We start from the raw sequence: 57,671 nt of genomic DNA, 5'->3' as shown, positions 1-57,671 counted from the left end.
CCGCCCATGCCGCGCTGTACCCGGGTCTTTGCGAGGTGTGTGGTGCAGTTCGGGTCATCGCGCTCGTCCGTGCCCTGGGTGTTACCCGTTCCGCCAGATGGCGATGGAGCCCGAGATTGCGCGGATTGCGGCATGTACTGGTCGTTGCTGTTCAAGTCCAGCATCTGGAGCGCGGTGACGACCATGTTGACGACGTCGTCGGGGGTCCAGCCGCCACTGCCCTTGGGGTCCCAGTCGGGCTTGGGGGCGGGACGCTCAGGAGCGGGTTTGGGGTTCTTCCCGTTGTTCGGGTTCTGATCGATGACCGGGCGTGGTGGGGTAACCCGGTGGGATCGTGCCCTTGACACGACACTGCTCGAGCAGGAATAGGTGCAGCCCTGTGTGCGGAAGTAGCGGTCAGTGCCGGTGTCCACGAGTGCTGAGCTGCCTCTCCAGGCATTCGCGGCGAGGGCATCGGCCTGTGCTGCGACGGAGGAGGCGGCTGAGCCAGCCCAGGAGTTGGACCAGACGTTGGAGTGACTGTACGTGCCGGTTGTCGTTCTCCAATCGGCGTGCGTCCATTCCCAGATGCCCCATCCGAGGCCCACGCCGCCTATGCCAGCCACGGTGCCCCATCCAAGGGCTTCGGCTCCCGCTCCCGCGCAGATGACGAGGACCGGACCGAAGCAATGACCACTGGGGTCGGTTCCTGAGAGCGGCCCACCGAAGCCGTAGCTGTACCGGTTGGCATGGCCCGAAGGGCGAGGATCGAGTTGCCAGGTGTCGCGGGAGGCGAAGGAGCCGGTGCCGGGCTGGTACCAGCGGGCTGCCATGTTGACGTTGCCGTTGGCGGGGTCGGTCCAGCCGGATTGGTAGCCGAGGTCGGGCATGTTGCCGTCGGTGGCGGTGGTGGTGCCGAAGGGGCCGTAGGCGGTGGAGCCGGTGACCTGGAGGCCGTCGGTGGACAGGCCGGCGACGAGGTCGGTGTGCTGGTCGGTGAGCGACCACTGCGTGGTGGTGTCGTTGCTGCTGGCCAGCAGGGCACCGGCGGGGGTGCGGGTGTAGTTGGTGGTGCCGTCGTCGAGGAGGTTGTTGGAGCCGCCGTCGTAGCGGAAGGTGGTGGTTCCGTGCTGGGCGACGCGGTCGAGGGAGTCGTAGGTGTAGGTCGATGTGCCGTCGGTGATTTTGCGTTCGAAGGCGTCGAAGGTGAGTGACCGTGCGGTGGTTCCCGTGGTGACTGTGCTGAGGGTGCCGCGTGGTGTGTAGGCGTAGGCGGTGGAGCCGTCGGTCAGCAGGCGGTTGCGTGCGTCGTAGGTGGCCGTGGCGGTGCCGGCTTTGGTGCGGTTTCCGGCGGCGTCCCACGTGTAGTGGGTAGTGGTGTCGCCGTGGGTCCAGTAGGACATGCGTCCGGCCTGGTCGTAGCCGTAGACGTGTTCTCCCGCTCCCGCGGTGCCGCTGGTGTTCTTCCAGGTGAGCTGGTCGTCTAGGTCGTAGGCGTAGGTGGTGGCCGTGATCTGGGTCTGCTCGTCGGGGGAGGTGACGATGTCGTCGGTGAGTCGTCCGAGGCTGTCGTAGCCGTAGCTGCGCCGGGCTGACTCGGTCCACTCGGTGGAGCCTTCGGGCTGGATGGCGTACTGCTCCATGAGGGGGCGGCCTGCGGCGTCCCAGGAGTACCAGATGTCGGCGCCGGTCATTTCGTTCCACAGCCACTCGAGCCGGCCGGCGGGGCCGTAGCCGTAGCTGGTGGTGTTCTTGGCGTCCGTGCGTTCGGTCATGTTGCCGTCGGCGTCGTAGGTGTAGCTGACCGTTCCGGAGGGGCCGTCCGCGGTGAGGAGCTGTCCGCGGTCGTTGTAGGTGTAGGTGTTGTGGCTGAGGGGGCCGGCGACGCCGACGGAGGTCAGCCGGCCGGCGAGGTCGTAGCCCAGGGTGCGGTCCGCGGTGGTCGCCTCGGCTCCGGTGCCGGTCTCGTGGATGAGGCGGCCGAGGCCGTCGTAGGTGCTCTGTCGTTTGACGCCGCCCGGAAGGTGTTCGGTGACAGCCTGGCCGGCCTTGTCGTAGACGGTGGTCCAGGTTCGGTCTGCGGCGTCAGGGTGTGCGGTGGTCGGTGGTTCGATGGTGGACTCGGGCAGGCCCCAGCTGTTGAACGTGTAGACGGTTTTGTTGCCGCGTCCGTCGGTCAGCCGGGTGCGTTTGCCTGCGGCGTCGTAGCCGAATGTGGTGGTGATGGATGCGGTGTCGGAGACGGGTTCGACCTGCTGGATCATACGGCCGAGGGCGTCGTAGGTGTAGGTGCTGCGTGCCTTGGTCTGCGGCGAGACGGCCGTCGTGAGGTTGCCGTCGGCGTCGAACTCGGCGGTCCGGGTGCGCAGGGCCGTGGTGCCGGTGCCGTAGTCGGTTACGGCGATGGGGTTGCCGAGGGTGTCGTAGGTGGTGGCGGTACGGCGGTTGGTGGCGTCGGTGGTTTCGGTCTGACGGCCGAGGCCGTCGTAGCCGAACCGGGTGGTGCCGGCCGGGTCGGTGACGGAGAGGACTTCGCCGGCGGGGTTGTAGGTGCTGGTGGTGGTGACACCGGCTGGGGTGGTCGACGCGGTCTGGTTGCCGGCGTCGTCCCAGGTGTAGCGAGTGGTCAGGTTCTGCGGTGCGGGGTAGCGCTCGACGGTGGTGGCGGTCAGCTGACGGCCCAGCTCGTCGTAGGTGGCCTCGGTGCGGGCGCCGGTCGGGTCGGTGGTGGAGAGCTGGAGACCGGTCGGGGTCCAGGTGTGGCGGGTGACGCCGCCGCCTTCGGCGCTCGTGGACGGGCCCAGGAGCAGGCCCGGCTCCGTCTCGGCTGCGGCGAGGGCGTCGGCGGCGTTGGCCACCGGGTCCGTGGTGGTGGTGAGCTGGCCGAGCTGGTCGTAGCCGTAGCGGGTGACGCGGCCCAGCGGGTCGGTGACCGTCTGCGGCTGTCCGAGCGGGGTGTATGTGGTGCGGGTGGTGGCCGTCAGGGCGGTGGCCGTGCCTGGTGGGGTGTAGTCAGGCAGGGTTATGGCGGTGGCGCGGCCGAGAAGGTCGACCTGGATGCGGGTGACGTTGCCGCGTGCGTCCTTGGTTTCGGTGGCCTCGCCGAAGGTGTTGTAGCCGGTGAACGTGGTTGGCCGGACGGTCGTTGCCGCTGTGCCGTCCTCCTCGACCTGTACTTGCGGCGCGCTTTCCTGCACCAGGCGGCCCAGTGCGTCGTAGCGGTAGCTGGTGGTGAAGAGGCTGGGGTCGGCGCCGGGGGCGTTGCCGCGCGGGCTGACCGTGGTCAGCGGCAGGCCGCGGTCGTCGTAGGTGCTGGTCGTGGTGTGGGTGGTGGTGCCGTCGGTGACGGTCTGCTGGGTCAGGTTGCCTGCGGTGTCGTATTCCGAGGTCGTGGTGACCTTCTTGTCCCCGATGACGGACTGTGTGGCCTGCTTGACGCGGTCGTCACCGTCGTAGGTGAAGGTGCTGGTGCGGTTGAGGCCGCCGGGATCCAGGACGCTGGTCGTGGTGCGGCCCAGGGCATCGACGGTGTAGGTCTGTGTGGTCATGCCGCCCCCGGTGACCTGCTTGGTCAGGTTCCCGGCAGGGTCGTAGGTGTTGGACTCCAACAGGATGTCGTGTCTGCTGCCATCGCCCTGGGTGACCTGTCGGGCCGTGGTTGTGGCCGGCAGTCCGTCGTCGAAGTACGTGTACGCCGTCGTCGCGCCCATCGCGTCCGTCGTGGACGCCAGGCGTCCGGCCGGGTCGTAGGCGTTGGACACCACGGTCAGGTCCCTGACGATGCCGGACGGATCGCCGGCCCAGTCGTCCAGGACGGTGGTGGCGTGCTGGCCGCGTGGTGTGTAGCTGTAGGTGAAGTGGGTGCCGGACGCGTCGGTCATGCCGACGGCCTGGCCGAGCTCGTCGTACTCGTAGCGGGTGGTGCTCTGTTCGGCGTCGGTGACCGTGTCGTTGAGGCCGTGCGCGTCGTAGTGGTAGGTCGTGGTGCGGGCAGGGTCGGAGCCGGTGGTGTCCGTCGTTGTCTCGGCCAGCAGGTTGCCGTCCTCGTCGTAGCTTCGGGTGATCTTCGCGGTGTGGGTGGTGCCGGTGATCTCGTTCTTCACGCCGACGCCGCTCTCGGCGACCACGTTCGAGGCCGCGTCGTAGCCGTAGGTCGTGCTCACGCCGTTCGGGAAGGGGTCGGACACCTGCGTCTCGGACGTCTTGCGGCCGAGGCCGTCGTAGGTGTAGGTCGTGACCAGCCCCGAGGGGGCGGTGGCCTCCGCGAGATCGCCGCTTGCGAAGTAGCGGTAGGACGTCTTCGCCCCACCCGCTGTCGTCTGGGTCAGTACCAGTCCGGCGGGAGCTGTACCGCCGCCGACCGCGGCTTCCGTACCGGTGGTGTAGGTGGTCGAGGCGGTGCTGCTGTCCGGCCTGACCACTGTGGTCGGCAGGCCCAGGCTGTTGTACGTGTACTGGGTGCGGTAACGGCTGTCCCTCGCGTCACTGGAGCGCTGGTCCCGGTAGACCAGCGGCTTGTCGTTGCGCGGGTCGAGCGGGTCGTCTGCGTTGAGGTAGTAAGAGGTGAAACTCGTCCAGCACGAGTCGGCGTCGCGGCAGCTGGTGGCCGACACGGCGTTACCGCGTGCATCGTGGCCGGTGACAGTGGTGTGGCCGTTGGGGTCAGTGACCGTGTGCAGGTTCCCGGCCGTGTCGTACGCGTACGACACGGCCGCGCCCGTCTCGTCCCTGTGGGCGACCATGCGCTGGCCGCGTAGGGCGTCGTAGCTGGTGCTGCTGGTCTTCCCCTTCGGGTCGGTCACTGAGACCGTGGCCGTCAAGCCCGACGAGGCTGTCTCGGCCTGTGTCCGGTAGTGGGCCGAGACCTGGTCAGCGGACAGGGAGCTGCGGTAGAAGGCGACCTCGTCGATCGCACCGTCGAAGTAGTAGGTGCCCCGGGGCTGGCCCATCCAGCCAGGGCTGCTGTAACCCGCGCCGATGTAGGCATACGGGGCGGACTGGTCTACCAAAGTACCGTTGGCAGAGCCGACCTTGACACCGTCCAGGTAGAGGTGCTGGGTGGTGCCGGCAGCCGTGAGTACGGCGTGGTGCCACTTCCCGTCCGTGACAGGCTGCGCTGAAGTAATCGGTGTTGCTCCGCCGGCGACGAAGAACTCTCCGCGGAGCTTGCCGTCCCCGTCGATGTTCAATACCGGATGCCAGGAGGTGGGCGTCTGGCCGATCGGAGCGTTCTGGAAACTCATCAGCACAGCCGACGGGTTGGATGTCCTGAACCACAGCTCGGCCGACAGCTCGGTGCTGCTGGCGGGGAGTGAGCCGGATATCTCGATGTGGCCAGTACTGCTGAGGTGCACAGCGCGGTTATCTCCGGCCCCGAACGCACCAGTCTCGTCCAGTTGTGAGGAGTTGCTGGTGTCCGGTTGGTAGGTGGCGCCCATGTCGGGTCCGCCGACCTCGCTGCGCAAAGTGGTTCCTTCGATTTCGCCCAGCCGCCAGTAGGCGGCAGGTGCGTCCGCGACGGCAACGCCCCGGTACTGATTTCCTGTCCCCTCGACCAGAGCCCTGCGCGCCTGGATGTGTTGATTTGCTGTGTCCGTGGAGCCAGCCATCTGGGCGTACGGGATGTACTGCCACATTTCGACGCCCTTGGGGCTCAGGTACTTTCGGAAGGTGGCCAGCGGCTTGTCGTAGAAGGCGACCTCATCGATCTGACCGGTGAAGTTGCGGTATCCGGCTTCCTGCCCGTCCCAGCCGGGCGACGAGTAACCACCGCCGACGAAGGCATGAGCGAAGCGTGTCGTATCGACGCCTGTGGTCGTGCTGCTCTGATACGCACCGTCCAGGAAGAGAGCCTGTATGCCTTCGTTGCCGGTCAACAGTACGTGGTGCCACTCATTGTCGGTGACAGTTTCCCTCGACAACAGGGGGTTGGCGTCGAAGGAGAACCGTCCCCGCAACTTGCCGTCGGGATCGATGAGCAGCATCGGCGTCCAGCCTGAGGCCGGTGCCTCGCCGAATTCAGCGTTCTGATTGGAGACGAGCACACCACCGGGCTCACTGGTCTTGAACCACAGCTCTAGCGACATCGACGTCTTGGTGCCCAAAGACTCGACGGGTACCTCGACAGCCCCGTCGCCGGTGAACGCTGCGGCAGTGTCGTCACCGTCGGAGAAGATGCCTGCACTGCCCAGCCGCACGTTCTCGAGGTAGCTACCGGGCAGGCCGTCACCCAGCGGACTTAGGGCCTGAGCGCCGCTGCGTTCGCCCAGACGCCAGTACCCGGTCGGGCCGCTGCGCTGGATCACATCCGCGTAGGAGGAGGAAGCGGTCGAGTAGGTGGGGGCAGCAACCTTCCATGTGCCGCCGTTGTCGTCAGTGTGCTCGGTCAGCCGGCCGGTGTCCCGGTCGTAGGCGGCCGTGGCGTGCACGCGGCCGGACGGGAGCGTGACCTTGTCCATCTGCCCGATGGCTGTGCGGGCCGCATAGTGGTCGCTGATCGTGGCAGGGTCCAGCGGGTGGTTGTAGAAAGCCACCTCGTCCATCTGGCCCTTGAAGAGGTAGGTACCTGCGGCCAGGCCGTTCCAGCCGACACTGGCGTAGCCGGCGCCGAGGTAGGCGTAGTCGCTGCCCTGCTCGATGAGGGGGCCGTTCAGTGAGCCGACCTGGACGCCGTCCAGGAAGAGGCTTTGTTTGGTTGCACCGCTGGTCAGCACGGCATGGTGCCACTGTCCGTCGGTCACGGGCTGCGTCGATACGATCGGTGTCGCGCCCGAGGCACCTGCCAGATAGAACTCGCCGCGGAGCTTTCCCGCTCCGTCGATGTTCAGCACCGGTCGCCAGGAGCGGGGTTGGTCTCCCAGTTGCTCGTCCTGGAAGCCCACCAGGACGCCTGAGGGTGTGCTGGTTTTGAACCACAGTTCGATGGCGGGGAAGGCGGCGCCCTTCAGGGTGTCGAAGGGCAGCTCGATCGCCGAGTCCGTGCCGTCGAACCCGACTGAGGTGTCGGTGGTGCCGGCGACGGCGGAGTCGGTGCCCAGCTGTACGTCCCGGTAGACGGCCTTGTCCTGACCGGTGCGCGAGACTGCTTCGCTCGTCGCGGCCGAGCCCTCGCGCTCGCCGAGTCGCCAGTACGAGGCGGGCCCCGCGTCCAGAACCCCACTGCGGTAGACCGAGCCGTCTTCGTACTCGTAAAGAGTGCATTTGGTGGTCGAGGCGGGCGGGCACACCTGGGTCAGCCGGTCACCCGCGTAGGTGTACTTCCACGTCAGGCCCGGGGTGTCAGCATCGACGGCGCTGGTCGTCACGGCACTGACGTGGTCGCCGGACCAGGCGAAGGACAAGGAGCGGCCGGACATCATGTCGGTGACTGTGCGCAGTTCGCCGCCGTCCGCAGGGAGGTGGGTCAGGCGCTGTACGCGGCCGGCGCTGTCGGTCACGGTTTCCAGTGCGCCGCTGGTATGGAAGTTGTAGGTGGCTCCGGAGCGTTCCCGCATCGTCCAGCCCTCAGGCTGCCGCGTCAGAGTGATTCCGCCGCCCGCAGGGCCGGCGTATGTTCCGTCGGGGTTCGTTCCGAAGCGGACCTGGGCGCCGTCCGCGAGGGTGATCAGCACCGTGGCTGTTTCCGGTTCTTGCCGTATGCGCATGTCCCAGCGCGTGGACCAGCCTTCGCCGAAGGCTCCGTCTCGCCGCGGATCCAGGGAGTTGTAGATGCGGGTGACGGCCAGCTCGGGGCCGACGGTGGTGATGGCCGCGTCGGTGGCTGCGGTGACGTAGTTGCCGGCGCGAGTGCCGATCTCCTTGCCGCTGTCCGAGCCTCCGAGGTGGCTGGTCACGGTAGGTTGCGGGACCTGGGTCGTCAGCAGCGCAGGGCCCGGGCGGGCAGAGGTCGCGGCGCCGTCGTATGCGTAGCCGTACCAGGCATATGACTTGCCCCACGACAGCCAGTCGGAAGGCACGGCCCACTGCTGCCCGTTCACGCGAGGGCCGGTCTTGCAGTTCTTGCGGAGGTTGCTGCCCTCGACCTCGCAGACCTCGAAGCTGTACTGGAGTGTCGACTTTGGATAGCGGTCTGCATCCGTGCCCTTGGCCCACAGCGTCGGCGTCAATGTGTCGACCGTGACGCCACTGCCGGGCGATTCCGCCGTCAGCTGAGGGGGAATGTTTACCGAAGCGATCTTCACGGCGGGCCCGGGTACACCGGCTCGGACGAATGTACCGACGCCGCCTACGTCCATGGTCCACTGCACGATGTACGTCGCCGGTGCCAGGGGCGCGATCTTCGCATCCAGGGTCACCGTCTCACCAGGAGAGATGTCCTGGGGCATAGGTGTCCAACGGATCTTCGAGAAGTCGGTGATCTCCTTGCCTGCCGCGTCGAACAGGTTGTAGCGCAGCTTGTAGTTGCTGCCCTTGGTCCAGGTCTCCTGTCCCTGGTTGGTGACAGTCACCTTCTGGACACCCTCGCTGGTAGCGGTGACCGGAGCGATGAAATCGCCGAGTCGGTAGGTGGCGCCGTACTTCGTCCACGTCACGTCCAGGCTCGGCTTGCCGTTCGGGTAGTCGTCCGAACCGAACTGCTTCCAACCGCGGGAGTCGGACGTGGACGCCTTCACGGCGAGGCCGTAGTTCTTCTTCCGACCGTGCGTCCAGTCGTCGACCAGCTTGCGGCCCGCCGAGCCGAGTCTGATGCTCTCCCAGGCAGGCCCGCACGACCAGGTCGTCGTACCCGAAGGACGCCAGCCGTGAGCGAAACTCTTCGAAGCCAGAGACGCGCCCGTCGACGGGCCCGGGTATTTCGCCGTCGTGGACTCCGACCAGTTCGAAGTGATCGGATGCACCGTCACCGGACGGGCCGAGCATGAAAGAGACCAGGTGTTGTACATGGCCAGGTTCGCGCCCAGCACCCACGCGTTCTTCAGCGTGCTCTCCAGTCCGCTGAACCTCAGGAAGGCGGCCGCCTTATGGCTCCCGCCGTCGTACGTGCCGACCTTCAGCACCGTGTCGGACGCGAAGTTCTGGTTGTACGGGTACTCCACGTACGTGCCAGAGGTGGCATCCACGGACTTCACCGAGGGGTCCACCCGCACAGGGAAGACGCGCTCCGGAGAAGCAAGCCACTCCTTGTCCAGCGTTACGACGAGCACCTGACGGTCGTCTTCCTCCTCCAGACTGTAGGTGACACCAGAGGAGATCACCCCCTCGTTGGAGTCCGGGGCCAGGTTGGAATCCTGCATCCAACCCGCCGGAGTCCATGCACGGACCTTCCCATCGGCATCAGCGAAGACGACACCACCGTGATCGTCGATCGTCGCAGTCAGGCCCTCCAGCGTCAGCGGGAAGCGCCACGTTGTAGGCGCACTCGCATCCTTGAGGACAAGTGTCTCCTTGACCGAGTCACCGCCGGCAATGAGCTCCAGGTCCGAGCCGGTCCGAGCGTCGGGATAGGTGACCGTACTTCCCTCTGCCTGTCCGGCAACAGCACGGGCATCGCTCACCCCGTAGGCGACCGACATGCCATCGCCGACCCGTATCCGGACCACTCGGTCAGCGTCAGCCGTCCCCGCGAACTCGATCGGCGCCTCGGTCGCAGCGGTTTCCCAGCCTTCTCCGCCCGCGCTCATCGTGCTCGGCCCGGCGGTGTCATGCGGCTTCAACGTGGTGTCGATGGGCTGCCAGTGCCCCCTACCGATACGGAAGTTGACTGGCTCGTTGTAGAAACGGGTGGTGTAAGTGCCGTCCGGATTGAGGTAAGTCCGCTCCTGCTCCTTGCGCGCAGAAGCCACCTCCTTGCTCCGCTTGGCGTCAAAACCCCGCACCTCGGGCGTCACAGGCGCCTCCGTAGGCACAGCCGGAGCCGGGTCTGGCACCTTCGCATCCGTGGGGAGGCTGGTGATGCCGGCCTCACGAGCGGTAGGCAGTTCCCCGTGCCCGGCAAGAGCACCGCTACGGCCCCCGGACGCCGTCGCCTCCGTGGCATTCGCCGAGGCACTGTGACCACGCCCCTCAGCTGAACCCCACCGCTGATCAGGGGAACCGACGCCAGCACGCTCGTCACCGATCCATTGATCCACCGCCAGAGCGGCTTGCTCAGTACCGGTCAGGACCGCCAGCACGAAGGCGACAGCAAGAACAATCGGACGTGCTGGACGCACAGATGCCCCCCATAGAGACCAACCAAGAGGAGCTAGTTTTAAGCGATCTTCACTTCCTTACACAAGATACTCACAGAGTCACGTGACTACATCGTGATCATGTACACGTGAACTTAACGGGCGTAAAGCTCACACATAATGTCTTACGTGCTTGAAACTCCCATAAGGGATTATCGCGGGGTCGGGTGACCTGCTCTGACTCGCTGAAGGCGGGCTGGAACGGTGTCGCAACGCCCAAGCCGCATCCGAAGGAGTTCGCTCGGCTCGCCGTGTTCTTCGGCTCCTGCACGCTGTATCCACTTCGCCAACGAGGCCGGTGGACGACGAAATCTGTGGCGCCTTAGTGAGCGTTTGATTCTCGGTTGTCTGTTTCATTTGGATTAGCTGTCGCGCCAGTTGTGGGTGGCTTCGTGGGTGAGGCGGCGCGTCATGAGGTTGATGGCGGCGAGTTGGATCATGGCTGCGGATCGGTGGGGGTGGGTTTCGTAGTCGCGGGCCAGGCGGCGGTGGTGCATGAGCCAGCCGAGGGTGCGTTCGACGACCCAGCGGCGGGGTTGGACGTGGAAGCCGCGGGTGGTGGGGTCGCGTTGGACGATCTCGAGGTCGATTCCGAGGTGGGCGGCGTGTTCGACGGCTTTGGTCTTGTAGCCGTTGTCGGCCCAGGCTTTGGTGAGGTCGGGTGGAGTGCGGCGACCTTGGTCAGGAGCTGAGTGCCGGCCGCGGAGTCGTGGACGCTGGCGGCGGTGACGGTGACGGCCAGGAGGAGGCCGAGGGTGTCGGTGACGATGTGCCGCTTGCGTCCGATGATCTTCTTGGCCGGGTCGACGCCTTGGCTGGTCAGGGGGACGGTGGCGGAGGTTTTGATGCTCTGGCTGTCGATCAGGCAGGCGCTGGGTTCGCTGGTGCGGCCTTCGACCTGGCGGACTTTGCCGCGTAGCAGGCCGGTGAGCTGGTCGAAGATGCCGTCGGCTTCCCAGCGGGCGAAGTAGCCGTAGACGGTCTGGTGGGGTGGGAAGTCGTGGGGCAGGTAGCGCCAGGGAATGCCGGTGCGGTCGACGTAGAGGATGGCGTTCATGAGGGCGCGCAGGTCGTGGGTGGGTTTGCGGATACCGTTGCGGGCCTGGCGCCAGGCTTCGAGGGTGGGGCGGATGAGTTCCCAGCGGGCGTCGGACAGGTCGCTGGGGTAGGGCCGTGAGGGCTGCATAAGGTCTGCGTACGTGGCGGCGGCTGGCTTGGGCAGGGCGTGTGCGGGGGTGCTGGTTGCGGAGGGCGTGCGCTCTCAACTCGGCGTGAACCGGTAGGTTTCTGAATGAGACAGGAGCTCTTGGAAGGAAACCGGCGCATTACTGCTTCACTGATTGCTGCATAAGCCGTGTTTCCGGCGAATCGCTTCGCTGAGCTCTCAAACGGCTCCTGGAATTCCCCCTGAACCATCCAATATCAGAATCAAACGCTCACTTAGAGATCATCTCAATTGGCTTGATCACTAGGCTGACCGGCGTGATGTCCATGGTGGAGCGGCTGGTGCCGGACGGGTTGTGGGAATTGTTCCAGCGAGTGGTTCCGGCAGCGCCGGTGCGCCCACAAGGTGGGGGACGACGCCGGTATGGGGACCGACAGGTGCTGGCTGCCATCGTGTTCGTGGCCACGACTGGCTGCACGTGGCGACAACTTCCGCCGGGATTCGGCCCGTCCGGGCCGACCGCGCACCGCCGCTTCACCGAGTGGAGCCGGGCCCGAGTGTGGAGCAAGCTGCACCGCCTGGTCCTGGACGAGCTCGGTGCACGCGGCGGACTGGACTGGTCACGGTGCGCCATCGACTCGGTGAACATGCGGGCCCTCAAAGGGGGGACCTGACGGGTCCGAATCCCGTAGATCGCGGCAAGAAGGGATCCAAGATCCACTTGATCACGGAGCGGACCGGTCTGCCCCTCTCCATCGGGATCTCGGCTGCGAACACCCACGACAGCCAGGGTCTGGAACCCTTGGTGCGGGGCATCCCACCCATCCGCTCCCGCCGCGGGCCGCGCCGCCGTCGACCAGCCAAGCTGCACGGCGACAAAGGCTACGACTTCGACCGACTGCGCACGTGGCTCCGCTCACGCAACATCACACCGCGCATCGCCCGCAGGGGCATCGAATCCTCCCAACGCCTCGGCCGTCACCGTTGGACCGTGGAGCGCACGGTGGCATGGCTGTCCGGGTGCCGCCGTCTGCACCGCCGCTACGAGCGCAAGGCCGAACACTTCCTGGCCTTCGCCGGCATCGCCGCCGCCCTGATCTGTTACCGCAGGCTGGCAGCCTGATCGAGACCTCCGAGCTGGGATGATCCTGTCGCAAAGACGACACAAGCCAGCGAGGAACGCCATGACCGACTACCTGGCCGCCGCCATGGCGATGCTCGGCCCGGCCCAGAACCGTTACGCGGACCCCTCCGCCTGGGACCGGCTCCACGCAGAACTCGGCATCCGGCTGCCGGCCGACTATCAGACCCTCGTGGACGCATACGCTCCCATCCAGCTCAACGGCCACGTGTACCTGCACCACCCCGCGACCGAACGCTGGAATCTGGGCCAGGAGATACGGGACACGATCCGCGCTTGGTCCGAGGTCTCCTGGGACGACCTCGACCCGGACGAGGACCCTCGCCTGCTGTTCGGTCTCACGGAGTTGAGCTTCGGCACCCGCAACGGGCTGTGGCCGATCGCGAGCACCGACCGAGGCGAGACGCTGTTCCTTACGGCTGCGGACGATGCGGCCCCTGGGCTCCTGGTTGAAGACGGCGAAGGCGGCTGGGATCGGTTCGAAATGAGCTTCGCAGAATGGCTCTACCGCTACCTCATCGGCGAAGACATGGCTGGCCCCAATACCTCCGCCTTCTACCCCGGCCCGGTACAGCTGCGCCGACTTCCGATGACCGCTTGACGAACGGCCGGAGCCGTGGAGCGGGCCGGACCGCGGTATGTGACCCTGCACGCCCCGGCAGCCGCAGGCGCTCTCCCAGTCGCCCGGAGAACCAAACGAGATGACCTCTTACGCCACCACAATCCGGTGGCTATCCTGCAACCATGTCTGTCACCACGATGACCCTGCGCGTTCCGGACGACATAGCCCCCTCGATCCGGGCCGCCGCGTCCGAGGCCGGCCTGAGCGTGAACGCGTACGTCGTGCGCGCAGCCCGCCGCGCCGCCACCCTCGATGCCGCGAAGCAGCTGGCCGCGCTCGGCCTCGGCGATGACCTGGCGGGTGAGGGCGACACCCTGTGAACCGTGGGGAAATCTGGTCGCTCCCTGACGGCCGCAACGTCCTGATCATCAGCCTGACCGGCCTCGAAGAGGCCTACGGCGCGGTCCTCGTGATCGTGCTGCACGACAGCGGCCGGTACCCCGACACCGCCATGTCCGTCGTCATCGGCGACCCACTCCCGTGCACCGCCGTCGCCGTCAACATCGCACAGCTGCGCATCGACCGGTTCGACGGCGCCAAGCTCCTCGGCCCCGTCGATGCCGCGGACATGGCCCGGGTGGACGCCGCCCTGCGCGCCGTCCAGGACCTGTAACTACTTGCGCAGCCCTGGCCCTGCTCCCGCAGCGGTCGGGGCTCTCGCATGTCGGCAAGGCGCCACTCGTCCGGTAGACGCCCTTTCTCGCGTGGACCTTTGGCGTGGCTCGCCTGTCGCGGGTTGGGTGCGGACCGGTCCTCAGCTGTCGGAGTGGCCTGGTGCGGTGATGGGCTGGCGCAGGTCGAGGTAGCAGCGCAGTCGGACGCCTGGTTGTCCGGCCTCGCGTGTGGTGCGTTCCACCGAGGTCGTCGCCCACTGGGCGGCCAGCGCCGTGTGGAAGGCGAACGCGGTCTCGTCGTCGGCTGCGGCGACGTCGACCACGACCAGGCCGGGCTCGGACACGTGCACATCGTTGATCGCTTCCATGACCGGCACGACGCCCCGCTGTGGCCGGCAGTTCTCTTCCCGCTTCGTATTCACCCCTGCGGGTCCCCGGCAGGCCGACGCAGGCCCGAGCCCGCCGGAAACGCGAGCACATTTCCTTCACTTGACCAACACTCTGTGGTCACGTCCGGTAGGCTCCGTGCGCTCCATTCGCACCACTGAGGGGGGATTCCTCATGCGCATCAGGCGCACTGTGACCGCTGCTGCGACCACGGCGGCCGTTGCCGCGCTCGGCCTGGCCGGTGCTGTTCCGGCGCAGGCGGCCGAGTACTCGTCGGCCCTGAAGATCAAGGGCGTGCAGTACGACGCTCCGGGCCGGGACTCCAACAAGTGCTCGGGCGGCAACACGAAGAACGAGTACCTGACGATCAAGAACTACTCGAAGACGGCGACGGTGAACCTGAAGGGCTACAAGGTCAAGGACGCCGCCGGCAACTCCTTCACCTTCACCAAGAACCACACCCTGCAGCCCGGCGACCAGGTCAGCCTGCGCGGCGGCCGCGGCACCGACTCCGACGCGGGCAACGTCGCCTACCGCCAGAACTGCAACTTCATCTGGAACAACGACAAGGACACCATCTACCTCTACAAGCCCGGCGGCGCCCGCGCCGACGTCCACGCCTACTCGAAGAAGGCCAACGACAGGGACGGCAACGGCTACATCACCTACCACGGCTGACCGAGCCGCCCGCGCGAAGGAGCCGGCCGCCGGGCGTCTGCCAGGCGGCCGGCTCCGATTCCCGCCCCCGCCGCCCGCGGCGGGAAGGACGCTACGCGGCGGGCTCGTAGGTCACGCTCTGCTCCGGGCAGCCGTCCGCCGCCTCCCGCAGCGCCGCGACCTCTGTCTCGTCCGCCGTCAGGCTCCAGCGCAGCTTCGTGGCCACCCACTCGGCGACGTACCGGCAGTGCACCTCGGCGGCCGGCGGCAGCCACTGGGCCGGGTCCTGGTCGGCCTTGGACCGGTTCGACCGTGCCGTGACCGCCACCAGCGACGCCTGCGCGCTCTGGTCGTTGGCGTACGCCTCACGCCGCTCGGCCGTCCATGCCGATGCACCGCTGTCCCAGCTTTCCGCGAGCGGCACCATGTGGTCGATGTCCAGTCCGGAGGCCGAGGTCACCCATGTCTGGTCGTAGTAGGACCACCAGCGCCCGCTCGACAGCCGGCACCCGGGCCCCACCGTGGGCGGCTCGACAGCCTCGGTGATGAGGACTTCGTTGCGGGTCGAGCAGCCGTCGGCCGGATCCTCCCCGCGGTTCCAGTGGCGGAAGGCATCACGGTCGTAACCGTCGCGGGACTCGGCATCGACCGGCAGGTGCGTGACCGCTTCCGCGACAGGAAGCGTCTCCGCGGCGTGGGCCGCAGGCGTGGACGCGGTGACGGACAGGACGGCGAGGGAGGCGGCGGCCAGACCGCGCAGCACTGAGGTGAGCATGAGCTGTTGATAGCGGCCGGGGGAGGGGCGCTATCGGCGGTTCGCCGAGTGCGCCGCCCGTGTGAGTGCAATGGTCATACCGCCTCCCCTCGACGCGACCGTGGCTGCTCCGCGGAACGAGCCGGCCCCGGGGCTCTGGCTGCGAAGGACAAGGGCGTGCAGCTGGTCGAGCAGCGATCGCCTGGCCCCGGTGGCGGGCGGGTGGGGGCGACGGGCGGCCCAGGAAGTGCCCGGACGTGGGCGCCCGTCACCGCAGCTGCTCACGCCCTTGAAGTTCGGGCACCCGTGGACGGAGGCGCGTTCACGGCCGCGGGGCTGGCGGCATCCTCGGGTCGCTGGGATCGACGCCGATGACATGGCACGGAGTCCTGCTCGTAGAGGAAGAGGCCGGCAGGCGCAGCACGTCCCGTCCAGGCTGAGGCCCGCACGGGACAGCGCCGGCGTATGAAGAAACGTGCCCTTCGGGGATGTGATTGTCAGAGGGTGCGTGTAAAGTCCGGCGCCGCATCACGGCGGCCGTGCCGAGTTGGATTTATGCACGTGTGAATCCCCGACAAATCGACCTAAAAAACGCGGTCGTCAGCGCGGCGCATCACCCATACGAGGGTGTGACTTGCATCACGCCCACATGGGGAAACTCCACGCCCTGGACCGCGCCCTGGTCGTCATCTCCGTCGACCCCGACATCGGCGAACCCCTGCCCGGCGACGCCACCAACCCCCACCTGCACCAGTACACCGACGAGATCGAACACGTACGCCTCCTGTACTGGGTCACAGCACTGCGCACCGTGGTCGTCGTCGCATACATCGAGGTCTGAAGCATTAGACCGGCAAGGCAGGGCCATAGGGCGCCAGCCTTCCCAGCACCACATCGACAGGAACGACGTCCAGGCCGTGCCACGTGGTCCGCAGCGGAACACACGGCATCGGTGGAAACGACAGGTTGTTCGGGGCAGCGCGCCGCGCGTAACCGGAACACCCCCGCGTCGGCGGGGAGGGCACCCTCAGCCTTATCGCGGAGACGGGCTGATACGGAACACCCCCGCGTCGGCGGGGAGACTCGTCCAGTTCCGTCAGCGCGACCCAGCGCAGCGGAACACCCCCGCGTCGGCGGGGAGGACGCGCTCTGCGAGCACCACATGCTGCCCATGAACGGAACACCCCCGCGTCGGCGGGGAGGACGGCGTCCTGGGCGGCGACCCGCTCGAGTTCGTCGGAACACCCCCGCGTCGGCGGGGAGGACATCACCGCCTCGCCCACGAAGCTGGCCAGCGGCGGAACACCCCCGCGTCGGCGGGGAGGACGGCTCGGAAGGGCTGGTGCAGGTCGGCACCATCGGAACACCCCCGCGTCGGCGGGGAGGACAACGTCAGGGGCGGGTCGAACGCGGCGGCGATCGGAACACCCCCGCGTCGGCGGGGAGGACTCGACCGCGAGGCCGATCCGGAGACCGAGCTGCGGAACACCCCCGCGTCGGCGGGGAGGACTGGTGCTTGTCCGGGGTGACCCACGCGAGCACCGGAACACCCCCGCGTCGGCGGGGAGGACGAGCCGGGCCAGGGTCCAGCTGGTGGAGAGGCCGGAACACCCCCGCGTCGGCGGGGAGGACTGGGCCCTGCACGTCACCGGGGCCCGCCCGTACGGAACACCCCGTGTCGGCGGGGAGGACTCGAACACAGGAACGGCCCGGAAGGTGATCCACGGAACACCCCCGCGTCGGCGGGGAGGACGCGGCGAACCGTTCGTCAGCTCCTGCATCCCCGGAACACCCCCGCGTCGACGGGGAGGACGTCAGTTCCGCGTCCCTGTACTGCGTGTCGGGCGGAACACCCCCGCGTCGGCGGGGAGGACCTGGGCCAGGGCTGGGCCGGCGTCGGCTACAACGGCACACCCCCGCGTCGGCGGGGAGGACCGAAGGTGCGGCATCAGCGACCCACCCCCGAACGGAACACCTCCGCGTCGGCGGGGAGGAACATCCGGTCCGCGAGGACGAGGCCGCACGCCGCCGGAACACCCCCGCGTTGGCGGGGAGGACACGACGTGGGCCTCGGCGTCGTGGATGGCGGGCGGAACACCCCCGCGTAGGCGGGGAGGACGTCGTCCTGCTCCCGGCGGCGGCGAGCAGCTGCGGAACACCCCCGCGTCGGCGGGGAAGACCCGTCCGGCACCAGCGAAATGCGGTGGACCGCCGGAACACCCCCGCGTCGGCGGGGAGGACGTCGTCGTCTTCCTCATCACCTGCGGCACGATCGGAACACTCCCGCGTCGGCGGGGAGGACTCCTCCACCCGACGATCCAGAGCGATGGTCAGCGGAACACCCCCGCGTCGGCGGGGAGGACCGCCACAGCCACATCGCGATCGCCGCGACCGTCGGAACACCCCCGCGTCGGCGGGGAGGACGGGCGGAAGCCGCGAGACGGGTCGGTATATGGCGGAACACCCCCGCGTCGGAGGGGAGGACGCGCCCGGCTGCACCGGGTCGGCGTTGTTGTACGGAACACCCCCGCGTCGGCGGGGAGGACGGCACCCGATCACACTCTAGTGATCATCGTTCCGGAACACCCCCGCGTCGGCGGGGAGGACTGCGGCCCCTGTAAGTCGATCGACGGCCGTACCGGAACACCCCCGCGTCGGCGGGGAGGACTGCGGCCCCTGTAAGTCGATCGACGGCCGTACCGGAACACCCCCGCGTCGGCGGGGAGGACGCGATCGCTGCGGTGGCGTCCTCGCCCCCTATCGGAACACCCCCGCGTCGGCGGGGAGGACGACATGCAACGCCGGTCCGCGAACACATCCGACGGAACACCCCGCGTCGGCGGGGAGGACGACTGCTGCCCGTAAGACGACTTCCGCCAAGACGGAACACCCCCGCGTCGGCGGGGAGGACAGGAGCATCGCCAGGGAATGGGCGGCCCGAGGCGGAACACCCCCGCGTCGGCGGGGAGGGACGAGCGGCGCCAGGTCACCGGAGGCGGTGCGGCCGGAACACCCCCGCGTCGGCGGGGAGGACACGAGACGACCCCTCAGGCCGTTAGGAGGGCTCGGAACACTCCCGCGTCGGCGGGGAGGACGTGGATCGTGCCGTCCGCGAACCTGCGCCTGGCGGAACACCCCCTCGGCGGGGAGGACGCCTGGGCCGTGCTGTCGGCTCAGGCCTGCTTCGAAACACCCCCGCGTCGGCGGGGAGGACCCACGAGGGAACGGCCGTCTGAGGTCGACTCGCGGAACACCCCCGCGTCGGCGGGGAGGACCCACGTCGTCACCTCTTCTGTTCCTCGGCCCACGGAACACCCCCGCGTCGGCGGGGAGGACGACAGCAACCACACTGACGTTCAGACGGAGTACGGAACACCCACGCGTCGGCGGGGAGGACCGTCCACACCTGACGATGCGTGAGAGCAGGTACGGAACACCCCCGCGTCGGCGGGGAGGACCTCGGCAACGTCGAGAACCCGGAGACGGACATCGGAGCACCCCCGCGTCGGCGGGGAGGACCAGCGTCGGCCACGAGCACCATCCTGTCTGATCGGAGCATCCCGGTGTTGGCCGGCAACTTGGCGTTCCTGTACATCGTGCTCCCCACCGTCGGAGCACCCCCGCGTCGGCGGGGAGGACCGTGACAGGAGCAGCGCCGGACCGGTCGGGTTCGGAACACCCCTGCGTAGGCGGGGAGGACTCCGCGTCGTACGAGATCGACCGTTTGCGGACCGGCATACCCCCCGCGTCGGTGGGGAGGACGTGCACGCACAGGTCGCCCGGCCGTTCCCCAGCGGAACACCCCCGCGTCGGCAGGGAAGACTTTGCACCTGTGCCGCGCACCGGCGCGGACCCGGGAACATCCCCGCGTCGGCGGGAGCGCCTGTACCCGCAGGCCCGGATTCTGAACGAGGGCGGAGCACCCCCGCGTCGGCGGGGAGGACTCTCGGGTCTCCCGCATCGGGATCGAGGAGGGCGGAACACCCCCGCGTCGGCGGGGAGGACCGGTGACACCCCGTACCCCGATGGCGGCGAGACCGGAACACCTCCGCGTCGGCGGGGAGGACCGAGTCCCTCCCTCGAGGGCGCGGGCGTGTTCCGGAACACCCCCGCGTCGGCGGGGAGGACCGGGTCATCGGACGCACGCGCCGCGGTGCCGCCGGAACACCCCCGCGTCGGCGGGGAGGACTCCTCAACGAGGCCGGTCACGTCCTCAAGCCACGGAACACCCCCGCGTTGGCGGGGAGGACCAGGCGCGGGCGAAGGTGAGGCTGGCGGTGGACGGAGCACCCCCGCGTCGGCGGGGAGGACCGGCCCATGGCCGTGATGAACCGGCCCGCCGCCGGAACACCCCCGCGTCGGCGGGGAGGACGACAAGACCCTGATCGCCACGAACCTGGCGGACGGAACACCCCCGCGTCGGCGGGGAGGACGTGCGGGAACCTGGTCGACGACCCCCATCTCGCGGAACACCCCCGCGTCGGCGGGGAGGACGACCTGACGGGCGTCGAATGGGAGGAGCAGTACGGAACACCCCCGCGTCGGCGGGGAGGACCGATCGTCGCCCCGTCCTCCGGGGCCTGGTCGTGGAACACCCTCGCGTCGGCGGGGAGGACCCGAGCAGGTAGACCGGCTCGCGTCCGAGGATCGGAGCACCCCCGCGTCGGCAGGGAGGACCAGGAGTTCACGCACAACATCACCCCCGGAGGCGGAGCACCCCCGCGTCGGCGGGGAGGACGGGAAGTTCTTCAGCAGCGGGTCGACGACGTGCGGAACACCCCCGCGTCGGCGGGGAGCACGCCTACGACATCGGCACCAGCAACGTCGCGACCGGAACACCCTCGTGTCGGCGGGGAGGACCGCGCCTGGGCCTGGCCGGCCGTCCTCGACCTCGGAACACTCCCGCGTCGGCGGGGAGGACCCTGCCGGGCCGTCGTGCCCGGAGGGCTACAGCGGAACACCCCCGCGTCGGCGGGGAGGACGCGGGCACCGCAAGGAGTACGGCGCCGACCACCGGAACACCCCCGCGTCGGCGGGGAGGACCGGATCGGCATCACCGGTAACACGTACGCCGACGGAACACTTCCGCGTCAGCGGGGAGGACCGAAGGTGCGGCATCAGCGACCCACCCCCGAACGGAAGACCTCCGCGTCGGCGGGGAGGACCCGCAGCAGCACGGCGACTACACCGGCCCCGACGGAGCACCCCCGCGTCGGCGGGGAGGACTCGACACGACAGGGTGGCGACAACGCAGGCGCCGGATCACCCCCACGTCGGCGGGGAGGACTGATGCATGGCGGACGTGTCCGATGCGCTGACCGGAACACTCCCACGTCGGCGGGGAGGACGGTACCGGTAGTAGAAGCGCAGAAGACGACGCCGGAACATCCCCACGTTGGCGGGGAGGACCCTGACCGTCACCGACTTCGTGAAGGGCTACCGCGGAACACCCCCACGTCGGCGGGGAGGACGCGGCCTGGTTCTGGTCGTAGGCGGCGAGGAGCGGAACACCCCCACGTCGGCGGGGAGGACGGCATCACCGACGCCGGAGACTACCGCGGGTACGGAACACCCCCACGTCGGCGGGGAGGACCGACGCTTGCCCGCCGGCCGTCCGGTCTTCGGCGGAACATCCCCACGTCGGCGGGGAGGACTGCGGGTTGTCGTCACTGGCCGCGCACGAGCACGGAACACCCCCGCGTTCGGCGGGGAGGACACCGACGGCACCAGCGTCCAGCTCCGCTACAGCGGAACACCCCCGCGTCGGCGGGGAGGACAAGTCCTGTACGGCCTTGACCGCCCGCGACGACGGAACACCCCCGCGTCGGCGGGGAGGACACCGGCTGCACCTACGTGTCCGTGGACTCCGGCGGAACACCCCCGCGTCTGGCGGGGAGGACGCTGCCGAGATGGCCGGCGTCTCCCGCTCGAGCGGAACACCCCCGCGTCGGCGGGGAAGACCCGTCCACGCGGTAGAGGCCGGGGCGGTCCTTCGGAACACCCCCGCGTCGGCGGGGAGGACGCCGGAACCATCATCGGCAACGGGCGGGCGAACGGAACACTCCCGCGTCGGCGGGGAGGACGGCCTCCCCAACAAGGTGGCCTTTACCCTCTACGGAACACCCCTGCTTCGGCGGGGGGACCGTGCGGATGTGCGGTGGCTCGGCAGGCCCGGCGGAACACCCCGCGTCGGCGGGGAGGACCGTGCGCGTGACCGTTCGGTCCGCTCGACGACGGAACACCCCCCGTTGGCGGGGAGGACGGAAGAGCCGGACCGTGCGGGTTGGGCACGGCCGGAACACCCCCGCGTCGGCGGGGAGGACGTGCACTACGACCCGGAGACCGGGGACGGCTTCGGAACACCCTCGCGTCGGCGGGGAGGACAGCCGGGCCGCCGTGGTGGTGGTCGGCTGGTGCGGAACACCCCCGCGGGCCAGCGGGGAGCATTGCCGGCTGCGCCAGCACTGTATGGCGTCGGCCGGAACACCCCTGCGTAGGCAGGGACAACCGGCGCTGGTTCACCCACGGCTACACCAAGCACGGAGCACCCCTGCGTCGACGGGAAAAACTTGGCGTTCCAGTACATCGTGTTCCCCACCGTCGGAGCACCCTCGCGTCGGCGGGGAGAATTTACAGCCTGTCCCCGAACCGTTCCAGATCGTCGGAGCACCCCCGTATCAGCGGGGAGGACTCGTGCCGCAGGTCGTAGATGCGCTGGTCCACCGGAGCACCCCTGTGTCGGCGGGGAGGGCATGAGCGCCTTGGGGTTCTCCGGGGTTCCGGAGCGGAGCACCCCCGCGTCGGCGGGGAGGGCGGGCTCGCGGGGACGAACTACATCGTCGAGATCGGAACACCCCCGCGTCGGCGGGGAGGACATCGACTACCTGTTCGTCGACGAGATCCACAATGGAACACCCCCGCGTCGGCGGGGAGGACCACTGCCCCAGTGGTGTACCTACCGTAACTAGCGGAACACTCCCGCGTCGGCGGGGAGGACCCCGACGGTGGGCTGCGCGTCGGGGGCGTCGACAAAACACCCCCGTGTTGGCGGGGAGGGCTAGATCATTCCGTCCGGTGCAAACCGGATCTTCGGAGCACCCCCGCGTCGGCGGGGAGGAAGCGGACGACATCGCCGGCAACACCAAGCCCTGCGGAACACCCCTGTGTCGGCAGGGAAGACGAACTTGCGCATTTCAGGGGAGATTTTGCGGGAGGAACACTCCCGCGTCGGCGGGGAGGATCGTCGTTCAGAGTTGAACGAAAGCCTGGATACCGGAACACCCCCGCGTGGGCGGGGAGGGCGTGAGGACGTGAACTTCCGGAATCGCCACCACCGGAACACCCCCGCGTGGGCGGGGAGGCCGCAACCAGGACCAGGACCCCGCTAATGGCGGCGGTCGCCTCCGCTTGCGGTGTTGGCAGCGTCCGCTGTAGCCGGGCTTCTCGTCCTGTGGGGTGTTCCCGTGGCGGGGAGACGTGTTCAGCCTGCGGGGATTGTCTGCAAACGGGAGGTGACGGACCCCTGGGGTCCGTCACCGTGGCTCAGATGAGCCAGCTGACGAGTTCGCTGATCAGGGCACGGGTCACCGCGCTGACCACTACGCGCGAGGTACCGAGAAGTACTTCGCGGCGCAGGACGAACTTGTGCAGGAACCGGGACACTGTATCTCCAGAGCGCAGACTGGGCCGAGGTTGCGCCACATCCCTCGGGAGGGTCGTGCGTTCTGCTCGGCTGTGCCGTCGCTTGGAGAGGCAATGAGGTTCCGCGCACCTCCCAGGGAGGCGTGCAGCGGTATGTACTCTACGGCGGGAACCCGTTGGTGTGGCAGTGCTTGCGGGAACTGCCCCCGCCGGCCTTCGACGAGGTGAAGCAGATGAGGGGGGGGAGAGCTGCGGCTGGATGTGTCTGCCGCGGCCCTTGTGAGGCGCGCCTGCGCTGGATCCGAGACAAGGAGCACCCCATGGCCCTGGACTCCCGCCTGTGGGGCAAGGCTGCCGGGCTGGGCAGGAACGCCCGCGGGGCTCACCGCACGCACCCTTTGATCTGTCATCTGCTGGATACGGCAGCTGTGGCGGAGGTCGTGTGGGATGAACTGCTGACCTCGCATCAGCGGAGCATGGTGGTCGGGGCGCTGCGGGTTCCGGACGGGGAGGCGCGGGCGCTTGTGGCGTTCTGGGCGGGGCTGCACGATATCGGGAAGATCAGCGTGCCGTTCCAGCTGCACTGCAACGGTCCGAAGAGCGCGGATGGGGAGCTGCTGACGCAGGAGCTGGGCGATGAGCAGGGCTACGATTCCGTGGCCGGCGCCGCGCTGGACAGGCAGTCACACGAGGCGGCGGCGCACTGGTGGCTGGCGGGGATTCTCGAGGAGATCGGCTATCCGTCGTCGAAGCGGCGTCCGCAGTCTCAGCTCAGTCACGCGGTGGCCCAGCTGCTCGGTGGGCACGGCGGCCGCTTCCACCCGGTCGTCTACGCCAAGGATTACCGGTGCCCTGTGGCCCGTCACCCCGGTCTGGGCACGGGCAGGTGGGAGGAGCAGCGGCGGGCCCACTTCGATGAGGTGCGCAGAGTGACAGGGGCGGTGTCGGTTCCGCAGGGGCGGATGTCACCGGGAGCGGCTGTGGTCCTGACGGGGCTGGTGACCCTGTCGGACTGGCTGGCCAGTATCGAAGAAGAGATTCAGGCCAGGCTCAGGGAGGAGAGATGGGCCGGGACCCCTGAGGACCTGGACGCTTACTGGCAGGTCGCCCGAGCAGCAGCTGTCCGTCTGGTGGAGCACAGCGGCCTGCTCGGGACGGGTTTTGCCCGGCCCAAGCCGGGCCAGTGTGCAGGCGAGATCAGTCTTGTGGCCAGTGTGGAGGCCCAGTTGCCTGGTCTGGTGGCCGAGCGCGGGCCGGGCTTGGTGGTGGTGACGGCTTCGCCGTCGCAGGAGCGTACGGAGGCGGCTCTTCGTGCAGCGGCGGTCCTCGGGCATGCGGCAAACGCGCGCGGTCTGTTCTATGCGCTGCCGACCGGTTCGGCGGCCGAGAGCCACATGGCGCAGCTGCATGCTTTCGCTGAGCAGGCCCTGACGGGTCCCTGGCGGTCGCTGCTGCTTCACAGCTCTTCGCGGTTGAAGCCGGCGGAAGCCGCGCAGCAGTGGGCGCACGCCCATGCGTTGGGTGATGTCAGCGCGGAGCCTGGTGAGGAATGGGTTCTGACAGCGAACAGCTGGCTCAATTCCCATCACCGCGCGCTCCTGGCCGCGCTGGGCACGGGGACGGTGGACGAACTTCTCCAGGCGGTCCTGCCGGTGAAGTTCAACGTGATGCGGCTGTTTGCCTTCTCCGGCAAGGTCGTCGTGGTGGATGAGGCCCATGCCCGCGGCGCGTGGGGGCAGAAGCTGATGCTCCGGTTCCTGGAGTGGGCCGCTGCGCTGCGGATTCCCGTGGTCCTGGCCGCGATGGCTGCGGACAAGTCGGTGGATGCGATGCTGGCGGCCTATCGCCGTGGCTCTGGAGGAGTAGCGGAGCCGATGGTGCAGCCTCGCCGGCTGCCGGCGTGGTCGTTCGTGGATGCTCAGTCCGGACGGGGGCACCTGCCCCGGCAGGCTGCGGACGCCGCGCGGGCCAGCACGCTCAGCGTCGAGGTCGTTGACGGTGAGCCGTACGACGAGATCCGGGCGGCTCTTGCACCCCTGGTCGAGGCCGGCAACGGCAGGGCCGTCGTCTACCGGTCGACGCCTGCGGAAGTCATCCGTACGTTCCGCTTGCTCTCACAGGAGCTGCCCGGCCTCGAGGTGACCCTGGTCCACGAACAGATGCGCAACAAGGACCGATGGCGGCGTCTCGCGGCCTGCCGGAGCGCGTTCTCTCCCGACGGCGGCGTCAGCGCCCCTTCCGTGCTGGTGACGACGCCGATGCTGGAACATGTCAGGGGCTTGAGCTTCGACCTCGTCGTTTCGGGGCCGGCTCCGCTTGTGGACCTGCTGGCCCGTGCGGGCCAGAGCGCGGGGGGCCAGCCGCGGCTCGTGGTGCTCCGAGCCGACAGCAGGTCCGGCCTGAACGATGTCGCGCTGGTGCGGCGTACTGAGATCGTCCTGGGTGCCGGCAGGACGATTTCCCTGCCGGAGGAAGTTCCCCTGCTGTTGGACGAGGTGTACGCCGGCGAGCTCGTCGACGGGCTGGGGGAGGCTGCGGCGCGTGAGCTTCAGCGGCTTGACAACCGGCGGACGGTCCGAGAACGCAGAGCGACCGGTACTGCGGGCTGGTTGCAGGTGCCGGGGCCGTGGGAGCTTGACGGCGACCTCGGCCTGCTGAGCCGGGACCACCCCGGTATGGAGCCCGAACTGCTCTCTTCCGTTCTTGGCGAGGAGATGGTGCATGTGGTGTGCCTGTACCCGGGGTCTCTTCTTGAGGCCGGGGTCCTCGAGGAGAAGCTTGCGCGCGATTCCAAGCGTCGACCGAAGCCGGGCCAGCTTGTCCCCTACCTGATACCCGTACCGCAGCGGCTCGTCGACGGCGTGGCAGGCGATGCCAACAGCGACTGGCGCGCCATGGCCGCCCTCAAGACTGTCCTCCGGCTCAACATGACCCCGGAAGACGGTACATGGGTGCGAACCGGCGAGAAGCACCGATTCCAGGTTAGCGAACTCGGCCTGCTTGTCGATCAATTGCCCTAACTGCTCACACCGTCCCCGCCTGCCCTTCTAGTATCTGGTGACGCGCAACGATGGGGGGAGGGGCGCGTGACCACGTCTGCGTCCAATCTGGTCGACCGGCCATGGATTCCGGTCGCATGGGTGGAGGGGCAGCCGGGCCCACCTGAAGTGGGTCTCAGGGACCTGTTTGTCCACGCCCGCAAAATCCGCACCCTGCTGATCCCGGAAGCGCCGGCTCATTCGGCGCTGCTGCGCTTGCTGTACGCGCTGACCGCGCGGATCACCGCTCTGGACGAGGCAGGGCCCGGAAGCTGGGGCGACCGGCGGGAACAGGTCCTCGAACAGGGGTTTCCCGAGCGGAGCATCGAATTGCCTGGCGGCCGCAGAGCCGGCATCGAAGGCTACTTCGGTCAGTGGAGCGACCGCTTCGACCTGTTCGACGGCGACCGCCCGTGGCTCCAGGACCCCCGCCTGCCTGACCAGTGCGACAGGAACAACACGGCCGGCGTCCACAAACTGGTCATGAGCCGGGCAGCGGGCAACAACCACTCCTGGTTCGAGCACTGGAGCCACGGCAGTCCCGTCTCTCCCGGTCTTTCGCAGTCAGCGCTGTCCCTGCTGACCTGGCACTACTGGGGAGACCCCGGCGCCCTTTCACGGCGCGCGGTCGGGCAGGTGAGGAGCCACTATGCGAAAGCTTCACCCCTGCGAGCCGCGCTCTCGTACCACCCCCAGTGCGACAACCTGCTCCTGACACTGCTGGCCGGACTCACACCCCCGGACGGTGACGTCAGCCGGCACACGGACCTGTGCCCCTGGGAGCGCGAAGACCTCCCGGACCCGCTCAAGCCGATGCCCGAGCCGCAGGGCCCCTGCTCACGGCTGACCGCCTGTTCACAGCACGCGCTCTGTCTCGTCCCCGCCCCGGACGGCGCGCATACGGCCGACGCGTACATCACCTGGGCCTATGACGCCGAGCGGATCCGGCCAGAAGACGACTACCTGATCTGGGACATCGCCAAGGACGGGAAGACGTCCCCCCGGCTCGCAGACTCCTCCCGTTCTCTGTGGCGCGACATCGACGCCCTCCTGCTCAAGCAACTGGACGACTCGAGCCCCATCCAGCCGAAGGTCATGGACCATGCCTTCGACGTCAGCGAGTACCTACGGGTACGCGCCCTCGGCTTCGAACAAGATGCCAGCCAGGCAGCCAACCACCAGTACGTCGACTCCGTGACCCCGGTGCTCCTGGCCCGAGTGGAAGAGGACGCGGCGAACACCGAGCGGCCCGTACGCCAGCTCCGTGAACTCGGCGAGCTCTTCGGGAACCGGCTGGAGCAGGCCACGAAGGAAGCCTGGCTGAAGTACACGGATGACAAGAAGAACGATCCGCGGGCCTGGCAGGACGCGGTCGCGGCACGGTACTGGCCGTCGGCGGAGGATGAATTCTGGTTGCGGTTCCGACAGTTGAGTCGCGCTGGCGGCACCACGGACACCGGATTCGACTTCGAGGCCGCCTGCCGGGCCTTCGGGCGGCACGCACTCGACGCCTACGAGGCAGTGACCAGCTCCGTGACACGCACACCACGGGGCGCCAAGGCCGTCACCCGGGCGAAAGCCATCATCCTCGCCGCCCTGAAAGACCCCCACAAGGCGATGGGACAACCGGTCACGAGAAGTGCGGCCAAGAAGTCGTGACCGTCACCCGCCGACCCGAGGACAAGCCGTGACCTTCCACGCTTCCGAAGCGAGCAAGCGGCAGAGCAAACGCGCCGCGTACGCCGCATTCACCGCACACATCGAACATCTGTGCCGCACAGACCCCGGTGCCCGAGCGGCGCTGCGCGCGGGCCTGCGCCGCGACCTGGACCACCCGCGCACACGGCCCATGCACCGGCTGCTGACACCGCGGCTGCCGGACGGCTGCGACGACACGACAGCCCAGGCCCATTACACGGTGGCCGCGCTGATCGCGGCCCAGCCCCGACACGCCTTCTCACCCGACCAGGCAGACGACGAGAACACCCCAGACGAACACGAGGCGGCAGACAAGCAGGCTCTGCGGAAGAAGGAGGAACCGGGCGAGGAGGTTGCTCCGCCCGGGCCGGCTCCGTACGGCACCTCATTCGGTGCCACCCTGGGCCAAGCCGTCACCGCGAAGGGCAAGCCGATGCGGATGAGCGCCGCAGAAAGCCGTATCAACCTCCTGGCCCGGCAGAGTCTGCGCGGTATCCACCTGCACCTCCCTGCTGCGGTGAATCAGGTACGCACCACCGGCACCTCCATCGACTGGGGACAGTTGCTGGCAGACCTCATCGACTGGCAGTACCAGTCGGGGCGTATCAGCCGCCGCTGGCTGCAGGACTTCTACCGGATCACGGCCGGCGCCGACCAGGACTGACCCTTCTCACCCCACAGGAGATCCCCGATGGACCTCAAGCCACGCTTCATCGACATCCACGTCGTCCAACCCGTTCCCTACGCGAATCTGAACCGGGACGACACCAACGCGGTGAAAAGCATGCTCTACGGCGACGTCCTGCGTACCCGTATCTCCAGCCAGTCCTGGAAACGGGCCATCCGCGAGCACTTCCAGGACACGCTTGGCGAGAACGCGCTGCGGACACGCCGTATCGGCGAGCGGGTCACCGAGGTGCTTCGCGAGCGCGGCTGGGACAAGGCGCTTGCCGAACGTGCGGGGGCACATGTTGCGGCGGGGAGCAGCATCAAGTGGGAGGTGGCCAAGGGAAGGGACAAGCAGCCCATCACGAACAAGATCCTGACCAACGCGCTCGTCTATCTTCCCGAAGACGCCGTCGAGGACCTGGCCGACATCGCCGAAGCCCACAAGGACGCGCTCACGACCGACTTCACCGGAAAGGGAAAGAGCAAGCCCGAAAGCGCCCTGAAAGGCAAGGTCGACAGAATTCTTGTCAAAAGGAACGGGGTCATCAACCTCTTCGGTCGCATGCTCACCGAGGTCGACCACGCCAATGTCGACGGTGCCGTCCAGGTCGCGCACGCCTTCACCACGCACACCACTGAGGTCGAACTCGACTACTTCGCAGCCGTCGACGACATTACCGAGGCGAAGGGCGATGAGACGGGCAGTGGCCACATGGGCACGGCCGAATTCAGCACCGGCACCTTCTACCGATTCGCCACCGTCGATCTCAAAGAACTCATCAAAAACCTGAGCGAGGACAGCGACATCGCACTCGATGCCGCCCGCGAGCTCGTCGGCCAGTTCCTGCTCTCCTTCATCGAGTCCCTGCCCCAGGCGAAGAAGAACTCCACCGCACCGCACACCATCCCCCACCTGGTCCACATGGCGGTCCGCTCCGACCGGCCGCTGTCGTTCGCCGCAGCCTTCGAAGAACCCGTACGGTCAGCCGGACAAGGCGGCTTCGTCGGACGCTCCGTACAAGGCATCGACGTCTACGCCAAGGCCGCGAACACCCTCCTCGGCCCCGACCGCGTCCTGCACGCGGCACACGCGTCCCTCCAGTTCGACAAGCTCGAGCATCTCGGCGAGCGCCACTCGTCCTTCGAGGCTCTCGTCACCGCCACCGTCGACTTCGCTCTCGCCGAGGCCCCGCAGTGACCGACAGCCCCTCCCGAGGGCTGCTGTTGCGCCTGGCAGGCCCACTCCAGTCCTGGGGCACGCACAGCAAGTACGCCCGGCGTGACACAGCCCGATTCCCCACCCGGTCCGGCATCGTGGGCATGCTGGCCGCAGGTCTCGGACGAGCGCGCCAGGCGCCCGTGGACGACCTCACAAAGTTGTCGATGACGGTACGCGTCGACCGACCCGGCGTCGTGCTGTCCGACTTCCACACCGTCGGTGGTGGACGGCCCGCCGACGAGACAGTGGTCACCGTCGATGGAAAACACCGCCCCGAGGGCAAAGGCACTCTGGTATCCAAGCGCCAGTACCTGGCCGACGCTGCATTCACGCTCGCCATGACCTCCGATGACCAAACGCTGCTGAACGCGTGCGCCGCTGCCCTGCGTGACCCGCACTGGCCCCTCTTCCTCGGCCGCCGCTCCTGCCCACCGGAAGGCCCGATCCTGCTGGGCTACGTCGAAGATCCGCTGCACCACCTAATACAGCTGCCCCTGGCGGCCAAGAAGCCGCGCAACGGCCCGCAGCCGATCGACTTCTACGGCGACAGACCGCTCGGCGCGCTCCCCACCAACTCCGACGCCCCGGACAAGGACGACGGAGATCACCACAGCGGCGAAGTCACCGACGAGCCGATGTCATTCACACCCCTGGCACGCCAGTACCGGCCACGGCCGCTGTACCGGCGTGCCGTACACCTACCGGACGCCCCCTACGCAGGCTTCGGCACCAGCTACCTGAAAACGCTCCAGAGCTACATCGACACCCACTTCGCGACGGCGGACAGGAGTACCCGGTGGCCGCGTGGCCGACCTCCGTCGCGCCCTGCCCTCGCGATGCCCGCGGAACTGAGCGACAACGTGCAAGGCATCCGACTGTGCCACCGAATGGTGCAGACGTTCACCGACGCGCTCGAAGCGGCGTACGACTATTCCTGCTAGACCCTCATCAACGCCGCCTGCGCCGCCAGGGCGTGGGCGTGAACAGGCCCGTGCTCCGGCTGGCCGGCCCGATGCAAACGCTCGGCGTTCACCCCCGAGAGGGCCACCATCCCGCTCTCCATGCCCTCCGAGCTGCTCAGCGCGCTTGCCACAGCGCAGGGCATGACCGCCAGGACGCGGACGCATCCAACCACTACGCGGCTCTGGCGTTCACCGTCCAGGCGGACCGGCCCGGCGGCCACCTCGCCGACCACCACACTGCTGGGGCCGCCGCCACCCGCGGCGCCGCCGAAGCAGACGTACTCACCGTGCACACCATCCCTCTGCTTCACCCCCGCACAGCCGCACCTACGAACGACGCCGACCTGCTCCACGGCACCGGGCAACGTTCCTCCCTGCACCTGATTGCCGGCCCCACACTCTGCCCACGAAGCTGATCGACCACGCCATGAAGGAGGCCACCGCATGAGCCCCGGCGCGGCCCTCGCCCGCATCCGCCTCAACCCCCACAGCCGCGCCGTCCATCGCGACCTGCGCAACGCTACCGACATGCACCGCACCCTTATGCGTCTGGTCCCCGACGGCCTGGGCGACAGTCCCCGGCAGGCAGCCGGGCTCCTGTATCGCCTCGACGTAACCGACGCCTTCAGCACGCTCCTGGTCCAGGCCACCGCCCTCGACCCGACACGCCTGCCCGACGGCTACGGCCACGCCGACGTCAAAGACCTCACCCCGGTGTTCAAGGCCCTCCAAAAGGGCCTCGCCGTCCGCTACCGCATCGTCGTCAACCCAGTCAAAACCGAACGCCTGTCACTGGAAAACAAGGGCCAGCGTGGCAAACGCATCGCGCTCACCGGACCGGACGCCGACCAATGGTGGGCACGCCGCGCCCACGAGGCCGGCCTCCACCTGACCACAGCGCTGCCCACCCCGGTCGCTGCCGTGCACGGCCGCAGTGACAAGGCCGCCGCCGTGCGGCATCACCTGATGCGCTACGACGGCACTGCCATCGTCACCGACCCTGACGCCCTCGCCGAGGCCGTACTGGTCGGCATCGGACGGGCCAAGTCTTACGGCGCCGGCCTGCTCAGCCTTGCCCGCGCAGCCACATGAGCCCACCTTCCGACGGCAGCCAGGCCCACAAGCACCTGGCTGCCACCGCCCTGGCGTTGCTCCCAGGCGTCGCTGACTCACGGTCCTTCTTGTACCTCGACGTTCTCCTCGCCGACGGGCGGATGCCCGGTCCCCGCGTGCGGATCGCTCAGCCGGTCCGCCGTCCTCCCCGCCGACGTCAGAGGTGACCCGGGGCGAGCCAGCGAGGGATCCACGTTGTCGGGCAGGACCGCATGGCCGAGGGGACGGCGTCGCCGGTTGGCGGAGCATTCCAGCGGTCGGTGAGGACTCGGCTCTTTAACTCGCGGACAAGTAGAACGACGGCCGCCCCCCACGGAGGCGGAGAAAGCTTGCGCACTCGAACCGCAGTGTTGGAAGGAACCGGATCACCCTCGCGTCGGCGAGGAGGACAAGGCCGGCCTGACGACCGACACCGCCGTCGACGGAACACCCCCGCGCACTCCGGCACCCACCTGCTCACCACCGTCTACAACGGAACGCCCCCGTGCCGGCGGGGAGGACCCCACTCGGGCAGGATCGAAGGGACCACCCTTCGGAGCACCCCCGCGTCGGCGGGGAGACGACAAGCCGAACGACCTGCGGTACGCCTTCCTCGGAACACCCCGCGTCGGCGGGGAGGACCACGCCTGATCCCATGCCGACTGCACCGTGATCGGAACACCCCCGCGTCGGCGGGGAGGACAACAGGGCCGGGAGGGCGACCTCGCCTTCGAGCGGAGCATCCCCCGCGTCGGCGGGAGCGCCTGTGCCCGCAGGCCCGGATTCTGAACGAGGGCGGAGCACTCCCGCGTCGGCGGGGAGGACGCGAAGCGCATGCCGCGCGCGCCCGAGTCCCACGGAACACCCCCGCGTCGGCGGGGAGGACCAGCGTCGGCCACGAGCACCATCCTGTCTGATTGGAGCATCCCGGTGTCGGCCGGCAACTTGGCGTTCCTGTACATCGTGCCCCCACCGTCGGAGCACCTCCGCGCGGCAGGGGGGACGCGGTGCACTCCGAAACGGCCTGGGTCGTGTGCGGAATACCCCCGCGTCGGCGGGGAGGACTACGGCGTGGTCCTGAAGAAGGAGTTCACCCCCGGAGCACCCCCGCGTCGGCGGGGAGGACGCTACCCCGAACCCGTACACCGACCCGCTGGTCGGAACACCTCCGCGTCGGCAGGGAGGACGCCTACGTGAACCCCGACAAGGTCGAGGCCGTCGGAACACTCCCGCGTCGGCGGGGAGGACTCGCGCTCGTACAGGCGGTTCAGGCGAGCGTACGGAACACCCCCGCGTCGGCGGAGAGGACAAAGTCCAGAAACCCCCGAGGGGCTGGTGTGACGGAACACCCCCGCGTCGGCGGGGAGGACCGGCCCCCGGCGGGGGCGCCCAGCTCGGTGGCTGGACCCCCCCGCGTCGGCGGGGAGGGCATAGACGCCGTCACGTGGCTGCAAAGCGACGGCCCCCGCATCGGTAGAGAGGACCCCTGCGCGGTGGTGAGCTGCTGCTGTGCCCAGGGCACACCCCTGCTTCGGCGGGGAGGACGTCGTCTCCACGACGTTCAGACGCCACACGCGTGGAACACCCCCGCGTCGGCGGGGAGGACTGGTCTGGTGTGGCGCGGTGCTACTCGGGACACGGAACACCCCCGCGTCGGCGGGGAGGACCGCGGACCCTCCCCCCCGGCCCACCCGGGCCGCGGAACACCCCCACATCGGCGGGGAGGACTCGGACAGGTCGATGAGCCAGCACCCGGGAATCGAATCACCCCCGCGTCGGCGGGGAGGACCAAGGCTGTGGCGCGCGCTGGCCGTCCACCGGCGGAACACCCCCACGTCGGCAGGGAGGACAGGACACTCTGCCTCAGCCTGTCCGCGCTCTGCGGAACACCCCCGCGTCGGCCGGGAGGGCGTGCGGGCCTGATCGCCGGCGGCCTTGGTGGCCGGAACACCCCCGCGTCGGCGGGGAGGACGGCGGCGGTCATTGAGCGCTTCTGCATGGTCACGGAACACCCCCGCGCCGGCGGGGAGGACTGAAGGTGCGCCACCGCCTGCTGCCTGATCTCCGGAACACCCCCGCGTCGGCGGGGAGGACCCTGACCACCGTGGGGCGTGCGTGATGGGCCGCGGAACACCCCCGCGTCGGCGGGGAGGACCACGTCAAAGCCCCGCCGGATCACCGGCGGGGAGGACACCGCCTTCGTCACCGACTGGGCCCGCCGCTACGGAACACCCCCGCGTCGGCGGGGAGGACGCGAACGTGTGCCGGAACTGATGGACGTGCAGCGGAACACCCCCGCGTCGGCGGGGAGGACGGCCGCGGCCCCCAACGCGACCGCCTCTACGTCGGAACACCCCCGCGTCGGCGGGGAGGGCGGGTTGAGGTTGACGACCGCGTAGATCGAGTCCGGAACACCTCCGCGTCGGCAGGGAGGACGCTAGCCACACCGCCGGCTCCCGCCCGTAGACCGGAACACCCCTGCGTCGGCGGGGAGGGCGACGCGTAGCCGTACTGGCTCCAGCCGCAGGACAGAACACCACCGTGTTGGCAGGGAGGGCGGCTCACGGGGACGAACAACATCGTCGAGATCGGAACACCTCCGCGTCGGTGGGGAGGACCTGGGCGCGGATGTACCGATTCCTCCGCTACGCGGAACACCCCCGCGTCGGCGGGGAGGACCTCAGCCCCGACAACGGTGATCACTACCTGTCCGGAACACCCCCGCGTCGGCGGGGAGGACGACGGCCAGGGCCTGGAGCTGTCCGGCACCACCGGAGCACCCCCGCGTCGGCGGGGAGGACAACGGACTAACCATCGACCAGGGCGACGTGTCCGGAGCACCCCCGCGTTGGCGGGGAGGACCTCACCTTGAACCACCGCGCCACCCTGCGGGACGGAGCACCCCCGCGTCGGCGGGGAGGACCCGCCGAAGGGTCGACTGAGTCATGGGCGTACCGGAACACCCCCGCGGCGGCGGGGAGGACGTCCACCACCTGCCGGGACGCGTCCGACACGTCGGAACACCCCCGCGTCGGCGGGGAGGATCCGCCGAAGGGCGGATACGAGGTGCCGGCCAACGGAACACCCTCGCCCCGACGGGGAGGACGCCGGGTCGTACGGCTGCCAGGAGCTGGTGGTCGGAACACCCTCGCGTCGGCGGGGAGGACATGCGCCGGGAACACGACGGCCGGATCCTCACCGGAACACCCCCGCGTCGGCGGGGAGGACTAGCCACGATGCGCTCGCCCCTCCACCACTACCGGAACACCCCCGTGTCGGCGGGGAGGACGCCAGCGGGATCGACGCGCTCTCCAGCTCGGACGGAACACTCCCGCGTCGGCGGGGAGGACACGCACCCCCTGTTCCGGGGCCGGGTCGATGACGGAACACCCCCGCGTCGGCGGGGAGGACGCGGCGCATCAGGCCGAGGCTGATCAGGAACGCGGAACACCCCCGCGTCGGCGGGGAGGACCCCAACAATCCGGAGGACCAGGCCGACGACGCCGGAACACCCCCGCGTCGGCGGGGAGGACCCAGTGTGGGGTCCGCGCGCCCCGTGTGAAAACGGAACACCCCCGCGTCGGCGGGGAGGACGCCGGGCCGATGGCCGTCAACGCCTACCAGTCCGGAACACCCCCGCGTCGGCGGGGAGGACCCTTTCTGACCTGGGGTTCAGGAGGGGCTTTGCTTGTTCTTTGCCTTGAGGGAGGGGCTGAAAGGCCGGCCGGTTCGATGCGCGGGCCGTGGACGCTTATTTCGGCCGAGAGGACCTGGCGGGACGGTTCGATCTGTTCGATGCCGAGCGGCCGTTCCTGCAGGATCCGCGGCTGCGCACCGAGTGCGTGGACGCGAAGGGGGCCCCGAATCCGTCCGGGGTGAACAAGCTGGTGATGGGCCGCCCCACGGGAGTCAACGGGGCTGTCCTGTTCGGACATTTCACCGACACGGCGCCGGTTGCGGTGCCGGCCGCCGAGGCCGCCTGGCATCTGATCGCCCAGCTGTACTACGGGCCGTCCGGTCAGTGCACGCCCCGCAGGATCACCGAGCACCGGGCAGGCAGCGGGGATGCGGCCCCGCTGCGCAAGTCCGTCTCCTACTTTCCCTGGGCCCCTGACCTGTTCACCACGCTCGTGCTGGCCGTCCCGCGCCCTGACAGCGACGCCGCATGGGAGACGCCGGACGCCTGCCCGTGGGAGGAGGATCTGCCCTCTCCGCTTCAGCCGTTGCCGCCGCTGACGTGGCCGGGCCGGATGCTGACCGGCCGGTTTCGCCACGCAGCACTCCTCGTGCCCGCCGAGGACGGCCGGACGGTGACCGACGCCTACCTGACCTGGTCGACGCACGAGCCGCCGCACCGGGTGCGTGACCCGTACCAGGTCCTCGACCGGCGCAGGGACGGCGACTTCCAGCCGCGGGAGGCCGACGGCGCCCGGGCCCTGTGGCGGGACCTGGATTCACTGCTGCTGAAGGACAGCCGTCAGGACGCCCGGCGTCCCCCGGTGCTCGAGCACCTGCCCCGCCGGCTGCTGCCGCTGCTGCGGGTGCGCGCCTACGGCTTCGACCAGGACGGCCAGCAGAAGGACAGCGTCTGGTTCCGGGCGACCAGTCCGCAGATCCTGCAATGGCAGGAGGAGAACGACGCGGAGATGGCCTACCTGGTCAAGCGCTGCCACACGGCAGCGGAGCAGACCGGTGACCGGCTGGACCTCGCCGCCAGGATCGCCTGGAAGATCGCCACCGACACCAGCGTCGACCTGTCCCCGAAGGCCAAGATCAAGCTGGATGCCCGCAAGCCCGGCCCGTGGGCCGCTGCCGCATTCACCAGGTACTGGCCGGCCGCCGAGCGAGAGTTCTGGCATCTCACCGAGCCCGGCCGCGCCACAGACCGGATCGGCAAACCGTTCGTCGAAGCGGCCCTGACCGCGCTCGACGAGGCCATCGGCCAGGCCAACCGCGCGGACATCCGGGTGGCGCGCGCCCGACACCGCGCCCGCGGTCTCCTTCTCGCACTGCTGCAGCCGTCCGCAACCGACTGAACCCGTCCGGCCGCGCCCCGCGCCGACCACAGCGCGCGCCAGGTCCGGTATGCCGCAGTCGCTCGCGATGAGTGCCGCCTTGTTCAGAGCCACGGTCGCGGAGGTCACGTTGTTGTCGCGCTCGGCGGCGGCTGCGAGGTTGGTGACCTCGAGGATTCGGTCGGCGAGGGGAGAGCAGGCAGGACGTGGGCGGGCTGCGAGTGGGAAGCGCTGCGCTATTTGGCTGACGTCCATGTCACTTCCATTCGATGACGATGCGGTTCAGCGGGTTGTCGACAGTGAAGCGGCCGTGCTTCGGTGCGGGCGGGGCTGCGTCGAGCGGCTGGATCTCGAAGGCGACGTCGAGTGTCCGGAAGGCCTGGCTCCAGGTGCGGATCTGGTCGGTGACGTCTGCGGCGAGGGCTTTCGCGTCGGGGCCGTGGCCGATGACGCCGAACTCATACAGAGCGGCGCCGTCGGGAGCCGTCTTCGCATAGGGCCGCCGGGTGAGGTAGGTGAGTGTGCCGCCCGCGAAGACTGCGGTCGAGGACGGGTAGGGCGCGGTGACCAGGCCTTTGCCGATGGCCTCGTTCTTGGCGGGCATCCGGCTCAGGCCGTTGGGCAAGGCGCAGGTGAGCCACAGTTCCAGGTACTCGGCCGATTCCGGGCCGCGGAAGGTGACGTCCGTCCACACCTCGGTGCGCGGCTGGCGGAAGATGTCGCTCAGGGCGTCCGCGTCGACCGTCTGGTCTGCGTTGGTGACGAGGGTGACCGTGTGGTCGGGGTCCAGGGGAACGAAGACGCGCGGGTCGTCGGCGATGCCCCGGCGCAGCGGCATGAACGTGTTCATCTGGCTGCCGACGCTGCGCCAGGCTCCGTCCTGGTTCTCGAAGGCGATCGAGCGGGAGACACTGCCGCGCAGGCGCAGCGGGGCGAGGAGCCGTCCGCCGGGGGCGAGCTGTTCGAGCCAGGCGTGCGGGACGCCGTGGGCGCCGACGGTGGCTTCGATGCGGTCGTACGGCGCGTTTGAGGCGTGGCCCAGGGCGCCGTCTTTGAGGATCACGTCGACGTTGTGGATGTCGGCGGCGGCCAGTCCGCGGCGTGCTCCGTGGACGATGTCGTCGTCCACGTCGATGGTGGTGACGTGGCCCTTCTCGCCGACGAGGTAGCCGAGGAGTCCGGCGTTGAAGCCGGTGCCGGCGCCCAGCTCCAGGATGTTCTGGCCGGGATGGACGTCGAGCTGTTCGAGCATCATGGCGACGATGTCGGGTTGGGAGGCGCAGCTGATGGAAGCGCCGGACTCGTCGGTCTTGGTGTCCACGGGGGTGTTGCCGTATGCCGTTTCCAGGGGAACGTTCGGGACGAAGAGGTGGCGGGGCACGGTCCGCAGGGCCTCCTCGACGTGGGGCGTGCGCACGCGCTCTGTCTGGACCAGATGGTCGATCAGCTGGGAGCGCAGGCGGTCGGCGGAGGGGGCTTCGAGGGTGTCGCTGTTCACCTCGGTGACCGTAGTGCTCGGCGCGCCCTCGGCTCGCCTGGACGCGGCGTTGTCGTTCGTTCCCATGACTACCTCTTTCGCGAGTGTTGACAGGGTGTGCTGGTCCTGGGCGGCAAGGCCCAGACGGTTGAAGTGGAAGATGCCGTGGTGGGCGATCACGGCCCGCAGTCCTCGTTCCAGGTGGCCCTGGCGGTTGAGGTCGGCGAGCTGCTGGCCGAACCACTCGAAGGTGGCGATCCACTCGGCCAGCGGTGCGAGCCGGCCCTGGGTGACGTTGCGGCTGGTGGTGCTGACGTCGATGGTCATCAGCCGGTGGACAGCGGCCCGGTGCCGTTGCGGGTGGCGGATCTCGTCGCCGGGGCGTTCGGCCGTGATCCTCACCCAGACGTCGCCCTGCTCGTACCAGTCGAGTCCGGCCGCACGCATCGCCACGCTGGGCAGGAGGATCGCCAGCTCGCGGCGGCCGAGCCGGGGGCCGCTCGTCTTCTGTTGGCGGGCCAGCTCCTCCAGCAGGTGGCGGCTGTCGTAGTGGAAGAGGGTGTGCGCGATCTTCATGGCGGCCGGCCCGCCGAAGGCTGTCTCTTCCGGCTCGTAGAGGCCGCGTGTCCATGAGGCGAGGACGCCGGCACCGACCAGCTCGTCCAGTGCCGCGTCCAGACCTTGCGTAGAGGTCGGGCCTACGGGCCGGAAACGCAGCCGCCACCAGGGAAACTTCCGCAGGAACGACCACTGGGCCAGTTCCGACTCCTGGGCGGTCAGCACGGGGAGCAGATACTCCACGGCGGTGGCCTCCGCACGGCTCCAGTCGGCGAACCGGATGAGGCGCTGCGGCCATGCGTCCGCTGCCATGTTCCCTCTTCTCTTCAGCTAGTTGGTCAGCAAGCAGGTGTCCCACCCGGACGCGGACGGCGTTGCGGTGTGGAAGGAGTGCAGGGCCAGGGCGGTGCCTGCGGCACCTTCGAGAAGCCCGATGTCTGTGCCGCCGGGCGGGGCGATCAGGGAGTCCGCCAGCATCTCCGGCGTGTTGTCGGTGATCGGGGCCAGGAGCCGGGGCAGGCACTCGGCGAGGCCGGGGATGATGGCGTCGGCGGCGGCCAGTTGCGTGATGTGCGCCAGACCCGCGAAGCCGTGGCACAGCGACACGTCCACGGTCGCGCCGAGCTGGCCGGGGTAGGTCATGGCGCGCAGGAGAGCGCATTCGGCAGCCTGTTGGCGCGCACGGTCGTCGAGGGCCAGGGCGGCGAGTTGTTGAGCGCGGGCGAGTCCCGCGGTGCCGTAGCACCAGGACGGCCGGGCCGGCCGGGGGCCGGTCGTCCCGGAACGCAGCTGTTCACGGGTGATCCAGTACGGCCACCACGGGCCGGCGGGGCCGTCCTGCTGCCACTGACCGAGCCAGCCCAGGATGCGGGCGATCGCGTCGAGGTGACCGTCGACGGTGATGCCGCGGCGCGCGGCAAGGGACAGGACGGCAAGGGGGCCGCCGATGCCGTGGGCGACGCCGTTGTTGGCATGCCCCTGAGGGAACTGTGGGGAGGTTCGGCCGGAGGGGGCGAGGTGGCTCCACCAGCCGGGCAGGAGTTCCCCATCGTGTTCGACCGGATCGGTCAGCCGGACCAGGTAGGTCAGGATCTCGCGGAGGACGTCGGTGTGGACGTCACGGTGCAGCAGAAGCCCACCCATCCCACTCAGGCCCCGGAGCACGTCGAACTCGGCCAGCGCCGGCATCCGGCCGCGGTCCATGCGCGCGTGGGCCTGGGCGAGCCGGTCGAGGATCGCCGTAGTGACGCACCGGTCGAGGGTGTCCAGGGCGCGGGCGTAGCGTCCGGGGCGGTCGGCCGCGGCGTGCAGAGCGAAGGCCAGCGCGGGCGCCCCGTAGTAGAGGTGGCTGTCCGGTCCACCGACAGCGTGTTCGGCCGCGGCGCAAGCGAGCCAGTCATGGGCGCGCTGCCACGGCCCTTGGCCGGTGCGGGCCCGCTCGATGTGCAGCAGCGCAACACCAGCCGCGCCGTGCGCGAGCGACTGCGGCCACCAGCCCTGGCGGTGATGCAGCCCCCGTACGTCCTGCGGCGAGGCGAGCCGCTCGGCGATCGTGTTAGCGGCTGCCCGCGCGCTTTCACGCAGGTTCATGGTGATCTCCTCGGCGCATCCAGGCCATCGCGGCGGCGTGGGCCAGCCGTACGCACATCCGCTCGTCGTCCTTGTCGATGCCGGCGGCGCGGATGTGGTGGGCGTGCAGCAGCGAGTCGAGAACGAGGTCCGGGTCGATCCCACCGTCGGACGCGTCCAGCTTCTGCCGGTAGCGGGCCAGGGCCGCATCGCGCTCGCTCCAGGCGCTGGCGATGGCCTCGCCGCCGGGGGCCGTGCGCAGGGCCGCCCAGCCGCCGGTCGGATCGGCCAGGCGTACCGCCTGAGCGAGCACGGTCCGGCCCATGGGGCGTGGATCGGTGATCCGGCCGTGGGTGATCAGCCAGTCCATGCCGGCCGCAATGCTGCCGGTGAAGGCGGCGGCGAGGGACACGAAGTTCGCGGCAGCGAGGACCTGTCGGTGCGGGCGGGTGGACTGGGAGAACTGGACGGCCAGGGCTCGGGAGTCCGCGGTGAAGACGTCCTCGGCCAGGCTCATCAGCGGCCCGGCGCCCCACCGGCCGGTCTCCGGGTAGGAGGTCGCGAACTGCATGTCGGTAAGGAGCCCGGCACGGTGCAGTCCGCTCGCCCAGGCACTCACACGCTGCGCGGTGACCGCGAAGTCGCGCTTGCCGGGGACCGTGATGCGCAGCCGCAGGTGCCGGCGGGGGTCGCGGTAGCGCATGTACCACCAGGCCGGCGGCTCGTCCCACTGGCCCAGCAGCGCGGGAAGGTGGTCGGCAAGGATCTCGGGCTGCCGTTCGACGTGCCCGTACAGCTTGACCAGCAGCCAGGGGGCGGTGCCCGGAAGATGCCCGTGGTCGCGCGTGAGGAGCTGGTCGGCGGTCACGGGAGGGGTGGTCGCCTGCTGGGGCGGGCGGACAGCCGTCACCGGGGCGATGATCTCGTGGGCCCGTCCGTCGAACCAGCCCCTGTCGGGTTCCGCTTCCGTCAGGACCACCGATTCGTGGGTGTCCAGGTGGGCGCGCAGCAGCGCGAGGTGCGCGCGTTCGCTGAGGTCCAGCGGCAGGAGCTGGTCGCCTTCGGACAGCGCGACTTCGTTCGGAACTCGGCGGCGCGTGCGCCACGCGTCGGCCGCCTTGTGCCATTCCTGCCAGGAGGCGCGGCGGTCGGGCAGTTCCGGCCGGTCCAGCCGCCACCTCGCTGGCGCGAGGATCACGCGCCCGTGGCGCACGCGCGGCAGGTACGGCAGGGCGGTAGCGGACGCCCAGGGGAAGACGGTCAGGACGGCACTCTGGGCCCGGCTGATCTCGGTGAGGAAGCGTGCGAGTGGCGGTGTGTGGCCGCGCAGGTCCAGCGCGTGCAGCGTCATGGGGTCCAGCAGGCAGGCGCGGGATAGGGAGACGAGGTAGAGCCTGCGCCGGTCGCAGCTCACAGCGAGGTCGTCGAGCGGGATGGTGCGTGCGTCGACCGGACGGTGCTCCGCCACGCTGATGACGGCCGGCAGGAGTTCGGCGACGCGGGTGACGTCCGTGTCGCCCCGGTCGAGTGGAGCAAAGGAGACCTGCGTGGGCACCGAGCCGGACGCGTTGACCGGCAGGTCCTTCAGCAGAGCGCCTACGCGAGCTTGATCATCTGCTGTGAGCAGCCCCAGGCTTCTACCGATCGTGGTACCGATCCCGCGCGACGGGACGATGCCGTGGAGAGCGAAGTCCCCTCCCTCCAGGGCCTCTTGTGATGCGGCGCGGATCTGGAAGCGCAACTCCGTGTGGGCCGGTACCTGCCAGTCATCCCGGTCTCCGACCGTCAGGCTGCTGATCAGATCCTCGTCCAGACAGATCTCCTCACGTCCGTCGAGCACAGCCGCCTGCGCGAGGGAGATCAACCGCTGCTCCCGGACGGTCAGGGCCTCACGCTGTTCGGGTTCCGCGTCCCGGTATCCGGCCGGGAAGCCCAGGCCGACATCCTCGTCCACGACGTCCCGGACCGGGACGAGCGAGTGGATGCCGTACCGCTCGAAGAACCGGTTGTGGAAGTCCTTCCACGCCGGAGTGCCAAAGGGATACGCGGTCAGCCGGGCCAGCACCGTGGCGGCCTTCTCGGCCTCGCGAGCAACCTGCGGAGGCAGAGTGAGAGAGCAGTCCATCCGCAGGTCCAGCGTGAAGGGCTGGGCCTTGACGGCGCTCAAGGCCGTCATCTTCTGACGCAGAGCAGCCCGCAGCCGCCGGCCCTCCGCCGGGACGAGGACCTGGTTGTGCCGGTGGATGGCCTCTCGGACCGATCGCAGACCGGCCACGAGGTCCGCGGCCGACGGCACGTCGACAGCCTCGGCTTGCCGGACCAGGTGGTCGAGGGCGTCCAAAGTGGTGGAGGGCGCGTGCAGACTGCTGACGAGCACGCCGCGCTGGACCAGACTGGTGACCAGCCCTTCCACGCGGTCAGGGGCGATGGTAGGGAACTCGCTCTTCAACCGTCTCACGACCCTGGAGAAGGGAACGGGCGAGATGGCCGAGTCGACGGCGATCCGTACGGCCGAGGTGTACCGGAGGGAGACTTCCGCCGTCGGGCTGTGCACGGTGCGGTGTGAGCGGGGCGGATAAGGCACGACCAGCCGGTCGCTGCGTACGAAGACGGTGTTGTTGGCCATGACGCTCACGAGCCGCAGAAACTCTGGGATTGCCTCCAGGCGCGCGATCAGGTCAGTGATCCAATCGCCGTCGGCACGGACGACGGCCCGGTGATCCTCACCCCAGATCCACCCCGGCCGCGCTCCGAAGGAGGCAAGAGCGACGCCGGCGAACAGGCCATGGGGCGTAGCCCGGCCCGTCAACCGCAACACGTACCGCATGACGGACACCACCGTGCGGCGCAGCGGACGTGTCTCAGGTCGAGCCGTCGAGCACAGAGCCTCGACCTGCCGCGCGAGCAACGGGCTGGCCTGCTCGATGGTGTCGGCGATCTCGCTCATCGACCAGACGCCGCGCAGCCACGCCTGCCACCGCACCTCTCGGCCCGGGGCGGCGTCGGTGAGGTCCGGCCACATGGGCAGGGGCAGCCTCGAGCACCGGGCAGCGCGCACGAGCGCCGTGTCCGCGCACCGGTACAGCGGTCCGGCCTTACTGGTATCCACGCAGCACCTCCTGGGTTCATGGCGTGTCGGGAGTGCCAGCCCGCGCGGCACAAGACCGCGCGAGCTGGCACATCGGCGTGCTTGTTGTCAGGCCACGTTGGTGGCGCACGGGCTGGAGCAGGTGCTGCCGCAGCCGTCGTCGGTGAGGTTGATCAACGTGGCCTGTCCGTCGCCGGACTCCAGGACGCTGATGTCGAGGTCGAACTCGTCGTGCTCCATGCGCTGATTCCTCCATCAGTGTGTGCGGCTCCCACTGAGCCGCAGTGTGTGTGCCGCAAGGGCGGCGCCGACACGGCAGGGATGCCGTGCCGGTGCTCTGGGCGGTCATGAACCGCTCGTCGTGCCGGAACTCCCCGGATCCTGGTGATACGCCGGAGCCGGGAGAATGAGAGTTCCGGCGGGGCATCTTGTCGATGACCAGGTCAGCCGAGATCTGGCCATCGGCATCCGAAAGTCCCTCGGGTGCTCCCGCGGACTGGTCCGCGGCACCTGCTCCACTCAGGGGAGGGTGGTGCAGGTGCCGCGGTAGCTGCTCAGAGGTCCGGGGCGTGGCAGTGCGGGGCCGCTGAGCAGCTGTGTGGGCCCGGCGCGGGGGAGGATGCCTGCCGTAGGGGAGCAGCCGGGGTTTCTCCTCCGCGCCGGGGGTTGGGCTCTGCCAGGGGCCGTGTCGACAGCCGCTCCGCTGGCAGAAGTCAGGCGGCGGGGCTCGGGGCGGCTTCGTGGTAGACGAGAAGGTCGACCGATTCCACGCGCTCGGGCAGGGGTCTCTCCTGTGTCCGGACGCGGTAGCCGGCGTCCTGCATCACCGAGGCCACCTCACGCACACCGTCGTAGACGGCTGCGGTGAAGGTGCCAGGGGCGGGCCACCAGCGCACAAGCCCGCACAGGTCCGCCTGTGGCGGCCACAGGACACTCGCCACGTCCCGCACCGTCACGCATCCGCCGTGCCTGGCTGCCTTCGTCTGCGTCGTCCACCACTCCATCTGCTGGAGAGGGTTCGTCTCCGGCCCGGTGTAGGTCCGCGGGGCAGGCACGTGCGCCCACGCGTCGTCAGGACGGTCAGGCGGAGGCTGGCCCGCCTCCATGCGGTACACGAGGAGATTGGCGTGCAGATCGTGGGCCGGGTCGACCGGCCGGCCCGCGCGCTCCACGACGTAATCCAGAGACCGCAGTCCGCTCGCCACCGCTTCCAGCCGGGCAGCCCAGTCCGAGCTGACCCTGCGGTCCGGATGCCACTCGACCAGGACACACAAGTGCGCGCCTTGCGGCCACGTGCACTCCGGCGCGTACAGTGCGCGGCTCCAGCCGTCACCCGGCGCGATGTCCCGGCCGTGGAGGTCGAAACCGTCCTTGCGGCCCACCACCACACGGTTCTCACCGACCTTGAGCTGGTCCAGGTCATAGTTGACTACCAGAGGACCCGTGCGACTCGGACTGTTCCGGTCATAGACGGGTCGTTGCTTCCAGGCGCTGCGCACTCTGTCCTCTCAGAATCAGGAGGTTCGGGGGGCTTGTCTGCTGGGTCGACGGCTTCACACATCGATGCGCTCGGGGGAGAGGACAGCGCGCACGGTCTTGCCGCGGTCTTCGTGCGGCAGGAATCGGGTGACCTTGGCGCCGAGGGCCGCGACCTGCCACAGGCCGCGCCCCTTCTCACCGCGCACCGCAGTGTCGAAGTCGGGGAACGCCGGGTTCAGGTCGGCAACGTCCATGACCACAGAGCCACTCTCGTCGGTGGCGACGCTGAGGACGAGTTGCTGCTCGGACGGAGGCACACTGCAGGGAATGCCGTGCTTCACACCATTGTCGACGAGCCGAGTGACGGCTTCCACAGCCTGCAGAACGTCGCCGCGCCAGCAGAGCACGGTGACGATGCGCCGCGTCCACACACGCGCCAGGCCCAGAGCTCGGGAATCACCGGGAAGCTGCGTGGTGAAGCTGCGCACCACAGGCGTACCGGTCGAGACCTCAGCGGAGAGCGGCAGCGCGCGGAGCGGCACTTCGGCGGCCACGCTAAGCCCTCCGTGAGACGGGTGGTCACGTTGCGGCCGGATCATGACGTGCCCTGCCCGGGCGTGGACCACTGGTCTTCCCTCAGGGAGTCCGGACCCTTGACGGCGTGCAGTTCGACGAGAGCGTCGTGCAGCTCGTTCACCGCCCATCCGAGCCTCCGCAACTGCCCCACGGCTCTCCAGTAGTCGTCGGCCGGCTCTTCCCCGTGCACCTCACGAGCGCGCACGAGAAGCGGCGTCACACGTTCGTCTCTCTTCGCCTCGCTGCTCGCGGCGTAGGAGATGAGTTGCCGAAGGTATCCGCGCAGACGCTCCGCCAGTTCGTCCGCGCGCTCTCCGGTCCGTGGTACCGGGTCGAGAGCATCGGCGACGTCGTCCAGCCACGTATCACCGTCGTAAGGGCTCCAAGCCCGCAAGGCGGTCAGGACCATCTCCACCGCCGCGCAGTCGGGAAGACGGGCGGGTTCCAACGGGCCTGCCCCGCACTGCGTGCCGGAGTAGTTGTCAAGATGGCTGAGAACCATGGAGGTCACTGGCCCTCTCCCTGCACAGGAACGAGGCACCAGGCGACGGCTCCGTTGTCACAGAAGCCCCAGGTTCCGCTGAGTTCGTCCACCAGGGCGTCGACAAGGAACAGGCCGCGGCCGCGCTCCTCCAGCAGGCCCGGGCACTGCGGACTCGGTGCCGCACAGGGCGTACCGTCGCGCACTTCTAATCGCACGTGGCCCTCCGCAGGGACGACTCCCCGCAGGCCGAACACAGGTGCGCCCCCGTGGCACACCGCGTTGGTGCACAGCTCCGAGACGATGATCTCCAGTGCGTCCGTACGTGGCTTCGTCATGCCGCACTGCCAGCTGAGCCAGGCCCTGGCGATGCGCCGCGCGTGCTCGATCCGGCGCGCCTCGGCGAGTATGACGGCGTCGAACGATGGGACCGCTGCTGCACGACTCATATGCGCGGCGTCACATGGTGCGATGTGACCAGGCGTGGCGATTGCAGTCGATTTCGTGGTGGTCACCTTCATGAGGTCTTCCCTCCGGCGCGGGGCGCCCGGTCAGACCATGACGGTCGAGATCGGGGCTTTCCTCCATGCAGTAGCCGGCTTCCGTCCGGCACTACGTGGAATAGGTAACTCCTGGCTTCAGGAGTCTGGTTAGGGGATCGAGCCGTCAACACAGTGAGCCCCATAGGGGGTCTTGGTGACTCCTTTACCTCGCGATACGTGCTCAGCGGGCTACCCTGCGTTCATGGAAACCACGCGTAACGAGGCTCTTGAGGCGTGGATGAGGGAGCACAAGTACAGCGCCAACAGCCTGGCCAAAGCGGTGAACGCAGGCTTGGAAGCACTCACCGGGAAACCTGGCACCTACGACGGTCGACATATCCGGGAGTGGCGTGCCGGTCGCGTCCGCTGGCCAAACACGGCAACTCGGAAAGTCCTGGCCGACCTCTCCGGAAGGTCTCCCGTCGACTTAGGGTTCGTGCCACGGAGCCGTAACTCACGGACAGCCGTACCGCAGGAGGACCCCATGCACCGCCGCACCCTCGTGACAGGAACCGTCTCGATAGCTGTTGCTGCAGCCGCTCCAGGCGCTGTCTCAACCCGCAAGGTCGGCATGAGCGATGTCGCACGCCTGCAGGAAAAGTTCTCCGCTGTCATCGCCAGCGACCACAAACGCGGAGGACAGCGCGACATCGAGCAACGAGCCGCAGGCCTCGCCGATACAGCCCTCAACCTTCAGAACTCAGGAAGCGCGACGCAGCGCGTACGCAGCAGTCTCTACGCCACCGCCGCCAGTTTCCGGTCATCGGCGATGTGGGCGGCGATCGACGGACGCCGCTTCAAGGACGCAGTCACCCACATGAGAGAGGCGCAAGCCCTCGCCGAACTCTCAGGTGACCAGGCCATCAAGTTCCGAATCTGGTCCCACGCGGGCACGCTGTACCGGCACATGGGGCGCCCCGCAGATGCCCGCGCCGCCAACGACGTCGCCCGCAACCTGCACGTCACCCGCCGCGACCCGATGTTCGCTTCCCTGGGTCTGGCACGGCACATGGCCATCCAGGGGGCCGCCCATGAGCAGCGGAACCTGCCGCGCACGTTCGATCACGCACGCGAGGCGATGGACCGTGCAGACCCAGTCGCCTCTCGCCCGGTATGGCTTCTGGCCTTCTATGACGAAGCCGAACTGCACTCCCTCGCCCTGTCCGCCTACCTGGCTGCCGGCGACTGGGCCACCGCCGAGTACCACGCCCACAGGTGCCTCGCCGCCCTCCGTCCATACATGGAGCGCTCCCGCGCCATCACCACCAGCCGTCTCGCACAGGCACAACTCGCACAGGGTGACGTCGACACCGCCACTGACACCGCCATGACAGTGAAAGCGGAGGCCGCTACCCAACATCCCCGTGTATCCCGCATGCTGCAAGAGTTTGGTGCTGCTCTCCGCGCCATGGCACCCGGCAGCAGCAGCGCGATCACCTGGAGCGAGCACACGGCCGCCTGGAGGACTCACCCATGACGTCGGCACCAGCCATCGAACTGCGCACCTTCACCGAGCTGGACACCGTCCGCGGTGATCTGCTCGACGTCTACGCCGAGGTACGGGCGCCACTGCTTCACCTGGCGAACTATGCGGTCAGCTCCTTTGGCGAGCGGCTGGACCGGCATGCTGCTGAACCCGGCTTCCAAGCCGTGCTCGCGTACGAGGGGCAGCACCCGGTGGGGTACGTCTACGGCAATCGGATCGAGGACGGGGACCGCTACTGGCAGCGCACGCACCCGGCGCCCAGCGAGAAGTACACGGTGCAGGCAGCCGTAGCCTTGAAGGAGATCGGTGTGCGCTCTGCATGGCGCGGTACCGGCGTCGCGCGGCGCATCCATGATGCGTTCCTCGCTGACCGGAGCGAGCGGTACGTGACGTTGATGGTGAACAGCGCTGCTGGAGACGGGAAAGTCCATGCCTTGTACCGGTCGTGGGGGTACGAAGACCTGGGTTACAGCCAGCCCTCCCCAGCATCACCTCGTCTCACGGTGATGATTCGATCGACTGCGTGAAAGCCCCCGCCTGGCGCCATCGGAATCCGGAAGGTCGCTATTCGATCTGAAGGCAACTCGGCTCTACACGGCCAACGGGTCGTCCGAAGACGGCCGCGAGCGGCACATCTCCACCCCGAAACCTCCTACTTACACCGCGCAGATCCTCCACGTCCGGGAGTCCGGTGCGACGGAGCAGAAGCTGCATCCACTCGTCACAGAGGCCATCGCCGAGCCATTTCACGGAATGGGAAACCCGGGACAAGGAGCTGCACGCTGGCCTAACGGATGTCAGGTCAATTGAGTTCGAATTTCGAGACACCGGTAATTCCTCACTTGCCATAAGCCGTATTCGAGCCGCAGCACGACCGTTGGCAGTGTGTTGTTACCAGGGCCACCGGGCGGCGAGTGCTGAGCGCAGTTCTGGACCGCGGTGCAGTCTCAGCTGTTCACCCCGGCTTCCCACTTGAGCCGGCGCAGCATGTGGTCGCTGAAGAGGTGTCGGACCGGTCGAGTAGTTCACCCACCTCGGCGTCGCCGCGCCGGCCGTCCGGGGGCGGATGTCAGCGCTGCACTGATTGAGCGGCCCAGGTGCCAGCTTCACATCGGGGTCCTTGAGTAGACCGACCGCCGCCCGTAGCGCCACTATGCCGCCGCGTGCGTCGAGCAGCCGGAAGGCGCCGACGCGGACGTGCCGCGGCCGCTAGTGCGCTCCAGTAGCCGGTCGGCGGGCAGCCCTTTGGCCGAGGACAGCAGGGCGGTGGCGGTCTCGCGGACGACCTCGGCGGCAGGGTCGTCGAGGAGTTGTCGTATCTGCTCAGCATCCGCGCCGTCCAATGCCCGCAACCCGGCTACGGCTCGCGCCCGCACCCCGGCGGCCGGGTGCGCGAGCAACGGCCGCAGGCGAACTGCGGACCACCCTGTCAACGCCCGCAGACCTCCTTGTCGCGAACCGCTAATCCGGGACGATCAGGAGATGAGAATCGGCCGGGGCGACGGAGTCCTCGATGTCGACGACGGCGACTACGGCACCGGACTGCTGCGCACTGGCGAAGCGGTCCCGGTGTAGGCCGCTGGAGGGCCTGCGCTTCGGCGTGCGGGTGATGACCCGGCTGTGGCAGGGCTGCTGTAGCGGGCCCGGGAATGCGCCGACGGCGGACGGTGTTGAGTGGCGCGACTGACGTGCGCGGGTCGGAACCGCAATCGCGCGGCGGTCGGAAGGGGCACCCATAGCACGCAGCACCGCACGTCCGGTGGTCAGGCTGAAGTCGACCGCCGGAACAGGCGTCACCTACGCGACGCGCAAGAACCGGCTCAACGACCCCGACCGGCTCGTCCTGCGCACGTACGACCCGGTGGCCGGGCAGCACGTCCCCTTCCGAGAGGAACGCTGAACGGCGGACCGGAGCGAGGAGATCCCATGAAGGTTCGCAATTCCCTGCGCTCACTGAAGGCCAGGCCCGGCGCACAGGTGGTGCGCCGCCGGGGCGTGACCTACGTGATCAACAAGAAGGACCGGCGTTTCAAGGCCCGCCAGAGCTGAGCAGAACCCGGTCCACCGGCCCGGTCCCGCGAGCGGCGGGGCCGGGCCCTGTGCGTACGTGCCCCGGGGCACGTGGTTGTCAGGCCGACGGCCTGCTCGGTGTCACGTCACGGCACAATCTTCAGCAGACGGTTCGGCGAGCCGGTGCCGGGGCTGGTGACCTTGCCCGCCGTCGCGCCGTTCACCAGGGCCGTGGCGACCTGCGCCGGAGTGGCCGATGTGTGGTTCGCCAGGTAGACCGCGGCCGCGCCCGCGACGTGCGGGGTCGCCATCGACGTACCGGAGATGGTGTTCGTGGCGGTGTCGCCGGTGTGCCAGCCGGCCGTGATGGAGGAGCCGGGCGCGAAGAGATCGAGGACCGAGCCGTAGTTCGAGTACGAGGCCTTCGCGTCGGTGCTGGTGGTGGCGCCGACCGTGATGGCCTCGGTGACCCGGGCGGGCGAGTACGAGGAGGCGTTGGCACCGCTGTTGCCCGCCGCCACGGCGTAGGTGACGCCGCTGGCTATGGAGTTGCGCACGGCGGTGTCCAGGGTGGTGGACGCCCCGCCTCCGAGCGACAGGTTGGCGACCGAGGGGCCCGAGTGGTTGGCGGTGACCCAGTCGATGCCCGCGATGACGCCGGCGGTGGTGCCGGAGCCGTTGTTGTCGAGCACCCGGACCGCCACGATCTTCGCCTTCTTGGCGGCGCCGTAGGTCGTGCCCGCGATCGTGGTGGCCACATGGGTGCCGTGGCCGTTGCCGTCGGAGGCGGTGGTGTCGCCGTCGACAGCGTCGTAGCCGTAGGAGGCACGGCCACTGATCTGCTGGTGGGTGATGCGTACACCGGTGTCGATGACGTACGCGGTCACCCCGCTGCCCGCACTGTCCGGGTAGGTGTAGGTGCCGGAGAGCGGCAGCGACGTCTGGTCGATGCGGTCCAGGCCCCAAGGGGCGTTCGCCTGCGTGGTGTCGGCGAGGCGGACGCGCTGGTCCTGCTCGACGGAGGCCACGGCCGGGTCGGTGGCGAGGCGCCTGGCCTCGGTGGCGGAGAGGGTGGCGGTGTAGCCGTTCAGGGCGCTCCGGAACGTCTTCTTCACCGTGCCGCCGTAGTCCTCGACGAGGTCCTTGCCAGCGGCCGAGGACGCCTTGAGGCCGGTGCTCTTCTTGAGCGTCACGATGTAGCTGTCCTTGACCGCCGTCGGCGAACCGGCGGCGAGGACGGTGCCCTCCGCGGGAGCGGCCTGGGCGGGAACGGCGGTGAGCCCGCCGGTGAGGGCGGCGGCTGCCACGCCGGCCAGCGCGGCGAACCGGATTCTCTTGCTCCGCAGTCGTGCCATGACGAGGGAGTCCTCCTCCGGGCGGCGCGCGCCCGGGTGGGGCGCGCGTCTGTGGGGGGTGTGCGCGTGATCGCGCACACGACCGGGAGCGTTGCGTTCCGCTCCCGGTCGTGGACAAGCGTCGGCCGTCCGCCGGGGCGGTACAAGGGAGTTGAGGGCCTGTCAACAAACCTGTCATGAGCACGAAATGTTAAGTGGTGTGCAGCCCGCTCCAGCAGGGTCTGCAGATACAGCCCTCGTCCGGCGTCGATGGAACTCGGCGCGTTGGTGCGGACGGCGGTCGCGAACTCGCGGCGCAGGACGGGCCAGCACTCCTCGTGGTCGATGCCGGTCGTGTCGTGGACCAGGGGGAGCGCGGGGCCGAACAGCTCGACACGGGCGAGCGTGCGCGGGACGGCGACCGAGCCGGACAGGGTCGCCTGGCTCACCGAGCCGTTCTCGTGCTCGCAGGTCAGCTCGAACCAGCGGCGCGCGTCGCCCGTGCCGCGGATGCCGTTGTTAGAGACGATCGCCGCGTCCAGCAGGTCGAGCAGATGGGGACCGAGGTCGAGCAGGGCACCGTGCTCGAGGCGCCAGCCGGTGGCGAACTCGGATGCTACGAAGGCGCCGTGGAGGTAGCAGGCGCGGGCGCCACGGACGTCGAGGCCGCGCGCCGCCTGGAGGAAGGCACGGGTGGCGGGGTGATAGCGAATGGTGAGGACGAGCTGGGAGACGCCCCCGGCCTCGGCGATCGCGTCGGCCACCCGGCGGGCCGCGGGCAGGTCGGGGCCGAGGGGTTTCTCCAGCAGCTCGGGCCTTGCCCCGCTTCGCCGCCAGCGGCGCCAACTCGGCCTGGACGGACGGGGGGAACGGCGAGGGCCACGGCCTCGCGGTGGTCCAGCAGCTCCTCGAAGCCGGCGGCGACGTGGGCGGCGTGGGGAGCGGCGGTCTGCCGGGCGGCCTACGGACGGCGGGCCCAGACCGCGGCGAGCCGGGTCTCGGGCCCGGCGGCGAGGACGCGGGCGTGCATGGCCCTGGCCCAGGGGCCGGCGCCCACGAGCCCGGCCTCGACGGGCCGGTGGGTCCACGGGGCGGGGGAGGCAGTGGTCACGGTGATCCTGTCTGTGGGGCGAGCGGCCAGGCTGTCACCGTGCGAGCCGGGCGTCGGCGCGGGTGGGGGAGCAGAGGGACTCCACGACCATGGCGGCGGCTCCGATGAGCCCGGAGTGGTCGCCCAGCCGCGAGGTCACGACCTGGTGATTAGCGGTGGCACGCGGCATGGCGCGCTGGTAGAGCAACTCGCGCACGCCGGTCAGGAAGGGGACTCTGGAGAGCTCGCCGGCGATCATCAGCACGCCGGGGTTGAGCAGGGTGACGACGGTCACCAGCACCTCGCCCACCCGCCACCCGCTCACCACCCCCGCCCAACGGCAGCCGCACAGGCGAAACCCCACGGCGGCGGGCGGAACGGACGACCTGACCCGTGCCTGCGAGCGCGGCCTCGCCGAACGGACGACCTGACCCGTGCCTGCGAGCGCGGCCTCGCCGACGTCGACCTGCTGACCATCCCGGTCACCGGCGTCGACGGCGAGGAGGTGCGCATACCCGCCGCCGGCATCCCGTGGTTCCTCACCCTGTTCGGCCGCGACTCCCTGCTGACGTCGTACTTCCTGCTGCCGTACCGGCCGGAGACCGCGACCGCCGTCCTCAGCGCGCTCGCCGCCACCCAGGGGTCAGCGCCAGGACACCTACAGCGGGGAGCAGCCCGGACGCATCGTCCACGAGACCCCGCACGGCGAACTCGCCCACGTCCGGCAGGTCCCGTACGGCCGGTACTACGGCGCCTTCGACGCCACGCCCCTCCTTTTGGTACTGCTCCACGCCCACTACGAGACCTGCCGCGAAGCCTCCCTGGCGGAATGGTTGGAGCCGCACGCACGGCGGGCCGTGGACTGGATGCTCACCGAGGGCGGTCTCGAGGAGCACGGGTACGTCGTACACCCCGGACCCGGGCGGACTGGTCAACCTGAAATGGAAGGACTTCGCGGGTGCCCTCTGCTTCCGCGACGGCACCCGGGCCCAGGGCCCCGTCGCGGTGTCGGAAGCACAGGGCTACGCCTACGACGCCCTCGTGCGCACGGCTGAACTCGCCCGCGGGGTACGGCGGGACGAGCCGTACGCACGGCGCCTGCGCGAAGCCGCCGACCGGCTGCGCGAGCGGTTCCTCACCGACTTCTGGATGCCGGAGGCCGGCTTCCCCACCCTCGCGCTGGACGGGGCGGGGCGTCAGGTGGACGCCCTGGCGTCGGACGCCGGGCACCTGTTCTGGTCGGGGATCCTCGATCCGGCCCGCGCCCGCCGGGTGGGCCGGCGGCTGCTGGAGCCCGACTTCTTCTCGGGCTGGGCGATCCGGACCCTGGCGGCCGGACAACGGCCGTACCACCCGTTGTCCTACCACCGGGGCAGCGCATGGCCCCACGACAACGCCGTCATCGCCCTCGGACCGGCCCGGCACGGTCTCGCCGACGAGGTGCGCACCGTCATCGAGGGCCTCGTCGCGGCGGCCCGCCACGGCCACCGGCTGCCCGAGGTCGTCGCCGGCTACGACCGCGACGCGACCACCGGACCGGTCCCGTACCCGCACGCGTGCTCACCGCAGGCCTGGGCCGCCGCCACACCGCCCGCCCTGCGCACGGCGCTGGAGCGGGTCCGAGCGGACGGGGGCGCGGGACCGCTGTCCCGCACCCCCGCAGCCGTCCGGCGCACTCACCGCGAGCCGAACAGCTCCCCGGCGTGCTCCAGCGCGTACCAGGCCACCCGCCTGCCCAGCGTGATGCCGGCCTCGTCGGCCGACCTGGTGTGGATGCCCGACAGGACGCGCGCCTCCACGTTCTCGTCCGAGAGCCGCCTCCAGCTCGTGTACGTGCGGGTCACCCCCGGAGCGGTCGGACTGGTCAGTTCGAACGGGGCGGTGCCCGGACCGAAGAACGCCGTGAGCACGGCCTCCGCCGCCCCCGAGTAGGTGTTGTGCCCGCTCGGGTGGTCGGGGTGCGCGGGCGTGGTGTGCAGCGGTGTCCAGCCTGGGTCGGGGTCGATGGCCCCGGTGCGGATCGCGGTGACCAGGCGCCACCGCTCGTAGGCGTACTTGCCGTCGGACGTGGCGATCTGCGTGTCCACCAGCGCCACGTGGAACAGGGCGACCTGACGCGCCAGTTCGGCGGTCCCGGCGGGAGACCGGGAGAGCGCCACCCGCAGCGGCTCGGTGTACAGCGTGAGGGAGGATCCCAGCCAGAAGGTGGCCGTCTCCGTCTGGTGCGGGCTGCGCGCCTTGCTGTCCACGGCACCGTAGGCGCGTACCTCCGCCAGGTCCGCGGCATAGCGACCGGAGTCCAGCGCGGGCGGCGGACCCGGCCGGAACTGGTCCGGCGTCCTGAGCAGGAAGGGCACGGCGAGGCGATTGCCGTACTGGGTCGCCGGGGCGTACGCCGGGGGTGTCGGCTGCCAGATGCCCGGCCGGGGCGCCGGGACGGGGTAGGGGGCGTTGACTGAGGCGGGGTCGAGCCCGTCGTGCCGGCGCCGGTCGAGGACGTCGACGGCCTCGCGCCGGCCCGCCGCGACGCCGAGGCTCCGGGCCTCGCCGTCCGGAATACGGTCGACGCTCTGCCGGAACGTGGCGTCGAGCTGCCCGGCCCGGCCGGGGACCAGCTCCACGAGCGCGTAGTGAACGGCCGCGACGAGCGCGGCCTCCTGGTAGGCGGCGCGGTCGACACCTCTGGGCACGTCGCGGGCGGCGCGGGCCGCGGCGAGCCACGCGATCGCCCACGTACGGCTGTTGGTGACCTGGGTGGCGGCTCCGGCCGCCGCCACGGCATCCGCCGTGGCGTCGTACCAGGTGAGCACCGCCGAGCGGCGGTCGGCGGCGACGGCCCGCGGGACGGCGACGGACGCCGACAGCAGGGCGGCCGCGCCGAGGGCGACGAACCCCCGGCGGGTGGGACGGGGTCCGGACACGGTCACGCTATCTCCTTCGACGGGACGGGGGCGGCGGCGGGACGCGGCAGCCCGTAGTGCTCGCGCAACGTGGCGCCGGTGTAGGCGGTGCGGAACAGGCCGCGTGCCCGCAGGATGGGCACCACGTGCTCGGCGAAGAGGTCGAATCCACCGGTGAGCCAGGGCGGCATGATGTTGAAGCCGTCGGCCGCCCCGTGCTCGAACCACTCCTGGATCTCGTCGGCGATCTGCTCCGGCGTACCGGCCACCACGCGGTGGCCGCGGGCACCCGCGAGGCGGTGCAGGAGCTGCCGGACCGTGGGCTGTTCACGGTCGATGATGTCCAGCACGAGCTGGAAGCGACTGCCGTTGCCGCGTTCGCCCCGGGTCTCGATCAGGGACCGTGGCACGGGACCGTCGAGCTCGTCGGCGCTCAGCTCCAGTCCCAGAAGCCGCTGGAGCAGGTGGAGCGAGTACTCGGGCTGGGTGAGTTCGTTGAACTCCTGGTGCAGCGCGCGTGCCTCCGCCTCCGTCGAGCCGATGAAAGGGCTGATGCCGGGCAGGACGACCACCTGGCGCGGATCCCGGCCGAGCGCCGCGGCCCGTGCCTTGACGTCGGCGTAGAACTCCTGCCCGCTGCGCAGCGTCTGGTGCGCCGTGAAAACCGCCTCGGCGTACGCGGCGGCGAAGGCACGGCCGTCTTCTGAGGACCCGGCCTGTACGTAGACCGGGCGGCCCTGCGGGGAGCGGGGCAGGTTCAGCGGCCCGCGCACCTTCAGATGGCGGCCGGCATGGTCGATCTCGTGGATGCGGTCGGTGTCGGCGAACAACCCGGACTTCTGGTCGGCGACCAGCGCCTCGTCCTCCCAGCTGTCCCACAGCCTCGTCACGACGTCCACGAACTCCCGTGCGCGGTCGTAACGCTCCGCGTGCACCGGGTGCGCGTCGAGACCGAAGTTGGCGGCGGCCTGCGGGGCGCCCGTCGTCACGATGTTCCAGCCCGCCCGGCCCCGGCTGAGATGGTCCAGCGAGGCGAAGAGACGGGCCAGGTTGTACGGCTCGGTGTAGGTGGTGGACGCCGTGGCGATCAGGCCGATGCGCTCGGTGGCCGCGGCGACGGCCGACAGACAGGTGAACGGCTCCAGCCGGAACCGGCTGGCGTAGCGCACGTTGTCGGCCAGCGACGGTCCGTCCGCGAAGAACACCGCGTCGAAGGCGGCCCGTTCGGCGCTGCGGGCGAGGTCCTGGTAGAAGCCGATGTCCAGCAGCCGGGTGGGATCGGTACCGTGGTGGCGCCAGGCGGCCTCGTGGTGGCCGCCCGGGTAGACGAACAGGTTCAGGTGCAGCTTGCGGGCGCTCATGCCGCGTTGTCCTCCTCGACGAGATCCAGTCCGAGCCCGGCGAGCAGTCGTCCGCGCAGGGCCGCGTACTCGGCGCTGCCCCCGCGGCGCGGTGTCGGGATGTCCACGGGAAGATCGGCGGAGATCCGGCCGCGGTCCAGCACCACGACCCGGTCCGCGAGCGCGATGGCCTCGTGCACGTCGTGCGTGACGAGGAGCACGGCGGGCCGGTGCCGCTCGCACAGACGCCGCAGCAACGCGTGCATCCTGATCCGGGTGAGCGCGTCCAGCGCGCCGAACGGCTCGTCGGCGAGCAGTAGTTGCGGCTCACGCACCAGGGAGCGGGCCAGCGACACGCGCTGCTGCTCGCCCCCGGACAGTTCGACGGGCCAGGCCCGCTCCCGGCCGGCGAGTCCGACCTCGGCGAGGGCCGCCCTGCCGCGCTCCTGCGCCGACGGCCCGCCCAGGCCCAGGACCACGTTGTCGAGCAGACGCTTCCAGGGCAGCAGCCGCGCGTCCTGGAAGACGACGGACACATGGTCCGGGGCCGTCAGCTCCCCGCTGCCCGCCACCTCGTGGTCGAGCCGGGCCAGCGCCCGCAGCAGCGTGCTCTTGCCGGACCCGCTGCGTCCGAGCAGGGCGACGAACTCGCCCGGCGCGATGGACAGGTCCAGCCCGTCAAGCACCCGGCGCTGTCCGAAGGAACGCACCAGGTTCTCGATCCGGACCGTCGTGCGCTCCTCGGTCCTCGTCAGCCCGCCAGTGTGCGTCGCCATGTCAGGGTCCTCCTCTCCACGAGTCGTACCAGGGCGTCGGAGACGAGGCCGAGCAGGCCGTACACGACCAGGCCGACGATGATCACGTCGGTCTGCCCGTACGTCCGCGCGAGCTCCATCATGTAGCCGATGCCGCTGGTGGC

Annotated in this window: 32 protein-coding genes, 7 pseudogenes and 4 CRISPR repeat arrays (1 of these 43 running past the window's edge); of the genes and pseudogenes, 18 read left to right on the top strand and 21 right to left on the bottom strand. The window is 69.4% G+C overall.

Annotation, left to right across the window (positions count from 1 at the left end):
- On the bottom strand, positions 1–10,130 hold the 5' portion of the coding sequence (locus tag ACLIN4_RS00195; RefSeq protein WP_411575323.1) for a LamG-like jellyroll fold domain-containing protein. It extends 484 nt beyond the left edge of the window; 10,130 of the gene's 10,614 nt are visible here — the first part of the coding sequence; its start codon is at positions 10,128–10,130; its stop codon lies off the left edge, out of view.
- 380 nt (positions 10,131–10,510) lie between these two features.
- A pseudogene (locus ACLIN4_RS00190) lies at positions 10,511–11,334 on the bottom strand (IS5 family transposase).
- A 305-nt stretch (positions 11,335–11,639) separates the two neighbouring features.
- On the opposite strand from ACLIN4_RS00190, the gene ACLIN4_RS00185 reads away from it, so the two are divergent.
- From ACLIN4_RS00185 to ACLIN4_RS00170, 4 genes are all read left to right on the top strand, one after another.
- Positions 11,640–12,436, top strand: a protein-coding gene (locus tag ACLIN4_RS00185; protein ID WP_269959501.1) for an IS5 family transposase whose coding sequence is annotated in 2 segments (ribosomal slippage) — positions 11,640–11,973 and positions 11,973–12,436 — 798 coding nt in all. Because the reading frame shifts where the segments join, the coding sequence is not laid out codon by codon here.
- A gap of 61 nt (positions 12,437–12,497) precedes the next feature.
- Positions 12,498–13,055 (top strand): SMI1/KNR4 family protein, encoded by a 558-nt coding sequence (locus tag ACLIN4_RS00180; RefSeq protein ID WP_411575322.1) that lies wholly within the window; start codon positions 12,498–12,500, stop codon positions 13,053–13,055.
- A 143-nt stretch (positions 13,056–13,198) separates the two neighbouring features.
- A complete protein-coding gene (locus ACLIN4_RS00175) occupies positions 13,199–13,396 on the top strand; it encodes a toxin-antitoxin system HicB family antitoxin (protein ID WP_386328323.1) in 198 nt (65 codons plus the stop codon).
- Complete coding sequence (locus tag ACLIN4_RS00170) at positions 13,393–13,689, top strand: hypothetical protein (protein ID WP_411575321.1); 297 nt, start codon at positions 13,393–13,395, stop codon at positions 13,687–13,689. The genes ACLIN4_RS00175 and ACLIN4_RS00170 overlap by 4 nt, the downstream gene beginning before the upstream one ends.
- Positions 13,690–13,830: 141 nt before the next feature.
- Here the strand turns inward: ACLIN4_RS00170 and ACLIN4_RS00165 are convergent, their stop codons facing one another.
- Positions 13,831–14,058: a DUF6207 family protein gene (locus ACLIN4_RS00165; RefSeq protein WP_411575320.1), complete on the bottom strand. Its 228-nt coding sequence runs from the start codon at positions 14,056–14,058 to the stop codon at positions 13,831–13,833.
- Between the two features lie 193 nt (positions 14,059–14,251).
- Here ACLIN4_RS00165 and ACLIN4_RS00160 point away from each other — a divergent pair, with 193 nt between their 5' ends.
- Positions 14,252–14,755, top strand: a complete 504-nt coding sequence (locus ACLIN4_RS00160; RefSeq protein ID WP_411575319.1) for a lamin tail domain-containing protein — start codon at positions 14,252–14,254, stop codon at positions 14,753–14,755.
- Positions 14,756–14,846: 91 nt separating this feature from the next.
- Here the strand turns inward: ACLIN4_RS00160 and ACLIN4_RS00155 are convergent, their stop codons facing one another.
- Complete coding sequence (locus tag ACLIN4_RS00155) at positions 14,847–15,509, bottom strand: HNH endonuclease family protein (RefSeq protein ID WP_411575318.1); 663 nt, start codon at positions 15,507–15,509, stop codon at positions 14,847–14,849.
- Positions 15,510–16,143: 634 nt separating this feature from the next.
- On the opposite strand from ACLIN4_RS00155, the pseudogene ACLIN4_RS00150 reads away from it, so the two are divergent.
- From ACLIN4_RS00150 to cas5e, 6 genes and pseudogenes are all read left to right on the top strand, one after another.
- Positions 16,144–16,329, top strand: a pseudogene (locus tag ACLIN4_RS00150) (hypothetical protein); the annotation flags it as partial.
- A 153-nt stretch (positions 16,330–16,482) separates the two neighbouring features.
- Positions 16,483–17,120: a CRISPR direct-repeat array (repeat unit 29 nt; unit sequence CGGAACACCCCCGCGTCGGCGGGGAGGAC).
- A 91-nt stretch (positions 17,121–17,211) separates the two neighbouring features.
- Positions 17,212–18,278: direct repeats of the CRISPR family, unit length 29 nt; unit sequence CGGAACACCCCCGCGTCGGCGGGGAGGAC.
- A 394-nt stretch (positions 18,279–18,672) separates the two neighbouring features.
- A CRISPR array of direct repeats spans positions 18,673–19,007; the repeat unit is 29 nt; unit sequence CGGAACACCCCCGCGTCGGCGGGGAGGAC.
- Between the two features lie 4,442 nt (positions 19,008–23,449).
- Positions 23,450–26,149 carry a CRISPR-associated endonuclease Cas3'' gene (locus ACLIN4_RS00145; RefSeq protein WP_411575317.1) on the top strand — a complete coding sequence of 900 codons (2,700 nt, stop codon included), beginning with the start codon at positions 23,450–23,452 and terminating at the stop codon, positions 26,147–26,149.
- A gap of 66 nt (positions 26,150–26,215) precedes the next feature.
- Positions 26,216–27,826 (top strand): type I-E CRISPR-associated protein Cse1/CasA, encoded by a 1,611-nt coding sequence (casA, locus tag ACLIN4_RS00140; protein WP_411575316.1) that lies wholly within the window; start codon positions 26,216–26,218, stop codon positions 27,824–27,826.
- 28 nt (positions 27,827–27,854) lie between these two features.
- Entirely contained in the window at positions 27,855–28,529 is a 675-nt protein-coding gene (casB, locus tag ACLIN4_RS00135) for a type I-E CRISPR-associated protein Cse2/CasB (protein WP_381943465.1), read from the top strand.
- A gap of 27 nt (positions 28,530–28,556) precedes the next feature.
- Positions 28,557–29,732, top strand: coding sequence for a type I-E CRISPR-associated protein Cas7/Cse4/CasC (gene cas7e / locus ACLIN4_RS00130; protein WP_411575315.1), 1,176 nt, complete (start codon positions 28,557–28,559; stop codon positions 29,730–29,732).
- Positions 29,729–30,550 (top strand): annotated as a pseudogene (gene cas5e / locus ACLIN4_RS00125) (type I-E CRISPR-associated protein Cas5/CasD); the annotation flags it as partial. The gene cas7e and the pseudogene cas5e, both read left to right, overlap by 4 nt.
- A gap of 140 nt (positions 30,551–30,690) precedes the next feature.
- Here cas5e and ACLIN4_RS00120 read toward each other — a convergent pair.
- On the bottom strand, positions 30,691–31,026 hold the full coding sequence (locus ACLIN4_RS00120) for a hypothetical protein (RefSeq protein ID WP_386808394.1): 336 nt from the start codon (positions 31,024–31,026) through the stop codon (positions 30,691–30,693).
- 133 nt (positions 31,027–31,159) lie between these two features.
- On the opposite strand from ACLIN4_RS00120, the gene cas6e reads away from it, so the two are divergent.
- Both cas6e and casA (ACLIN4_RS00110) read left to right on the top strand, forming a co-directional pair.
- Positions 31,160–31,807 (top strand): type I-E CRISPR-associated protein Cas6/Cse3/CasE, encoded by a 648-nt coding sequence (cas6e, locus tag ACLIN4_RS00115; protein ID WP_386808392.1) that lies wholly within the window; start codon positions 31,160–31,162, stop codon positions 31,805–31,807.
- A gap of 2,588 nt (positions 31,808–34,395) precedes the next feature.
- A CRISPR array of direct repeats spans positions 34,396–35,462; the repeat unit is 29 nt; unit sequence CGGAACACCCCCGCGTCGGCGGGGAGGAC.
- Positions 35,463–35,550: 88 nt separating this feature from the next.
- Positions 35,551–36,843: a type I-E CRISPR-associated protein Cse1/CasA gene (casA, locus tag ACLIN4_RS00110; RefSeq protein WP_411575314.1), complete on the top strand. Its 1,293-nt coding sequence runs from the start codon at positions 35,551–35,553 to the stop codon at positions 36,841–36,843.
- Between the two features lie 235 nt (positions 36,844–37,078).
- Here casA (ACLIN4_RS00110) and fxlM read toward each other — a convergent pair whose 3' ends face one another.
- The 8 genes from fxlM to ACLIN4_RS00070 form a co-directional block, all read right to left on the bottom strand.
- Positions 37,079–39,169 carry a methyltransferase, FxLD system gene (gene fxlM, locus ACLIN4_RS00105; RefSeq protein ID WP_411575313.1) on the bottom strand — a complete coding sequence of 697 codons (2,091 nt, stop codon included), beginning with the start codon at positions 39,167–39,169 and terminating at the stop codon, positions 37,079–37,081.
- A gap of 18 nt (positions 39,170–39,187) precedes the next feature.
- Positions 39,188–40,447, bottom strand: a complete 1,260-nt coding sequence (locus ACLIN4_RS00100) for a lanthionine synthetase C family protein (RefSeq protein ID WP_411575312.1) — start codon at positions 40,445–40,447, stop codon at positions 39,188–39,190.
- On the bottom strand, positions 40,434–43,535 hold the full coding sequence (locus ACLIN4_RS00095) for a lantibiotic dehydratase (RefSeq protein WP_411575311.1): 3,102 nt from the start codon (positions 43,533–43,535) through the stop codon (positions 40,434–40,436). Before ACLIN4_RS00095 ends, ACLIN4_RS00100 begins: the two co-directional genes overlap by 14 nt.
- A gap of 87 nt (positions 43,536–43,622) precedes the next feature.
- The gene (locus ACLIN4_RS00090; RefSeq protein WP_079060774.1) at positions 43,623–43,754 is read right to left on the bottom strand and encodes an FxLD family lanthipeptide; all 132 of its coding nucleotides are present in this window, start codon (positions 43,752–43,754) and stop codon (positions 43,623–43,625) included.
- Positions 43,755–44,227: 473 nt separating this feature from the next.
- Positions 44,228–45,013, bottom strand: a complete 786-nt coding sequence (locus ACLIN4_RS00085; RefSeq protein WP_164285593.1) for a hypothetical protein — start codon at positions 45,011–45,013, stop codon at positions 44,228–44,230.
- A 54-nt stretch (positions 45,014–45,067) separates the two neighbouring features.
- Complete coding sequence (locus tag ACLIN4_RS00080; RefSeq protein ID WP_411575310.1) at positions 45,068–45,547, bottom strand: hypothetical protein; 480 nt, start codon at positions 45,545–45,547, stop codon at positions 45,068–45,070.
- 41 nt (positions 45,548–45,588) lie between these two features.
- Positions 45,589–46,071 carry a DUF6415 family natural product biosynthesis protein gene (locus ACLIN4_RS00075; protein WP_411576712.1) on the bottom strand — a complete coding sequence of 161 codons (483 nt, stop codon included), beginning with the start codon at positions 46,069–46,071 and terminating at the stop codon, positions 45,589–45,591.
- Positions 46,072–46,076: 5 nt separating this feature from the next.
- On the bottom strand, positions 46,077–46,499 hold the full coding sequence (locus ACLIN4_RS00070; RefSeq protein ID WP_220670448.1) for an ATP-binding protein: 423 nt from the start codon (positions 46,497–46,499) through the stop codon (positions 46,077–46,079).
- A 295-nt stretch (positions 46,500–46,794) separates the two neighbouring features.
- Between ACLIN4_RS00070 and ACLIN4_RS00065 the strand changes: the two genes are divergently transcribed.
- On the top strand, positions 46,795–48,069 hold the full coding sequence (locus ACLIN4_RS00065; RefSeq protein ID WP_411575309.1) for an XRE family transcriptional regulator: 1,275 nt from the start codon (positions 46,795–46,797) through the stop codon (positions 48,067–48,069).
- Complete coding sequence (locus tag ACLIN4_RS00060; protein ID WP_164285603.1) at positions 48,066–48,605, top strand: GNAT family N-acetyltransferase; 540 nt, start codon at positions 48,066–48,068, stop codon at positions 48,603–48,605. The genes ACLIN4_RS00065 and ACLIN4_RS00060 overlap by 4 nt, the downstream gene beginning before the upstream one ends.
- 624 nt (positions 48,606–49,229) lie before the next feature.
- Here the strand turns inward: ACLIN4_RS00060 and ACLIN4_RS00055 are convergent.
- On the bottom strand, positions 49,230–49,478 hold the full coding sequence (locus tag ACLIN4_RS00055; protein ID WP_411575308.1) for a hypothetical protein: 249 nt from the start codon (positions 49,476–49,478) through the stop codon (positions 49,230–49,232).
- 335 nt (positions 49,479–49,813) lie between these two features.
- Here ACLIN4_RS00055 and rpmG point away from each other — a divergent pair, with 335 nt between their 5' ends.
- Together rpmG and ykgO are read left to right on the top strand one after the other, a co-directional pair.
- Positions 49,814–49,978, top strand: coding sequence for a 50S ribosomal protein L33 (gene rpmG, locus ACLIN4_RS00050; RefSeq protein ID WP_164285611.1), 165 nt, complete (start codon positions 49,814–49,816; stop codon positions 49,976–49,978).
- 26 nt (positions 49,979–50,004) lie between these two features.
- Positions 50,005–50,127, top strand: a complete 123-nt coding sequence (ykgO, locus tag ACLIN4_RS00045) for a type B 50S ribosomal protein L36 (RefSeq protein ID WP_164285605.1) — start codon at positions 50,005–50,007, stop codon at positions 50,125–50,127.
- 107 nt (positions 50,128–50,234) lie between these two features.
- On the opposite strand, the gene ACLIN4_RS00040 is transcribed toward ykgO, so the two are convergent.
- From ACLIN4_RS00040 to ACLIN4_RS00030, 3 genes and pseudogenes are all read right to left on the bottom strand, one after another.
- Positions 50,235–51,443 carry a S8 family peptidase gene (locus tag ACLIN4_RS00040; RefSeq protein ID WP_164285607.1) on the bottom strand — a complete coding sequence of 403 codons (1,209 nt, stop codon included), beginning with the start codon at positions 51,441–51,443 and terminating at the stop codon, positions 50,235–50,237.
- Positions 51,444–51,646: 203 nt separating this feature from the next.
- Positions 51,647–52,452 (bottom strand): annotated as a pseudogene (locus ACLIN4_RS00035) (Gfo/Idh/MocA family protein); the annotation flags it as partial.
- Positions 52,453–52,567: 115 nt separating this feature from the next.
- A pseudogene (locus ACLIN4_RS00030) lies at positions 52,568–52,834 on the bottom strand (ROK family protein); the annotation flags it as partial.
- Positions 52,835–52,921: 87 nt separating this feature from the next.
- On the opposite strand from ACLIN4_RS00030, the pseudogene ACLIN4_RS00025 reads away from it, so the two are divergent.
- Positions 52,922–54,123 (top strand): annotated as a pseudogene (locus ACLIN4_RS00025) (amylo-alpha-1,6-glucosidase); the annotation flags it as partial.
- A 65-nt stretch (positions 54,124–54,188) separates the two neighbouring features.
- On the opposite strand, the gene ACLIN4_RS00020 reads toward ACLIN4_RS00025, so the two are convergent.
- The 4 genes and pseudogenes from ACLIN4_RS00020 to ACLIN4_RS00005 form a co-directional block, all read right to left on the bottom strand.
- Positions 54,189–55,433, bottom strand: a complete 1,245-nt coding sequence (locus ACLIN4_RS00020; RefSeq protein ID WP_411575307.1) for a vanadium-dependent haloperoxidase — start codon at positions 55,431–55,433, stop codon at positions 54,189–54,191.
- A 2-nt stretch (positions 55,434–55,435) separates the two neighbouring features.
- Complete coding sequence (locus tag ACLIN4_RS00015) at positions 55,436–56,773, bottom strand: LLM class flavin-dependent oxidoreductase (protein ID WP_411575306.1); 1,338 nt, start codon at positions 56,771–56,773, stop codon at positions 55,436–55,438.
- On the bottom strand, positions 56,770–57,528 hold the full coding sequence (locus ACLIN4_RS00010; protein WP_411575305.1) for an ABC transporter ATP-binding protein: 759 nt from the start codon (positions 57,526–57,528) through the stop codon (positions 56,770–56,772). Before ACLIN4_RS00010 ends, ACLIN4_RS00015 begins: the two co-directional genes overlap by 4 nt.
- Positions 57,504–57,671, bottom strand: a pseudogene (locus ACLIN4_RS00005) (ABC transporter permease); the annotation flags it as partial. The gene ACLIN4_RS00010 and the pseudogene ACLIN4_RS00005, both read right to left, overlap by 25 nt.

The sequence above is a fragment of the Streptomyces mutabilis genome, assembly GCF_046628145.1.
In the GTDB taxonomy this organism is placed as follows: domain Bacteria; phylum Actinomycetota; class Actinomycetes; order Streptomycetales; family Streptomycetaceae; genus Streptomyces; species Streptomyces mutabilis.
The sequence above is the reverse complement of the archived record's forward strand: the minus strand, read 5'-3'. Positions and strand labels throughout refer to the sequence as shown.

Coding starts and splice junctions, on each gene's coding strand:
- ACLIN4_RS00155 (WP_411575318.1), bottom strand. CDS start 15,509: ATGCTCACCTCAGTGCTGCGCGGTCTGGCCGCCGCCTCCCTCGCCGTC.
- ACLIN4_RS00070 (WP_220670448.1), bottom strand. CDS start 46,499: ATGAGTCGTGCAGCAGCGGTCCCATCGTTCGACGCCGTCATACTCGCC.
- ACLIN4_RS00040 (WP_164285607.1), bottom strand. CDS start 51,443: ATGGCACGACTGCGGAGCAAGAGAATCCGGTTCGCCGCGCTGGCCGGC.
- ACLIN4_RS00065 (WP_411575309.1), top strand. CDS start 46,795: ATGGAAACCACGCGTAACGAGGCTCTTGAGGCGTGGATGAGGGAGCAC.
- ACLIN4_RS00090 (WP_079060774.1), bottom strand. CDS start 43,754: ATGGAGCACGACGAGTTCGACCTCGACATCAGCGTCCTGGAGTCCGGC.
- ACLIN4_RS00060 (WP_164285603.1), top strand. CDS start 48,066: ATGACGTCGGCACCAGCCATCGAACTGCGCACCTTCACCGAGCTGGAC.
- ACLIN4_RS00160 (WP_411575319.1), top strand. CDS start 14,252: ATGCGCATCAGGCGCACTGTGACCGCTGCTGCGACCACGGCGGCCGTT.
- ACLIN4_RS00015 (WP_411575306.1), bottom strand. CDS start 56,773: ATGAGCGCCCGCAAGCTGCACCTGAACCTGTTCGTCTACCCGGGCGGC.
- fxlM (WP_411575313.1), bottom strand. CDS start 39,169: ATGGCAGCGGACGCATGGCCGCAGCGCCTCATCCGGTTCGCCGACTGG.
- ACLIN4_RS00075 (WP_411576712.1), bottom strand. CDS start 46,071: ATGGTTCTCAGCCATCTTGACAACTACTCCGGCACGCAGTGCGGGGCA.
- cas6e (WP_386808392.1), top strand. CDS start 31,160: ATGAGCCCCGGCGCGGCCCTCGCCCGCATCCGCCTCAACCCCCACAGC.
- cas7e (WP_411575315.1), top strand. CDS start 28,557: ATGGACCTCAAGCCACGCTTCATCGACATCCACGTCGTCCAACCCGTT.
- ACLIN4_RS00180 (WP_411575322.1), top strand. CDS start 12,498: ATGACCGACTACCTGGCCGCCGCCATGGCGATGCTCGGCCCGGCCCAG.
- ACLIN4_RS00010 (WP_411575305.1), bottom strand. CDS start 57,528: ATGGCGACGCACACTGGCGGGCTGACGAGGACCGAGGAGCGCACGACG.
- ykgO (WP_164285605.1), top strand. CDS start 50,005: ATGAAGGTTCGCAATTCCCTGCGCTCACTGAAGGCCAGGCCCGGCGCA.
- ACLIN4_RS00100 (WP_411575312.1), bottom strand. CDS start 40,447: ATGAACCTGCGTGAAAGCGCGCGGGCAGCCGCTAACACGATCGCCGAG.
- ACLIN4_RS00175 (WP_386328323.1), top strand. CDS start 13,199: ATGTCTGTCACCACGATGACCCTGCGCGTTCCGGACGACATAGCCCCC.
- ACLIN4_RS00145 (WP_411575317.1), top strand. CDS start 23,450: ATGGCCCTGGACTCCCGCCTGTGGGGCAAGGCTGCCGGGCTGGGCAGG.
- ACLIN4_RS00165 (WP_411575320.1), bottom strand. CDS start 14,058: ATGGAAGCGATCAACGATGTGCACGTGTCCGAGCCCGGCCTGGTCGTG.